General features: G+C 69.5%; 51 protein-coding genes. 33 read left to right on the top strand and 18 right to left on the bottom strand.

Annotation, left to right across the window (positions count from 1 at the left end; all coding sequences use genetic code 11):
* Positions 1-969, bottom strand: a 969-nt coding sequence (locus tag ABZX22_RS42580; RefSeq protein WP_354922175.1) for an AMP-binding protein, incomplete at its 3' end; no start/stop codon positions are given.
* A 269-nt stretch (positions 970-1,238) separates the two neighbouring features.
* Here ABZX22_RS42580 and pabB point away from each other — a divergent pair.
* The 12 genes from pabB (at position 1,239) to ABZX22_RS42520 (ending at position 10,942) form a co-directional block, all read left to right on the top strand.
* A complete protein-coding gene (gene pabB / locus ABZX22_RS42575) occupies positions 1,239-3,332 on the top strand; it encodes an aminodeoxychorismate synthase component I (RefSeq protein ID WP_354922172.1) in 2,094 nt (697 codons plus the stop codon).
* The gene (locus ABZX22_RS42570; RefSeq protein WP_354922169.1) at positions 3,329-3,805 is read left to right on the top strand and encodes a GNAT family N-acetyltransferase; all 477 of its coding nucleotides are present in this window, start codon (positions 3,329-3,331) and stop codon (positions 3,803-3,805) included. The genes pabB and ABZX22_RS42570 overlap by 4 nt, the downstream gene beginning before the upstream one ends.
* Positions 3,792-4,769: a hypothetical protein gene (locus ABZX22_RS42565; protein WP_354922167.1), complete on the top strand. Its 978-nt coding sequence runs from the start codon at positions 3,792-3,794 to the stop codon at positions 4,767-4,769. The genes ABZX22_RS42570 and ABZX22_RS42565 overlap by 14 nt, the downstream gene beginning before the upstream one ends.
* Positions 4,762-5,052: a chorismate mutase gene (locus tag ABZX22_RS42560; protein WP_354922164.1), complete on the top strand. Its 291-nt coding sequence runs from the start codon at positions 4,762-4,764 to the stop codon at positions 5,050-5,052. Before ABZX22_RS42565 ends, ABZX22_RS42560 begins: the two co-directional genes overlap by 8 nt.
* Entirely contained in the window at positions 5,049-5,630 is a 582-nt protein-coding gene (locus ABZX22_RS42555) for a hypothetical protein (RefSeq protein ID WP_354922161.1), read from the top strand. Before ABZX22_RS42560 ends, ABZX22_RS42555 begins: the two co-directional genes overlap by 4 nt.
* Positions 5,627-6,553 carry a branched-chain amino acid transaminase gene (locus ABZX22_RS42550; RefSeq protein ID WP_354922158.1) on the top strand — a complete coding sequence of 309 codons (927 nt, stop codon included), beginning with the start codon at positions 5,627-5,629 and terminating at the stop codon, positions 6,551-6,553. The genes ABZX22_RS42555 and ABZX22_RS42550 overlap by 4 nt, the downstream gene beginning before the upstream one ends.
* A complete protein-coding gene (locus tag ABZX22_RS42545; protein WP_354922155.1) occupies positions 6,550-7,620 on the top strand; it encodes a glycosyltransferase family 4 protein in 1,071 nt (356 codons plus the stop codon). The genes ABZX22_RS42550 and ABZX22_RS42545 overlap by 4 nt, the downstream gene beginning before the upstream one ends.
* 1 nt (position 7,621) lies before the next feature.
* Positions 7,622-8,380 carry a glycosyltransferase family 25 protein gene (locus tag ABZX22_RS42540; protein WP_354922152.1) on the top strand — a complete coding sequence of 253 codons (759 nt, stop codon included), beginning with the start codon at positions 7,622-7,624 and terminating at the stop codon, positions 8,378-8,380.
* Positions 8,381-8,456: 76 nt separating this feature from the next.
* Positions 8,457-9,716 carry an ATP-grasp domain-containing protein gene (locus ABZX22_RS42535; protein ID WP_354922149.1) on the top strand — a complete coding sequence of 420 codons (1,260 nt, stop codon included), beginning with the start codon at positions 8,457-8,459 and terminating at the stop codon, positions 9,714-9,716.
* Positions 9,717-9,771: 55 nt separating this feature from the next.
* Positions 9,772-9,999: a phosphopantetheine-binding protein gene (locus ABZX22_RS42530; RefSeq protein WP_354922146.1), complete on the top strand. Its 228-nt coding sequence runs from the start codon at positions 9,772-9,774 to the stop codon at positions 9,997-9,999.
* Positions 10,000-10,049: 50 nt separating this feature from the next.
* Positions 10,050-10,262 (top strand): MbtH family NRPS accessory protein, encoded by a 213-nt coding sequence (locus tag ABZX22_RS42525; protein WP_354922143.1) that lies wholly within the window; start codon positions 10,050-10,052, stop codon positions 10,260-10,262.
* On the top strand, positions 10,259-10,942 hold the full coding sequence (locus ABZX22_RS42520) for a hypothetical protein (RefSeq protein WP_354922140.1): 684 nt from the start codon (positions 10,259-10,261) through the stop codon (positions 10,940-10,942). Before ABZX22_RS42525 ends, ABZX22_RS42520 begins: the two co-directional genes overlap by 4 nt.
* 423 nt (positions 10,943-11,365) lie before the next feature.
* Here the strand turns inward: ABZX22_RS42520 and ABZX22_RS42515 are convergent, their stop codons facing one another.
* The 6 genes from ABZX22_RS42515 to ABZX22_RS42490 are packed head-to-tail and all read right to left on the bottom strand — an operon-like array spanning position 11,366 to position 17,836.
* On the bottom strand, positions 11,366-12,727 hold the full coding sequence (locus ABZX22_RS42515) for a carboxylesterase family protein (protein WP_354922137.1): 1,362 nt from the start codon (positions 12,725-12,727) through the stop codon (positions 11,366-11,368).
* Complete coding sequence (locus tag ABZX22_RS42510; RefSeq protein WP_354922134.1) at positions 12,724-14,034, bottom strand: M28 family peptidase; 1,311 nt, start codon at positions 14,032-14,034, stop codon at positions 12,724-12,726. The genes ABZX22_RS42515 and ABZX22_RS42510 overlap by 4 nt, the downstream gene beginning before the upstream one ends.
* A complete protein-coding gene (locus tag ABZX22_RS42505; RefSeq protein WP_354922131.1) occupies positions 14,031-14,840 on the bottom strand; it encodes a carbohydrate ABC transporter permease in 810 nt (269 codons plus the stop codon). Before ABZX22_RS42505 ends, ABZX22_RS42510 begins: the two co-directional genes overlap by 4 nt.
* The gene (locus ABZX22_RS42500; protein ID WP_354922129.1) at positions 14,837-15,718 is read right to left on the bottom strand and encodes a sugar ABC transporter permease; all 882 of its coding nucleotides are present in this window, start codon (positions 15,716-15,718) and stop codon (positions 14,837-14,839) included. The genes ABZX22_RS42505 and ABZX22_RS42500 overlap by 4 nt, the downstream gene beginning before the upstream one ends.
* Entirely contained in the window at positions 15,715-16,968 is a 1,254-nt protein-coding gene (locus ABZX22_RS42495; protein WP_354922126.1) for an ABC transporter substrate-binding protein, read from the bottom strand. The genes ABZX22_RS42500 and ABZX22_RS42495 overlap by 4 nt, the downstream gene beginning before the upstream one ends.
* A 10-nt stretch (positions 16,969-16,978) precedes the next feature.
* Positions 16,979-17,836 (bottom strand): alpha/beta hydrolase, encoded by an 858-nt coding sequence (locus ABZX22_RS42490; protein ID WP_354922124.1) that lies wholly within the window; start codon positions 17,834-17,836, stop codon positions 16,979-16,981.
* Between the two features lie 180 nt (positions 17,837-18,016).
* Between ABZX22_RS42490 and ABZX22_RS42485 the strand changes: the two genes are divergently transcribed.
* Positions 18,017-18,589, top strand: a complete 573-nt coding sequence (locus ABZX22_RS42485; protein WP_354922121.1) for a TetR/AcrR family transcriptional regulator — start codon at positions 18,017-18,019, stop codon at positions 18,587-18,589.
* Here ABZX22_RS42485 and ABZX22_RS42480 read toward each other — a convergent pair.
* The 3 genes from ABZX22_RS42480 to ABZX22_RS42470 form a co-directional block, all read right to left on the bottom strand.
* On the bottom strand, positions 18,559-20,445 hold the full coding sequence (locus ABZX22_RS42480) for a hypothetical protein (RefSeq protein WP_354922118.1): 1,887 nt from the start codon (positions 20,443-20,445) through the stop codon (positions 18,559-18,561). The genes ABZX22_RS42485 and ABZX22_RS42480 overlap by 31 nt on opposite strands.
* Positions 20,446-20,465: 20 nt before the next feature.
* Positions 20,466-22,046: a hypothetical protein gene (locus tag ABZX22_RS42475; RefSeq protein WP_354922115.1), complete on the bottom strand. Its 1,581-nt coding sequence runs from the start codon at positions 22,044-22,046 to the stop codon at positions 20,466-20,468.
* Between the two features lie 69 nt (positions 22,047-22,115).
* Complete coding sequence (locus ABZX22_RS42470; RefSeq protein ID WP_354922112.1) at positions 22,116-23,126, bottom strand: LacI family DNA-binding transcriptional regulator; 1,011 nt, start codon at positions 23,124-23,126, stop codon at positions 22,116-22,118.
* Between the two features lie 167 nt (positions 23,127-23,293).
* On the opposite strand from ABZX22_RS42470, the gene ABZX22_RS42465 reads away from it, so the two are divergent.
* From ABZX22_RS42465 to ABZX22_RS42445, 5 genes are read left to right on the top strand one after another with little or no spacing between them, the layout of a single operon-like run.
* Positions 23,294-24,583, top strand: coding sequence for an ABC transporter substrate-binding protein (locus ABZX22_RS42465; RefSeq protein WP_354922109.1), 1,290 nt, complete (start codon positions 23,294-23,296; stop codon positions 24,581-24,583).
* On the top strand, positions 24,583-25,431 hold the full coding sequence (locus tag ABZX22_RS42460) for a sugar ABC transporter permease (RefSeq protein WP_354922106.1): 849 nt from the start codon (positions 24,583-24,585) through the stop codon (positions 25,429-25,431). The genes ABZX22_RS42465 and ABZX22_RS42460 overlap by 1 nt, the downstream gene beginning before the upstream one ends.
* On the top strand, positions 25,428-26,246 hold the full coding sequence (locus ABZX22_RS42455) for a carbohydrate ABC transporter permease (protein WP_354922103.1): 819 nt from the start codon (positions 25,428-25,430) through the stop codon (positions 26,244-26,246). The genes ABZX22_RS42460 and ABZX22_RS42455 overlap by 4 nt, the downstream gene beginning before the upstream one ends.
* Positions 26,243-27,232, top strand: a complete 990-nt coding sequence (locus tag ABZX22_RS42450; protein ID WP_354922100.1) for a serine hydrolase domain-containing protein — start codon at positions 26,243-26,245, stop codon at positions 27,230-27,232. Before ABZX22_RS42455 ends, ABZX22_RS42450 begins: the two co-directional genes overlap by 4 nt.
* 14 nt (positions 27,233-27,246) lie before the next feature.
* Positions 27,247-29,850 carry a family 78 glycoside hydrolase catalytic domain gene (locus ABZX22_RS42445; RefSeq protein ID WP_354922098.1) on the top strand — a complete coding sequence of 868 codons (2,604 nt, stop codon included), beginning with the start codon at positions 27,247-27,249 and terminating at the stop codon, positions 29,848-29,850.
* Positions 29,851-30,331: 481 nt separating this feature from the next.
* Here ABZX22_RS42445 and ABZX22_RS42440 read toward each other — a convergent pair whose 3' ends face one another.
* The gene (locus ABZX22_RS42440; RefSeq protein ID WP_354922095.1) at positions 30,332-30,967 is read right to left on the bottom strand and encodes a hypothetical protein; all 636 of its coding nucleotides are present in this window, start codon (positions 30,965-30,967) and stop codon (positions 30,332-30,334) included.
* Positions 30,968-31,305: 338 nt separating this feature from the next.
* Here ABZX22_RS42440 and ABZX22_RS42435 point away from each other — a divergent pair, with 338 nt between their 5' ends.
* From ABZX22_RS42435 to ABZX22_RS42415, 5 genes are all read left to right on the top strand, one after another.
* On the top strand, positions 31,306-31,602 hold the full coding sequence (locus ABZX22_RS42435; RefSeq protein WP_354922092.1) for an IS3 family transposase: 297 nt from the start codon (positions 31,306-31,308) through the stop codon (positions 31,600-31,602).
* A gap of 194 nt (positions 31,603-31,796) precedes the next feature.
* Positions 31,797-32,831, top strand: a complete 1,035-nt coding sequence (locus ABZX22_RS42430; RefSeq protein WP_354922089.1) for an NAD(P)-dependent alcohol dehydrogenase — start codon at positions 31,797-31,799, stop codon at positions 32,829-32,831.
* A gap of 1 nt (position 32,832) precedes the next feature.
* Positions 32,833-33,873, top strand: coding sequence for an amidohydrolase family protein (locus tag ABZX22_RS42425; RefSeq protein WP_354922086.1), 1,041 nt, complete (start codon positions 32,833-32,835; stop codon positions 33,871-33,873).
* Positions 33,870-34,607 (top strand): iron-sulfur cluster assembly protein, encoded by a 738-nt coding sequence (locus ABZX22_RS42420; protein WP_354922083.1) that lies wholly within the window; start codon positions 33,870-33,872, stop codon positions 34,605-34,607. Before ABZX22_RS42425 ends, ABZX22_RS42420 begins: the two co-directional genes overlap by 4 nt.
* 184 nt (positions 34,608-34,791) lie before the next feature.
* Positions 34,792-35,562, top strand: coding sequence for a hypothetical protein (locus ABZX22_RS42415; RefSeq protein WP_354922080.1), 771 nt, complete (start codon positions 34,792-34,794; stop codon positions 35,560-35,562).
* Between the two features lie 786 nt (positions 35,563-36,348).
* On the opposite strand, the gene ABZX22_RS42410 is transcribed toward ABZX22_RS42415, so the two are convergent.
* A complete protein-coding gene (locus ABZX22_RS42410) occupies positions 36,349-36,822 on the bottom strand; it encodes a hypothetical protein (protein ID WP_354922077.1) in 474 nt (157 codons plus the stop codon).
* A gap of 689 nt (positions 36,823-37,511) precedes the next feature.
* On the opposite strand from ABZX22_RS42410, the gene ABZX22_RS42405 reads away from it, so the two are divergent.
* Positions 37,512-38,735 carry an esterase-like activity of phytase family protein gene (locus ABZX22_RS42405; RefSeq protein ID WP_354922074.1) on the top strand — a complete coding sequence of 408 codons (1,224 nt, stop codon included), beginning with the start codon at positions 37,512-37,514 and terminating at the stop codon, positions 38,733-38,735.
* A 450-nt stretch (positions 38,736-39,185) separates the two neighbouring features.
* Here the strand turns inward: ABZX22_RS42405 and ABZX22_RS42400 are convergent, their stop codons facing one another.
* The 3 genes from ABZX22_RS42400 to ABZX22_RS42390 all read right to left on the bottom strand — a co-directional run bounded on the left by ABZX22_RS42400 (position 39,186) and on the right by ABZX22_RS42390 (position 40,854).
* Positions 39,186-39,692: a F0F1 ATP synthase subunit B gene (locus ABZX22_RS42400; RefSeq protein ID WP_354922071.1), complete on the bottom strand. Its 507-nt coding sequence runs from the start codon at positions 39,690-39,692 to the stop codon at positions 39,186-39,188.
* A gap of 361 nt (positions 39,693-40,053) precedes the next feature.
* Positions 40,054-40,329, bottom strand: a complete 276-nt coding sequence (locus tag ABZX22_RS42395) for an ATP-binding protein (protein ID WP_354922069.1) — start codon at positions 40,327-40,329, stop codon at positions 40,054-40,056.
* Between the two features lie 354 nt (positions 40,330-40,683).
* Positions 40,684-40,854: a hypothetical protein gene (locus tag ABZX22_RS42390; RefSeq protein ID WP_354922066.1), complete on the bottom strand. Its 171-nt coding sequence runs from the start codon at positions 40,852-40,854 to the stop codon at positions 40,684-40,686.
* On the opposite strand from ABZX22_RS42390, the gene ABZX22_RS42385 reads away from it, so the two are divergent.
* A complete protein-coding gene (locus ABZX22_RS42385; RefSeq protein WP_354922063.1) occupies positions 40,847-41,302 on the top strand; it encodes a tyrosine-type recombinase/integrase in 456 nt (151 codons plus the stop codon). The genes ABZX22_RS42390 and ABZX22_RS42385 overlap by 8 nt on opposite strands.
* 50 nt (positions 41,303-41,352) lie before the next feature.
* Here ABZX22_RS42385 and ABZX22_RS42380 read toward each other — a convergent pair whose 3' ends face one another.
* The 3 genes from ABZX22_RS42380 to ABZX22_RS42370 all read right to left on the bottom strand — a co-directional run bounded on the left by ABZX22_RS42380 (position 41,353) and on the right by ABZX22_RS42370 (position 43,454).
* Positions 41,353-42,159, bottom strand: coding sequence for a HAMP domain-containing sensor histidine kinase (locus ABZX22_RS42380; RefSeq protein ID WP_354922060.1), 807 nt, complete (start codon positions 42,157-42,159; stop codon positions 41,353-41,355).
* Positions 42,160-42,204: 45 nt separating this feature from the next.
* Positions 42,205-43,254, bottom strand: coding sequence for a zinc-binding dehydrogenase (locus ABZX22_RS42375; protein ID WP_354922057.1), 1,050 nt, complete (start codon positions 43,252-43,254; stop codon positions 42,205-42,207).
* 68 nt (positions 43,255-43,322) lie between these two features.
* Positions 43,323-43,454, bottom strand: a complete 132-nt coding sequence (locus tag ABZX22_RS42370) for a hypothetical protein (protein WP_354922054.1) — start codon at positions 43,452-43,454, stop codon at positions 43,323-43,325.
* A gap of 144 nt (positions 43,455-43,598) precedes the next feature.
* On the opposite strand from ABZX22_RS42370, the gene ABZX22_RS42365 reads away from it, so the two are divergent.
* The 8 genes from ABZX22_RS42365 to ABZX22_RS42330 all read left to right on the top strand — a co-directional run bounded on the left by ABZX22_RS42365 (position 43,599) and on the right by ABZX22_RS42330 (position 50,746).
* Positions 43,599-44,249, top strand: coding sequence for a TetR/AcrR family transcriptional regulator (locus ABZX22_RS42365; RefSeq protein ID WP_354922051.1), 651 nt, complete (start codon positions 43,599-43,601; stop codon positions 44,247-44,249).
* 272 nt (positions 44,250-44,521) lie between these two features.
* Positions 44,522-44,953 carry a hypothetical protein gene (locus ABZX22_RS42360; RefSeq protein ID WP_354922048.1) on the top strand — a complete coding sequence of 144 codons (432 nt, stop codon included), beginning with the start codon at positions 44,522-44,524 and terminating at the stop codon, positions 44,951-44,953.
* 148 nt (positions 44,954-45,101) lie between these two features.
* Positions 45,102-45,638: a phosphatase PAP2 family protein gene (locus tag ABZX22_RS42355; protein ID WP_354922045.1), complete on the top strand. Its 537-nt coding sequence runs from the start codon at positions 45,102-45,104 to the stop codon at positions 45,636-45,638.
* Complete coding sequence (locus ABZX22_RS42350; protein WP_354922042.1) at positions 45,635-46,555, top strand: diacylglycerol kinase family protein; 921 nt, start codon at positions 45,635-45,637, stop codon at positions 46,553-46,555. Before ABZX22_RS42355 ends, ABZX22_RS42350 begins: the two co-directional genes overlap by 4 nt.
* A 191-nt stretch (positions 46,556-46,746) precedes the next feature.
* Positions 46,747-46,965 (top strand): ferredoxin, encoded by a 219-nt coding sequence (locus tag ABZX22_RS42345; protein WP_354922039.1) that lies wholly within the window; start codon positions 46,747-46,749, stop codon positions 46,963-46,965.
* On the top strand, positions 46,962-48,365 hold the full coding sequence (locus ABZX22_RS42340) for an FAD-dependent oxidoreductase (protein ID WP_354922036.1): 1,404 nt from the start codon (positions 46,962-46,964) through the stop codon (positions 48,363-48,365). The genes ABZX22_RS42345 and ABZX22_RS42340 overlap by 4 nt, the downstream gene beginning before the upstream one ends.
* A gap of 50 nt (positions 48,366-48,415) precedes the next feature.
* Positions 48,416-49,684 carry a cytochrome P450 gene (locus tag ABZX22_RS42335; RefSeq protein ID WP_354922033.1) on the top strand — a complete coding sequence of 423 codons (1,269 nt, stop codon included), beginning with the start codon at positions 48,416-48,418 and terminating at the stop codon, positions 49,682-49,684.
* 24 nt (positions 49,685-49,708) lie between these two features.
* Positions 49,709-50,746, top strand: coding sequence for an NAD(P)-dependent alcohol dehydrogenase (locus tag ABZX22_RS42330; RefSeq protein ID WP_354922030.1), 1,038 nt, complete (start codon positions 49,709-49,711; stop codon positions 50,744-50,746).
* The last annotated feature ends 103 nt before the right edge of the window (positions 50,747-50,849 follow it).

Below are 50,849 nucleotides of genomic sequence, written 5' to 3'. Positions count from 1 at the left end.
GAAGATCTGCCCCGGATGACCCGTCGGGACCGGATCGAGATGAGCGTCCAGCAGGTGAACCTCGACACCGGGGATCGGCGACCCGATCGGCACCGTCAGACCGCCGTCGAGGCTCTCGAGCGTCTGGATGGTCGCCGCGATCGTGGCCTCTGTGGGGCCGTAGCCGTTTACCAGCCGGATATGACGCAGGCGCGCGTCGGAGAGCCATGCCTGGACCGGCCCGGACCCGGCTTTCTCGCCACCGATGAGGACCAGGCGGAGGGATCGGGGAACGGGCGCGCCGGCCACCAATACCCGAACGAGCTGGTGCCAGAACTCCGTGGGCAGGTTCACGACGGTGATCCCCAGCCGGTCGCAGGCGGCCAGCAACTGGGCGGGATCGAGCATCTCGTCGGTGCGCGGCACGAGCGCGGCGCCCGACGTCAGCGTCAGCGCGACGTCCTCGATGCTGGCATCGAAGCTGGTCGACGAGAACTGCAACCACCGATCGTCAGGGCCGACGCCGTACTCCGCTGCCATCGTGGCGGCGTACGCGCCGATGGCAGCGTGGTTGATCATGACGCCTTTGGGTCGCCCGCTGCTTCCGCTGGTGTAGATCAGGTAGGCCAGCTCGGCAGGGTGCGTGACGACAGCCGGTGCGGTCGCTTCCGGCAGCGCCGGCGGAAGCTCGTCCAGGATGAGCGCGCACCGGGCGTCCGCCACGATCTGGGCCGTCCGCTCGGGCGGATAGGCGGGATCGAGCGGTACGTACGCCGCGCCCGCCCGCAGGACACCGAACATCGCCGTGATCAGTTCTGGGCCACGCGGTAACCGCACCCCCACCAGATCACCCGGTCCGACACCGCGAGCCGCCAGCCACCCGGCCAGCGCGCCGGTGGCGGAGTCGAGTTGCCGGTAGGTCAGACAGCGCCCGTCCGCGCCGAGGATCGCGGGCGCGTCCGGGCGGGCGGCGGTCTCGGCGAGAAACATACGGACAATCCCCGGCCGGCTCAGCCTGGTCAATCGCCCCTCCCTGAGTTCGCGATGAAAGAAAGCGACCGGGCCATATCTTTTCGGAATCCCAGGAGAGGAGATAGGGCAGGCAACGGCAGAGGTGTGCCAGGAACCTGGCAGGGATATTCGCGTTTGCTGGCGCGATGACGCCGGTTGGCCGCTACGGGCGTTGCCGAGGGGAAACCGGGGCTGATATCAACAGGGCGTGGGACCGGGGAGTTCCATGCTCAAAAGGAAAGTCGCGGATGCGTACACTTCTGATCGACAACTACGATTCGTATACATTCAACCTCTTTCAGATGTTGGCCGAGGCCAATGGCTGCGAGCCGATCGTCATTCGCAACGACTCCGCGACGTGGCGTGAATTGTCAGCCATGCGGTTCGACAACATCGTGTTGTCTCCCGGTCCGGGCCACCCCGGCCGGCCCGGCGATTTCGGCGTGTGCGCGGAGGTCCTGCGGCAGGCCGACGTTCCCGTGCTCGGCGTGTGCCTGGGGCATCAGGGAATGGCGGCCGTGGCGGGCGGCATGGTCGAGCTCGCGCCCGAGCCGATGCACGGCCGGCTGAGTCGCGTCTGGCACGACGGCCGCGAGCTGTTCGCCGGCGTTCCCGCCGGGTTTCGCGTGGTGCGCTACCACTCCTGGATCGTCTCCGAGCCCCTGCCCGCGTCGTTGGAGGCGGTCGCGTGGACGGCGGACGGGCTGGTGATGGCGTTGCGGCACCGGTTCAGGCCGCAGTGGGGCGTGCAGTTCCACCCGGAGTCCATCGCGACAGAACACGGGATGCGGCTGCTGGAGAACTTCAGGGACCTGAGCCGGCCCGCCGCACCCATCGGCGGCCCGCGCCCGCTTCCCGCCGACGCGAGCAGGCCGGAGGCGGCGCCTCCGCCGTACCGGGCGCACGTGGCGACGTTACCGGAATGGCTGGACCCGGAGACGGTGTTCTCCGCATTGCACGAGACGACCCAGGCGGCGTTCTGGCTGGACAGCAGCCGCGCGGAACCGGGGCAGGCTCGCTTTTCCTTTCTCGGCGCCCATGGCGGACCGCTTTCCCGACTGGTGAAGTACCGCGTCGAACGCAAAGAAGTGCACATTCATTCCGCACAGGGAAAGGAAGTCCAGCAGGGCACGCTCTTCGACTATCTGGATCGCTCTCTGGCGAGGGGCGTGGCTCACGACGAGCTGCCTTTCGATTTCGTCGGCGGATTCGTCGGCTATTTTGGATATGAACTGAAGGCCGACTGCGGCGGTTCTACCAGGCATCGTTCGCCCTATCCTGACGCCTGCCTGGTTTTCGCTGACAGATTCGTCGCATTCGACCACGAAGAGCGACGGGTCTATCTCGTCGCGTTGAGTGAGGACGGCACCGCGGAGGCCGCGCAGACCTGGTTCAGCGAGACCGTCCGGCTGCTGGCGGCGTCGACCCGGCCGACGGAGACGGATCCGCCTCTCCACATCCAGGCGGATCATGTCCAGCCAAGCGTGGGACGGGCGGCCTATCTCGCCGCCGTCCGCGCCTGCCTGGAGGAGATCCGCGGCGGCGAGAGCTACGAGATCTGCCTCACCGGCCGCGTGCGTACTGAGCCGCTCGAAATCCCGTCGCTGGACGTCTACCGCGTCCTGCGGCGGATCAATCCCGCGCCGTACGCCGCGTACCTTCGCTTCGACGAGGTCGAGATTCTCTCCTCCTCCCCCGAGCGGTTCCTGCGCGTCGACGGGCAGCGCTGGATCGAATCGAAACCGATCAAGGGAACCTTGCCCCGCGCCGCCGACGCCCAGACCGACCTGGACAACGCGCGGGCGCTGACCCTGGACGAGAAGACCAGGGCGGAGAACCTGATGATCGTCGATCTGGTCCGCAACGACCTGGGCAGAGTCAGCGCGATCGGAACCGTCCACGTGCCCGAGCTCATGGGTGTGGAGAGCTACGAAACCGTTCACCAGCTCGTCTCCACCATCCGCGGCCGGCTGCGCCCCGAGCTCACCTCGGTCGACGCTCTGCGGGCGGCGTTCCCGGCCGGCTCGATGACCGGCGCGCCCAAGCTGCGCACCATGCAGATCATCGACCGGCTGGAGGACAGCGCCCGCGGAGTGTACGCGGGCTCCATCGGATTCCTGTCACTCAACGGCACAGCCGACCTCTCCGTCGTCATCCGCACCGTGGTGGCCGACCCCGCAGGGACCACCATCGGCACCGGCGGCGCCATCGTCGCCCAGTCCGACCCCGACGCCGAATACGACGAGGCCGTACTGAAAGCCACGGCGCCGGCCAGGGCGATGGCCATCGCCAGGCACCACCGGGACAACACCACGACATACGCGGAAGCGAGGCACGCGTGAGCTGGTCGGTACGCCACGTCACCCCAGAGGACATCCCCTATCTCGTGGCCGCGGTGCTGAACCTGGTCGGCGAGCTCCGCGGCGAGCCGGCGGTGATCCCGCAGGCCTCGCAGGCGGCCCATGACCTGGTCGGCGACGAGGAGGCCGGACTGGCGCTGATGGCGGTGGACGACGAAGGGCAGCCGCTGGGAGTTGCCACGGCCAGCTACCAGCTCGCCGTACGCACCGGCGGACCATACGCCATCATCCAGGAGCTCTGGGTCGATCCTGGCGCGCGTGGCCGCGGGGTGGCAGGCGCCCTCATCTCCGCCCTGTGCGACAAGGCCAGAGCGCGCGGCTGCACCGTCGTCGAGGTGGGCCTGCCCCGGTCGAGCTCGGCGCCCTTCGCGACCGCCCATCGGAGCTATCTGTCCTGGGGCTTTCAGGACCTGGGGCTGCGCATGAGGAAGGTGATCACCGATGCTGATGGTTGAGCAGAGGGGCGCGCCTCCCGCCCAGCCCTGGACCCTGAACAGGGAGGGCGGGCGGACAGCCGGCGCCGAGGACGACGGGCGCACCGCGGAGATCGCCGACGGACTGAGGCGCTCGGGCTGGGGCACGGCCGCGGCCGGCGCCTCCGACGACGACCTGGACGAGGTCCTGTCCGCCGTCCACACCCCGCACTACCTCCGCTACCTGGAAACGACCAGCGCCGAGCTGCCCGAGGGCGAATACCTCGTCCCCGACAATCGCGCCGCACCCGGCGTGGTGCAGGACACCCCGCTGCAGACAGGCACCTACCAGGCCGCCTGGGAAGGCGCCCGGACGGCGCTGACGGCCGCCGCGCTCGTCGCCCAGGGCAGGCAGGCTGCCTATGCTCTCTGCCGGCCGCCTGGTCACCACGCGGGTCCCGACTGGTTGGGCGGCTACTGCTTCCTGAACAACGCCGCCGTCGCCGTCGAAGCCCTGGCCAGGCATGGCCGCAGCCCCGGCGTACTGGATCTCGACTTCCACATCGGCAACGGGACCGCGGCCATTCTCGCCCGGCATTCCCGGCGCCCGTACGCGTCCATCCACGCTGCCACGTCGGAGCACTACCCGTGGACCGACGACCTCGCAGGGGTCTCCGCCGACCTCTGCTTCGACATGACGGAGCCGCCGTCCGAGCAGGAGTACGTGACCGCGGTCGCCGAGCTGGTGCGGCGCCTGACCGACGGGGGCACGGACGCGCTGGTCCTCTCCCTCGGCTTCGACACCCTGGCCGGCGATCCGCACGGCGGCTGGACCCTGTCGCCGCGGGTGTACGGCCTGGTGGCAGCGGCCGTCGCCGCCCCCGGCTGGCCGATCTGCATCGTGCAGGAGGGCGGATACCGGCGCGGCTTCCTGAGCGAATGCGCTGCGGAATTCGGACGAGGACTATCCGGCGATCTGACCAGAAAGCGTGGTGCCCATGGATGAGCTGACCCGACTGCGCGAGCGCATCGACGTGCTCGATGAGGAGATCGCCACCCGGCTCGCCCAGCGGTTCGAGGTGGTCAGGAGGGTCGGCGAGCTGAAGCGCGCGGAGTCCATCCCCATGATGCAGGTCGACCGGATCGCGCACGTGCACGAGCACTACCGGGCACGCGGCGCGGAACAGGGCACGCCGCCCGCCTTCACCCAGGCCTTCGTCGACCTCCTGCTCCAGGCCACCTGCGGGCTCGAAGACACGATCATCGACGCTGCACGGGAGATCAGGTGACCACCTTCGTCACCCTCGGTCCAGAAGGGACCGACCACGAGTACACGCTCCGCCGATATCTGACCTTCCAGGGCATCCCGGAGGCGAAGATCCTCCTGGTGGACGACCTGCTCGACGGTCTGGAAACCGTACGGAGCACCGAGGACTGCTTCCTGCTGCAGAACACGGCCCACCCCGACGTCGCGGCCGTGACCGAACGGTACTGGGCCGAGGTCAGGGTCGTGGACTGCTTCGTCGCCCCGACCAAACCGATGGCGGTCCTCCGCCGCGCGGACGTTCCCGTCCCCCGTACCCTCGCGGTCATGCCGGCCACGGTCGGCTACCTGCGTCCAGGCGAATGGCCGGAACTGATCTCCGTACGCGCCAAGCCGCTGATCGGCCAGGGCCTGCTGACCGGCCGGTACGAGGCGGGGCTCACCCACCTGTCATGGGCGAGCGAGCACCCGGACCGGTTGGTCGTGATCGAACGCATCGGACCCGTCGACACCGGCTGGCTGGTCTACGGGCGGGCAAAGGAGTACCGCGACGAGCTGACCGGACTCGTCCGCCCCGACCTCTACGCGAGCACGCGGTCATGAGCCCCGACGACGCGCTGGTATGGCGCGACGGCACCGTCAAGCACTCCTCCGAGGCGACCGTGCCCATCATGAGCCACGCCCTGCATTACGGCACCACCGTCTTCGAAGGGCTGCGCGCCTATGACGGGCGGCTCGGCTGCGCGCTCTTCCGGCTGGACGATCATCTCGACCGGCTGCGGCGCTCCGCTGAGGCGTACGGCATGCGGCTGCCGCTGTCGCGGGATTCCCTGCGTACGGCGGTGCACGAGGTGGTGCGCGCGCACGGCGGCGGAGACCTGTACGTGCGTCCGATGGTCTTCAGAGGGCCTGGATCCATGGCACTGGACAGCACAGGGAGCACCCTCGAGGTGGCCGTCGCCGCCTGGCGGCTCGACCACTACTTCGCCGGCTCGCACGGCGTGCGCGTCACCGTGTCGCCGTGGGCGCGGATCTCCCCCTCGTCACTCGTGCCGCGCGCCAAGGCCGCCGGCCACTATCTGAACTCCCTGCTGGCCAAGACCGAGGCCACCGACCGAGGCTACGACGAAGCGATCATGCTCGACGAGCGCGGGCTCGTCTGCGAGGCCAGCGCCATGAACGTCTTCGTGGTCCATGGCGGCCGCCTGCTGACCCCCATCGCGGACGACCACCTGCTGGACGGGATGACCCGCGACACGATCCGCACGATCGCGACCGACCTCGGCATCGAAACCGCCGAACAGCCGCTGCGCCCCGCCGACCTCCACCAGGCGGACGAGATCCTGCTCACCGGGACAGGCGCCCGCATCGTGCCGGTCGGGCAACTGGACGACTCCGCCTTCCACGCGCCGGGGCCGGTGACCGCGGCCCTGACAGAACGCTTCGAGGACGTGGTTCGCGGCCGCGTACCGGAACACCACGGCTGGCTCGACCCGGTCGGCCACGTCAGAGCGGGTGCGCGGTGAACGGCTCGGCCGAGCGGCCGCTGCGGATCGCGCTCATCTCCCCGGTCTGGCAGCGCACCCCTCCTGTCGCGTACGGCGCGACCGAGCTGATGGTCAGCGTCCTCACCGAGGAACTGGTACGCCGGGGGCACGACGTGACCCTGTACGCGCCCGGCGATGCTGTGACCAAGGCCCGGCTGCGAAGCTTCCTCCCGCAGGCTCCCGGCTGGGAGAAATCCCTGGAGGATCCGACCCTCGAACTCCACCACGTGGTGCACGCCTATCGGGACGCCGGGGAATTCGACGTCATCCACGATCACACCGACCCCTTCGGCCCGGCGATCGGGGCGTTCGCCGCCATCACCCGGCCCGTCGTGCACACCGTGCACTCCACGCCCGCGGAAGAACCCCTCAGGTCGCTGTACCGCATGATCCATGAGCGGGTGGGCCTGGTGGCCCTGAGTGCGGCCCAGCGCGCGACCACCCCGGAGCTGAGGTATGCCCAGGTCATCCACCACGGGCTCCCAATCGAGGAGTTCCGCTTTCGGCCGCGCAAGGGCGACTACGCGCTGTTCGTCGGGCGGATGATGAACGGCAAGGGTGTCGACCTGGCCATCCGCGCCGCCAGGAAGGCCGGGCTGCGGCTGCTCATCGCCACCAAGGAGGTGCAGTTCGGGTACGAGGCCCGCTACCTGCGCGACAAGGTGAAGCCCTTGCTCGGCGACGACGTGGAACTGGTCGGCGAGGTGGGCTTCGAGGCCAAGGTCGAACTGTACGGGAACGCGCGCTGCACGCTCGTCCCGACCAACTGGGACGAGCCCTTCGGCCTGACCGTCGTCGAGTCTCTGGCATGCGGCACACCGGTCGTCGGACTGCGCAGAGGAGCGACGGCCGAGATCGTCGAGCACGGCGTGACGGGCTTTCTGGCCGCGGACGTGGACGGACTCGCCCACTTCGCCGGGCGGACGGCGGCGATCTCGCCGGCCGCCTGCAGAAGAGCCGCGGAAGAGAGGTATTCGGCCGCGCTGATGGCCCAGCGCTATGAGGCGCTCTACCGCCGGATGATCGCCGCCCACGAGGAGAGGTGACATGTTCGAGCTCTCCGAGACGCTAACGTATGTGGTCAATCTGCGCAGGCGGCCCGACCGGCGAGCACGGATGCGGCGCATCCTGCCGCCGGAAATGACGGTGATATTCACTTCTGATTGGGCAGGGCCCTTCGATGGGCACAGCCTTTCTCCCGAGCTGCTCGACCGCCATTCCGTGTCGCCTTTCCCGTGGCAGGTCGAGTCGGCCAACCCCTGGTGGAACCGGCCGCTCAAGCTCGGCGAAATCGGTTGCAGCCTCAGCCATCTCGCCTGCTGGCGCCACGCGCTGACCACCGACAAGACGTATGCGATGGTTCTTGAGGACGACGCCGTCCTGGCCGACGGCTTCGTCGACCGACTGACGGCGGCCACGGCCACGCTGAGCAGTGCCGACGGGATCGGCCTTGTTTATCTCGGCCGTGTTCCGCTGGAGCAGGACAGGCCGTATCTGCCGGGAATGGTCAGCCCGGGTTACAGTCACTGCACATATGGGTACATCCTGAGCCGCCCGGCGATCACTGCACTTCTGGCGGCGGAACTGGAAAAGGCCATCATCCCTATCGATGAGTTCTTGCCCGCCATGTATATGGACCATCCTCGCATGGACGTCCGGGCGAGATTCCCTCGGCGGATTTCCGCGCTCGCCTGCGACCCCTCGTTGGTGGAACAGCTTCCCAAGGAGGAGGCGGGAAGCGATACGGAAGATTCGGGGTTCTTGCCGTCTCCAGCGGCCCTGAACTGGAAAAACGGGGGTTCTTGACAAGATCCAAAGCGCCTGTCTAGCATCCTCCCAGGGTCAATGAAATAGCACATTGCACATGAATATGGAGGCTCATTTGCGCGAGCTCCTGTATCTCGAACTAGGTTTCAGCGATTACGCGTCCTACGGGGCGGCACTCGCCCTTTCCCAGGGCCGGCCCATTCGACTGGCGGCCCAGTATCCCGACAAGAGCCTGGACTTCGAATTCCAGACGAACCCCAAACCGCTGGCCATGGAGTTGGACCTGATCCACCGATTCAGCGGTGTCGACGCGGTCAGCACCATGAGCCTGCCTGATTTGCTGGCGCGCTATTCAGGGCGCGATCTTCTGGGTGTGATCTCCTACAGCGACGCGCACATCATGAACGCCGCCCTGCTCGCCCAGCACCTGGGCCTTCCATGCGCCGACCCCACAGGCATCGAGAACTGCATTTTCAAGGACCGCGCCCGGGAAATGACCAACCCGCTCGGCCATCCGGTCGCCTACGCCGTACGGGTCGCGGAGAACGCCGGGCAGACCTCCCCCGTCGGCTACCCGTGCGTCGTGAAGCCGGTGGTGGGACGGGCCAGCTACGGCGTGTCCGTGTGCTACGACGACGCGGGCTACGTCGCCGCCGTGGACGAGGCGATCATCTACTACCGGGCGACCAGCGGCGGTGCCGAGAGCGTCCCCTCGATCCTGGTGGAGGAGTACGTAGACGGGCCCGAATACAGCGGCGAACTGATCTGGGACGACCTCGAGGGATGCTGGCGATTGCTGGGCGTGACCAACACCGCCCTGATGACCCCGCCCCCTGTCCGCAGGGAGATCGGGCACATCTTCCCGTGGAGCTTCGGGCCCGAACTCGACCGCACCGTCGAGGAGACCCTCATCGCCTGGCTGAACGCCGTCGGGCACCGCAGGGGCGCCGCCCACATCGAGTTCAAGGTGGTGGCGAACCGGCCGGCGCTCATCGAGATCAACCCGCGCCTGCCAGGGGGCGGGCTCAGAAGGCTGATCCAGCTGGCCACGGGGTTCGACGTCGTCGACGCCTATCAGCGGATCTACCTCGGCGAGCCGCAACCATGGCCGGGGCCGCTCCCCCACCACGGCTACTCCGTGCTGCGAGATCTGCTCACCGAGCGAAGCGGGCGCGTCAAGCGGATCACAGAGCCCGCCGTCACCGCCCCGGCCGTCGTCGAAACCGCGACCCGCGACCCCGAACGGCTCCCTCCGCTGCCGCGCGACTCCCACCTCGCCTACGCGATCTCTCTGGCGCCCACCCCGGAAGCCGCCCTGCACGCGGCCTCCACGCACGTCGAAGCCATTCACGTGGAGTACGCCGACGGGCAATGACGCGCCCACGGCACAAAGACAGAAGGGCCGGCACGTGACAGACGCAGAAGCGGAGATGACCCGCGTGGTCATGGAAATCTGGGAAGACACCCTGCGCAGGACCGACCTCCGCGCGGAGGATGACTTCTTCGAGCTGGGCGGCGACTCGATGGACGCGGCCAGAACGCTGGCGGCCCTGCGGAAGCGGACGGGCGCCCTCATCAGCCTGAGCGAGATGTTCCAGACGCCGACCTGCGAAGGCATCGGCAGGCTCATATCAGAACGGGTCAACGGAGATTCGTGAAATCGCATCACCCGGCAGGCCCCTCGTACGCCTGCGTGCCAGGAGGAAGAGTGACAGAGAACGAGGCGACCACCCGTTACAAGGTCGTTTTCAACGACGAGCAGCAATACTCCATCTGGCCGGCCGAACGGGTGAACCCGTCAGGCTGGCACGACGAGGGCACCAGCGGCTCGAAAAGCGAATGCCTCGACAGAATCGAAGTGGTCTGGACGGACATGCGCCCGCTGAGCCTGCGCATCGCGATGGGTCAGCAGCATTCATGACCGTTCTCATGCACGACCTGGACGACCTCATCGCGACCAGGCAGCACAGCGTCACCGTGATCGACTCCGTACCCGCCGCGGCCCGCGGGATGGCCTCGCTGCTCCGCGCCCAAGGCTACGAAGTTCAGGAACATTCCACGATTCCCCAGTCGGCCGGCGAAGACGCCGACCCCCTTCTCCTCGCCCTGCGAGACAGCGCCGACTGGGATTTCCTCCTGCACTGTTCCAGGGCGGCCAAGAACCGCTGCATCGTCGCGGTTCTGGTCGATCCCGACCCGGCCACCTACAGCCGAGCCCTTCGCTGCGGCGCCCGGTCGGCGGTCGATCATCGGGCGCCGGTCGAGGAAATCGCCCGGGTGCTCGAAGCAGCGCTGAAGGACTACACGCTGTTTCCGGCCCCCATCGCATCAGAACTCGCCGAGAACCGCCGGTGCGGCCCGCCGCCCGGCATCGAGCTCAGCTCCATGGAGCTGGAATGGATAGCGGCGCTCGCCGGCGGATCGACCATCGCGGAACTCGCCTTGAGGGCCTGCTATTCGCAGCGGGAGATGTACCGTTCGCTGCGCGAGCTGTACGACCGGATGGGCGCGCGCAACCGGACGGAAGCGGTGGTGATGGCCGCACGCTGGGGGCTCTTCGAATTCACGCCTCGGGGGGTGGCCCGCAAGCGCGCCGGCTAGTCGCAGCCCAGAGGAACGCCATCGGACGGGCAGTCCCGCCACCGCCCGTCCGATGATCAATCGCGCGCATGGCCGCCTTTCTTGGACCGTTCGAACGCCTCATCCACGACCTGCCACCATCGTGAAGATCACCAACAGCATCCGGGGAAAGCATCAGAGCCACAATCGCGTAGCCCGATCACGTGGTCGGGAGCCGCCGAGGTAGGTGTGCACCTCTGGCGAGGCGAGCAGCTCGATGAACGTTGCACGGTCCCGCGCCTCCGGCTCACGGAGCACCAGCCGCTCGGTCCTGATCAGCTCAGGCGGCCAAGCCACATGTCCTAGATCTGACATGCGCGCAGGCTAACAAGACCCAGACGATCGCCGCCGCACCCCAGCTGATCCACCGTTGGAAGACCGCTGACGCCTACGCCGCGGCGATACTCAATGCCGCATCGACGCAGCGGGTTCGTCGAAGACCATGGTGTGCCCGAGTGGCCAGCCGGGGTCGCCGGTGCGGGCGAAGCGCACCCAGGCGGCGTGCATCGCGTCGGCCACGGCCTGCGGCGCGCCTGGCCCTGCGGTGCGTTCGACGCCGGGCGCGTCGAGCACGTCGAAGACGAAGGGCAGGTCGAGGTTGTGCACCGCGCCCACCCGTCCGCCGCCGACCGGGCTCTCGACGGGCGACTCCCACCGGAACTCGTAGGCGTAGGCGGGCCTGGCCTCCCGGATCCAGCGCGTCTCGCGGGTGAACAGGTGCTGGGTGAAGGCCCGTCCGACGCGCTCGGCGGGTGTGAGGCCGGGTTCGTCGACCTGGACGCCGAGGTGGTCGAGCGCGGCCTGCGCGGCGGCCTCGTCGAGGTCGGCGGCGAGGCGGCGGACGAACACGTCGGCCTCCTGGGAGGTGCAGCCGACCAGCAGTGGAAGGTGCCCGCTCGCGCCCGCGCGCAGGGCGGCCAGCGGGACGGCCGGGATCAGGTCGCCGTCGACGACCGGCTTGACCGGCACCGACTCGTTCAGCCCGCCGGAGTCGCCGGTCAGCGGCGGCGGCTGTTCGGCGACGAGCGTCTCGGGGGACAGCCCGGCGAAGGAGGACCTGGTCGGGTCGATCCGCAGCCGGGCGGCGAGCGTCCTGGCGTAGTCGCGCGCCTCCTGCTCGGTGGCGACCAGGTTGGCCGAGCCGCTCATCACGATCGCGCGCCGGAACAGCCCTTCGGCGCGGGGCATCGTCAGCAGGGTGGCGACGGCGGCGGCGCCCGCCGACTGCCCGGCGATCGTCACGTTGCCGGGGTCGCCGCCGAAGGCCGCGATGTTGTCGTGTACCCATTCCAGCGCGGCCAGCCAGTCGAGGACACCCCGGTTGAGCGGGGCGTCCTCCAGGGCCAGGAAGCCCTCGAAGCCGAGCCGGTAGTTGATGGCCACGCAGACCACGCCGTCGCGGGCGAAGCGGGGGCCCTGGTGCCAGGCCGCCCCGTTGCCGCCGATGGAGAACCCGCCGCCGTGGATCCAGACCAGGACGGGCAGCCCGGCCCGGCCGGTCTCAGGGGTGCGCACGTCGAGGTTGAGGCAGTCCTCGCCGACCTCGAAGACGTCGGGCGCGTACAGGCCGATGTCCTCGCCGGCGGCCTGCGGGGCGGCAGGACCCCGTGTGACGGCGGGCCGTACGCCGTCCCACGCGGGTGGCGGGACGGGCGCGCCGAAGCGGTGCTCGCCGAAGGGCGGGGCGGCGTACGGCACGCCGAGGAAGGCGAGCACGCCCTCCTCGGCCCTGCCCTCGACCAGCCCGCAAGTGGTTCGCACGATCATGCGCGGCGCCATCCGGCCGTCCCTTCGACGATTCTGATCGCCGCCCGGGTGAGCGGCTCGAGGCTGGCCTCGTGCACCTTGTCGAGGGTGTCGGCCGAGTCGAACAGGTACATGGGAGCCGACAGGAAGTGCACGAGCGGCACCCCTTCGGGGTGGAAGAAGGCCCCGTCGGTGGGCGGCATCGGGGAGAACACGTCCGGCGGCAGCACGAACGAGCGTCTCAGGTCCTCCGCGACGAGGGCCGCCGCCACCAGGCTCTCCAGCTCCGGCTTCCTGGTGGTGAACCACCAGCCGGGTTCGGGGTCGCCGGTGGGCACCAGTTCGCCGTCCACGACCACGCACCGCCGGGCGGCGTGCTCCAGGTGGAGCTGGAGTACCACGTCGCCCAGCAGGCCGCGGTTCTCCTCGATGAAGGCCCGGGTGCCCGCGGCGTGCGCCATGTGACCTGCGGTCAGCAGGAAGATCAGGTTGTGCGGCCGGTCCCGTTCGGGCACGCCCGCCCAGTACTGGGCGGCGGCCAGCACCAGCGCGATCCCCGAGGCGTCCTCGACGGCCGAGGCCCAGGGCGCGTCGTGGTGCGAGCCGATGATCACCCACTGGCCGGAGCGGCCGGTGAGCGTGCCGATCACGTTGTGCGAGACGGCCGGGCCCGTCTCCGACTCGACGGTGAGCGTGCCCGTGCAGGGGCCCTCGTCGACCAGGTCGAGCACCCGCCGCGAGTCGCCGCCCGACAGCCAGACGGCCGGCAGGTCGCGGTGCACGGCGTCGTAGGGCACGTAGTAGTCGCGTGTCTCCCACGGCACCCCGGTCAGCGCCCCCGCGAAGGCGGCGGCGCCGCCGTCCATGACGCCCTGGATGACGTCGAGGTAGTCGAGCTGGAACGGCAGCGTCTGGACCAGCTCGTCGAAGACGCCCTCGGGGTCGTGCACGGCCGTCGCCCGGTCCCTGAGGTAGGACTGCGGCAGCTCGGTGAAGGTGTACTCGGGCACGACGATCGCGCCCGGCACGACCTCGCGGCTGACCGGCGCGCTCACGGTCGCCTTCGGCATGGTGTACGGCAGGGCGAACGCCGCCACCCGCACGACTCTCGACGGGTCGGCGTCCAGGCGCACCACCAGGTCCGCCGTCACCGGCCGCCAGACGGGCAGCTCGACCGGCGCCAGCCGTACGTCGCCGAGCCCGAACCCGGTGAAGAGCTCGGCGGCCCACGCGGCGGTCCAGTCGTCGGCCGGGTAGCCGGGACGCCTGATGCCCCGCGAGGTGACCGTCTCGATCCACTCCATCATCCGCGCGGTGTCAGGGATCATCGTTTCAGCCCTCCGAAGGTGAGCCCCGCCACGTAGTAACGCTGCAGCGCCACCATCAGGATGAACGGGGGCACGGCGGTGACCAGTGCCGCGGTGGTGGTCAGGTGATAGTTGAAGCCGGCCTCGCTCTGGAAGTTGGCCAGCCCCACCGGCAACGGCCACAGCTCCTGCTCGTTGGCCACGATCAGCGGCCACAGCAGGTTGTCCCACTGCGCCAGGAAATGCACGAGGAACAGGGTGATGAGCGCGGGCTTGAGCAGCGGCACGGCGACGCGCGCGAAGATGCGGAACTCCCCCACGCCGTCGACCCGCGCGGCCAGCAGCAGTTCCTTCGGGATGCCGAGGGCGAACTGCCGCACCAGGAAGACGCCGAACGCGCTGATCATGCCGGGCACCATCATGCCCTGGAAGGTGTTGACCCAGCCGAGCTCCTTCACGATGAGGAAGACGGGGATGACCAGGACCATCGGGGTGAGCGCCAGCGTGCCGACCACCAGCGCGAACAGGACGCGGCGGCCGGGGAAGGACAGCTGGGCCATCGCGTATCCCGCGGCGGCCGAGAAGATCACGTCCAGGACGCCGGTGCCGACGCACAGGATGAGGCTGTTGCGCAGGTAGGTGGGCAGGTTGCCCTCGCCGAACAGCAGCCTGATGTTCTCGGGCAGGTGGAAGCCGTTGAAGACCAGCCCGCGCAGGTCGGTGTCGTCGGGCGCCGAGGCGACGACGAGCATGGCGTAGACCGGCAGCAGCATGAACCCGACCGCGACGATCAGCCAGACGGTGCGCAGGATGGTTCCCGCTCTCATTCGTCGCCCCCCTTCAGGAACCCGAACTGCAGCGCCGAGACGATCACCATGGCGACGAGCAGCACCATGCCCATGGCGGCGGCGTAGCCCATGTGCTCGTAGGGGAAGGCGTTGGACCAGATGTAGTACGGCAGCACCTGGGTGGCGTCGGCGGGCCCGCCGCCGGTGAGCAGGAAGGCGGGCACGAACGCCTGCATCGATCCGGCCACCGAGATGACCAGGACGAACAGCAGGGTCCTGCGCAGCAGCGGAAGCGTGATCCGGGTGAACGTGGTCACCGCCCCTGAGCCGTCGATGGCGGCGGCCTCGTACACCTCGCCGGGCAGCGCCTGCAGCCCGGCGGTCAGGATGATCACGAACAGCCCCATGCTCTTCCAGACGACCATCACGACCAGGGCCCAGATGGCCAGGCCGGAGCTGGTCAGCCAGGACTGCGGATCGATCCCGACCAGGCCGAGGAGGGTGTTGGCCAGGCCGCGGTCGGAGTAGATGATCACCCAGACCATGGACGTGGCGGCGAGCGGCATCACGGCCGGGATCATGACGAGCGCTCTGAGCCGGCGGTTGAGCCGTCCCGGCTTGCTCAGCGGCACGGCCACCAGCAGTGCCAGCACGATCGTCGGGACCACCGTGCAGACCGTGTAGACGACGGTGATCCACGCCGAGTTGAGGAAGCCGGGGTCGGCGAACATGCGCTCGTAGTTGGCGAGGCCGATCCAGTTGGGCGTCCCTGCCATCTCGTAGTCGGTGAAGCTGAGATAGATGGCGGCCAGGAACGGGACGAGCCAGAACACGACGAAGAAGACGGCCACCGGGAGGGTCAGCGCCACGCCCGCCGTGGCCTGGGGCCGGGCGCTGACCCTGCCGAGCACGCTCACAGGACCAGTCGCACGGTGGAGTCGAAGGTCGCCGCGGCCTGGGCGGGGGTCGACTTGCCGTGGGCGACGGAGTCGACGGCGCCGGCCGCGGCCTTCGCCAGTTCGAGGGTGCCGGGGATGATCGGGCCGAAGTCGACATGCGGGAGGCCGTCGGCGACGATCTTCATGATCTCGGACCTGCCGCGCGGCCCGGCGTCGCGCCAGCCCTTGGCCGGGATGATGATGCCGTTGTCGAGGTTGGCGGCCACCGACGGGGCGCCCTGCAGGTAGTTGATGAGGTGCCAGGCGGTGAACTGGTTGGGCGAGTCCTTGGCCACGCCCCAGCCCCAGGTGTAGGCGGGAACAACGGGCGGGCCGCCGGCCCAGGTGGGCATGGGCGCGACGCCGTACTGCTTGCCGAAGGTGAGCTTGTCCTTGCCCAGCTTCTCCAGCGCGGGGCCGAGGAAGGCGCCGCTGACGACCATGGCGGCCTCGCCGGAGTAGAACAGGCCGAGCGCGCCCAGCGGGTTGGAGAGCTTGGGGTTGCCGATCCCCGACATGTACGTCAGGGCGTTGAGGCCCTGCTCGGTGGACAGCGACGCCTTCGTGCCGCCCGCCGTGACGAGTTCGCCGCCCTTGCCCCTGACGAGGGCGGTCAGCGTCATGAGGGCCCACTGCGGATCGCCGTAGAGCCACTGCAGGCCGACTCGCCTGCGGTCCTCGGAGGTGAGCTTGGCGCTGTACTCGGCGACCTCCTCCCAGGTCGCCGGGGGCTTGCCGGGGTCGAGTCCGGCCTCCTCGAACCGGTCCTTGCGGTAGTAGAGCATGCAGGGGTTGAAGTCGATGGGCACGCCGTAGGGCACGTCCTGGTAGGTGAGCGGGGTGGTCGTGCCCGGCTCGTAGTTCTGTAGCGAGAGCGCCTTGGTGTCGACCGGCGCGAGCCGCTTCTTCCTGGCGTGCGCGGGGAAGCTCCAGTGGCCGATCTTGAAGACGTCAGGCGGGGCGCCGCCGCTGAAGGCGGTCAGCAGTTTGGCGTCGAGCTGGCCCACGGGCAGGTGGAGCAGCTTCACGTCGACCTTGAACTCGGCGATGTAGCGGTGCACGAGCTCCTGGAACTGCGGGCCGGTGTCCTGCGAGCCGTGCAGCCAGACGGTGACCTCGCCGTGCGGCCTGCCGTCCGCGGCCTGCCGCCGAGGCTGGTCCTTGCCGCATCCGGCGAGCAGGGTGAGCGCGCCGGCGGCGAGTAGCCCACGCCGCGTCGGATCCGCCATGGTGGTTCTCCTAGGTGAGGTTCTTGAGGGCCTGGTTCTGCCAGGCGGTGTTGGTAAGGAGCTCGGCGGTGCCGCCGGCGAACGCCCCGCGGGCCTGGGTGTCGGCCTGGAGGCGGTACCTCAGCCAGGCGGTCACGTAGCCGAGGAAGGCGCCGCCGGTGTTCTGGATGTCGTTGTGCCCTGCGCCCTTGAGCAGCGCTCTGCCCGCTCCGGCGGTGGCCTGGTCGTAGTAGCCCTGCACGGTCGCGGCCGAGGAGATCAGCCAGTCGTTCGCGCCGCTGAGGAAGAGCACCGGGCAGGTCAGGTCGGCGACGGAGAACTCGTCTCCCGGGCCGGCCATCCACTGCGCGGGCACGGCGATCGGCACGACGGTCTTGATCAGCCCGGCGGAGTCGTTGGCCGCGTTGATGGATCCGCCCGCGCCCTGGGAGTGGCCGGCGGCGGCGACCTGGGCGGTGTTCAGCTTGCCGTGGAAGACGCCGGCGGGGTCGGTGTTGAGGCTGATGAGGTGCTGGGCGGCGGCGAGGATCTCGGCGCCGGTGCCCGTGGTCGTGTCGGTGGAGGCGACCACCGCGAAGCCCCACGAGGCGAGGTGGTTGAGCAGCCCCGGATAGTCGTCGGGGGTGGCCCACGAGCCGTTGCCCCAGGTGACGATCGGGTGCGTGACGCCGCCCGAGCCCAGGGTGGAAGGGTAGTAGAGCCGGTGGCCGCCCGAGGTGCCGGTGGCGACCGGCCACGGACCCGCCGCCTGGTAGATCGTCTCGATGGTGGAGGCGGCGTTGGCCTCGGTGGTCCACGACAGGAATTCGGCCGGCATGAGGCCGAGTGCCCCTGCCCGTAACGCCTGCCGGCGGGTGAAGTTCTCCATGGTCACCTCGTAGGCTATTTGGAGACGTGAACGTCTCCTAAGAGAGGGAAGTACGATCGGGGAGCGATGTCAAGACACGAACAGAAGGAAGTTCCGGCGGGCCGGCCACTTCCCAGGGGGCGGCACGGACTGTCCCCCGACACGGTGCGCGACTCCCAGCGAAACCGCCTCGTGGAGGCCATGCTGAGGCTCGTCGCGAGGCGTGGATACGCCGCCACGAGCGTGCCGGACGTGATCGCCGCCGCGCGGGTCTCGCGCAACGCCTTCTACGCCCAGTTCGCCGACAAGGAGGCTTGCTTCCTCGCCGGATGCGAGCGCGACCTGCCCGAGATGATCGACTCGATCTACACGGCCGCGTCGGGGGCGGGCGACCGCTGGCGCGAGGCGCTCCGGCTGGGGATGACCGCCTACCTGCGGTGGTGGCAGGAACGCCCGGAGTACGCGCAGGCGTACTTCGTGGAGTTGCCGAGGGCGGGTGAGCGGGCCGTCGAGCAGCGTGACGCCGCCTACCGGCCCTTCCTCGACATGCTCGCGGCGCTGGCCGCGCGGGCCAGGCTGGAGGATCCCTCGCTGCCGCCGCTGCGTGCCGCGGTGCCCCGCCTGATCGTCTACGGGACCACCGAGTTCATCGCCTCGGAGGTGCGTGAGGGCCGTGTCGCCACTCTGACGTCGTCGGCCGGCGACCTCTACCACTACACGGTCGCCCTGCTCGCCGGCCCCGATCACGGCATCGCGACCACTCCTTCCGCCTGAACCAGCCAGCCTTCGGGGAAGCACTCCTCCGCCGCCATGTGGGCGACGGCGGCCAGCAGGCCGCCGTTGCCCGGCAGGTAGAGGGGCAGCAGGCCGGGCCACTGGTGGTTGTGGCCGCTGGCCAGGTAGGTGTTCTTCGGGGCGTCCATCAGCAGCGCGTCCACGGCGGTGTCAGGCTCGCCGAGCCTGGCCGCGCACATGGCGAGCATCGGGAAGTCCCAGCCCCAGGCGCTCTCCAGATCCCAGTCGGCGAGCACGTCGTGCAGGGTGGCCCGCATGGTCTCGGGGTCGATCAGCGGGGTGGGCGGCACGAACCCGAGCGCGCCGGTCATCGAGGGGTGGTCGGTCCTGATCGTGTACGGCTCCACGCCGATGGCCGCGTAGACGCCGTCGCGCACCAGCGGCCGGGCCAGGCCGTGCAGGACCCGCGCCCACTCCGGGTCGGGGGCGAGGCCGAGCAGGCCCCGCCACTGCTGGGCCGTCTCCAGCCCCCACCACCAGTAGGCCAGCTCGAACGTGGGATCGCGCACCAACCTCCTGGACTCGTAGTAGGACTCCTGCGCCGGGACCAGCGGCGGCCCCAGATGCCCGCCACCCGCGAAGGAGGCCATGAACTCGGCCGTCTCGAACACCAGGTCCCGGTAGTCCTCCAGCGCCCCCGGTCGGACCCGGCGGAGCAACTCGGCGAAGTAGATCAGGTGCGGCTGCTGCCAGATGATGAAGGCGCCGATCTCGCTCGGGCTCTCCCTGCCCTCCGGCCCCACCTGCTTGGGCCAGCGGGCGCCGCGGAAACCCTGCCGTCCGGCCGTGGCCCTGGCTTGCGGCAGGATCGAGCGGTACCACGGCAGGCTCCGCTCCAGCAGCTCGGGCCTGCCCCACAGGGCGAAGTGGGCGGCGTGCCACCAGTGCATCTCCAGGTGGAACTTGCCGCTCCAGGAGTTGACGGCCAGCCCGGTCTCCTGCGGCGGGGTGGAGCCCGCGCAGTTGACCGCGGTGAGGTACTGCGAGAGCACGATGCGGCGTTCGAGCTCGGGCGCTCGCGGGTCGGTGCTGCCGTCGAAGCTCACCGCTCCCCCGCTCGTCCAGAACCTCTCCCAGTGGGCGGCGGCAGCCGTACGGACCCGGGAGAAGGACGGGAGCGCGGCGCCGACGGGGTGGCGCGCGAACTCGACGACGAGCTCCAGCTCGTCGCCCTGGATCAGGTACACGTGACCGCCGGGCGACGTGAGCCGCGCCGACCCCGCCCACTCGGCGGCCACGTGGTACCGGTCCGCGTCCAGGACGCGGGTGAAGTCGCAGCGCGAGCCGTACGGCGTGCGCGTGAGCGCGTGCGTGGTGGTGTGCCTCTCGGGTTGGTCCCAGTCGGCGGTGGTGTGCCAGCCATCGCTGGCGTAGGGGAAGGCGATCCTGATCCCCGCGCCGCCCACGACGCGGACGGCCAGCAGGTCCCGCTCGGGGTGACAGACCGTCTCCACCTCGTACGGCAGGCCGCCCAGCTCGAAGGAGCTGGACAGCGTGCCGGTCCACAGGTCGAGGGTCTGCGCCGACCGGCCGAGCGGGGCGGCCTCGTCGACGTCGAGGCCGATCCGGCCGAGATGCAGGCGGTGCGGGTTCACGTGCAGCCAGCCGCCCGCCTCCGTGGCTGGATACAGGTCCGGATAGCCGACGCCGTCGTAGTCGGTGAGCGCGTCCTCCAGCACGTGGCCCTCGGGGTTGGGCATCGTGTGCCAGCCCCACTGCGCCTGCGTGCCCAGCGGCGCGAAGGTCTGCAGCCCGGTGGCGTCGGCGGTGAAGGCGAACTCGCCGTTGCCGACGGTGAGCGGACACCCGGCGTCGGCGACGGTGTGCCGGCGCACGAGTGTCCTCCTGTCTATGCTCACGCGCACCCCGGCGTGCCGGAGGCGCGCTGCTGGCGCATGGCGGTCACGTCGCCCGCGACGGCCGACTGGGCCATCGGGCCGAGGTCGAGCACGACGTCGGTGAAGGCGAGGGCCGCCTTGCGCATCGCCGGCAGGTCGATCGCCTCGGTGCCGAACTGCGGCGAGAACAGCGTCTTGGGCGCGGCGATGGGCGCGATGACGGGCAGCAGGTGCTGGTTGTACGGCGTGCCCTCGCCACCGAAGCCGCAGTGGTGCGGCACCGTGGCGAGGTCGGCCGCCGACAGGCCCTTGAGGATCGCGGTGCGCCTCACGTCCCAGTACTCGATGTGGCCCTTGACCAGTTCGCGCAGCGGCGTGCTCTCGCTGACGGGGACCATCAGCAGTTCGGTGAGGGCGGAGTTGGCGACGAGTTGCTTGCCCGGCAGGCCGTTCGGCCTGGCGACCGCGTCGTAGCGCCTGGCGCCGAGGTGCTCGAGCACGACGACGGAGGAGACCCCGCCCTGGTCGTACTCGGCGTCGAGCTGGGCGGCGAGCTGACCCGCGCCGCCCTCGCGGACGTCGGGGCCGGTCAGGTGCTGGTAGAGGTGGCCGGTCACGAACGCGAACTGCACGGTGCGCGGACGGCACTCCACCGGTAGCGACGACAGGTAGCGGGCCATCTCGATCATGGCGAGCGGGCCGTTGTCCCACACCGGGCTCATGCCGTCGGTGTGGCTCTCCACGACGATCTTCTGGGCGCTCCCGCCGGGAAGCGTCGCGAGCAGGGTGCGGGTCGTCGTCGGCGTCCAGGCGGCGTTCACGGTCAGCGCGGCCTGGACCGGCTGCCCGGCGGCCAGCGCGTCCTTGATCTGCTTGCCCTGGTCGGCGCCGACGTACGCGCCTGGCACGCCGTACGGCAGGCCCTCGTAGGGCGCGTACTGGCCCTGGATCTGGGCATGCGGGAGCTGGCTGACCTCGATCACGCCCACCGCGCCCGCGGCGGCGGCCGCCTTGAGGTCGGCGTCGGCCGCGGCCGGGGCCTCCATCGACTCCGAGCCGAGCAGGTTGATCGTGAGGGCCGGGTCGTACATGGAGTAGCCGAGGGCGGGCGGATAGAACAGCAGGTTGGGCATGTTGGTCCACGGCAGGTCCCGGACGACGATCTTCCCGGCGGCGTTGGCCGCGGTGATGTTCGTCCCCGCGGCCAGGTGGACGAGTGGCGCCGAGACGCCGCCCGCGCCGGTGGAGGAGGAGAACGGCACGGGGGCCGCGACCTGCACGGCCGTACCGCCGACGGTCAGGCCGGTGCCGAGGCTGTCCCAGCGGTCGATGGCGTAGGGCAGGGAGGAGAGCTGGAGGCCGGGGATGGCCGCCATCTCGTCCTCCAGCCAGTCGACGTAGTCGGCGTGCGCTGTGGAGCCGGTCGGCCTGGGGCCGAACGCCTCCTGCTGCTCGGCCAGGCTGCTCAGGCGGGCCTCGGCGGCGAACGCGGCGGGGTCGACGCTGACCGGGCACGCCAGAGCGGCCGTCTGGGCGGAAGCCGATTGCGCGGGCGCGACCAGCGGGAGGAGAAGGGCGAGGAGAGCGAGTCGTCTCACGTGGGGGATCCTTCCATCGAATCGTTTTAATCCTTGGTCCGCGACAGTCCCCCGACAGGCGGCCGGTATTCAGCGGCGAGGCGGTCCTGTGGTGCCGCGGACGATCAGCGTGGGCGACACCGACGACGTCACCGATCGTGAGCGTCCCTCGATGCGTTCGACGAGCAGGCGCGCGGCGGTCGCCCCGATCACGTGCCCGTCCTGGTCGACGCTGGTGAGCGAGATGCGCTTGAGCGAGGCGATGCCGATGTTGTCGTATCCGGCGACGGAGAGGTCCTCCGGCACCGACAGGCCCGCCTCGTCGGCGGCGCGCAGCACGCCGAGCGCCGCGATGTCGGCCCCGGCGAAGATCGCGGTGGGCCGGTCGTCGCGCGCGAGCAGTTCCCGCGCGCCCTCGAAGCCGCCCTCCTCGGTGAAGGAGGTGGCCAGCACGTCGTCGGCGAGTCCGTGGGCGCGCATCGCCTGGCGGTAGCCTTCGGCGCGCACCGTGTGCGGCAGTCCCTGGGCGCGGGCCCGCTCCAGGTGGGTGATGTGCGCGATCCGGGTGTGGCCGAGCCCGACCAGGTGGTCGACCACGAGCCCCGCCCCCATCACGTCGTCGTCGACGACCGCGTCGTAGGCCGCGGCGCCGCCGTGCCTGCCCACCACGACGATCGGGATGGCCGTCGCGATGGCGGCGAGTTCGGCGTCCGACATGACCGGCGAGATCAGGATGAGCCCGTCCATGCTCCGGTCGATCATGGCGTCGGTCATCCTGGCCTGCGTCTTGGGCTCGATCCCGCCAGGTCCGAGCAGCACCTGGTACTCGGTGTCGCCCAGCCGGCCGGTGACGCCCTCGATGATGTCGGGGAAGAACGGGTTGCGGGTGTCCGAGAGCATGACGCCGAGGGTGTAGGTGCGTCCGCGCAGGGCGCGGGCCGCGGCGTGCGGGCGGTAGCCCAGCTCGTCGATGGCCTGCGTCACCTTGGCCTGCATCTCCGCGCTCACGCCGTAGGCCCCGCGCACCACCTTGGACACGGCGGCCGTGGAAACCCCGGCTCGCCTGGCCACATCGGCGATCGTCACCCGTCCGCTCGTCACACGCCGTCCTTCATAGAACCTTCGTAGAACGCACTACACACTTTTCTGAAAGATGAGGCTAGCCCGCCATCGGTACTCAGGTCTACCTCTTGACGGGCGATTCTCTCGTGCCCTAACAATGGAGAACGTTCTACACAGCAATCCCCAAAGTGAACAGGAGCACGGGCGTGAGAGCACCATCCCGTCTGCTCGGCGCGGCGATCGGCGCCGCCCTCGCCCTGTCCCTCTCCGGCTGCGGTTCGTCCGCCCCGGAGGGGACCGGTCAGGTGAAGCTGACCCTCTGGCACAACAGCGCGGACCCGGCGCCGCTGCTGGAGATGTACAGGAAGTTCGAGAAGCAGTCCGGCCACAAGATCGAGCTCGTGTCGATCCCGTCCGACGGCTTCGAGGAGACCACCCAGACCAAGTGGGCCACCGGCGACCGCCCGGACATCCTGGAGTACCACGCGACGGTGAGCGGCCTGCTCGCCCTCAACCCGGCCGAGAACCTGCGCGACCTGACAGGCGAGGCGTACATCGCCAGGTCCGGCGACCTCTACGAGGCCGCCGGGTCCGTCAACGGCAGGGTCTACGCCGCCATCACCGGCTTCCCCCAGGTCTTCGGCCTCTACTACAACAAGAAGGTCTTCACCGCGGCCGGGCTGACCCCGCCCTCGAACTTCACCGAGCTCGCCGCCGCCTGCCCCAAGCTCAAGGCCGCCGGGGTCACGCCGGTCTTCGAGTCGGGCGGGTCGATCTGGCCGGTGCAGATCCTGCCCATCCTCTACCTGGCAGGCGCCAACCAGTCCAACGCGTACGGCAAGGCCATCGCGAGCCACAGCAGCACGCTGGCCGACGCGGGCTCGCCCTTCGTCGCCGGCCTGACCGCCTACGCCAAGCTGAAGGCCGACGGCTGCTTCAACAAGGACATCGTCACCGCCAAGTTCGAGGACTCCATGAAGGCCCTCGTGACCGGCAAGGCCGCCATGGTCGCCCAGCACTCCGACATGCTCCCGGCCCTCCTCGCAGCCGCGGGCGGCGACCAGAAGACCGTCGACGAGTCCGTCGGCTTCGTCGGCCTGTCGAGCGCCAAGCCGCTCGCGACCTACGCGCCCGGCCCGATCGGCACGTTCTACCTGCCCAAGACCGGTGACGCGGCGCGCGAGAAGGCATCGCTCGACTTCGTGCGCTTCATGACCGGCCCTGCCTACGCCGAGTACATCACCGCGTCCAAGACCTTCCCCGTGTTCAAGGACGTGCCCGACCCGCAGGGCGTCTCGTCCGTGCTGCAGGACGTCAAGAAGGCGTACGACACCGGCGCGGTCATCTCCTTCAACTCCGACATCCCCGGCATGGGCGGGCTGGCCCAGCTCATGTCCGAGCTGATCGCCGGGCAGAAGGATCCGCAGAAGGCGGCGACCCAGCTACAGGGCCAGGTCGAGCAGGCGGCCAAGGCGGCAGGGCTGCCCGGATGGTGATGCGGAACAGGGTGGCCTGGCTGCCCTGGGCGCTGCCCGCGATCGTGCTGGTCACGGTCTTCTTCGTCGCCCCGTTCCTGCTCAACGTCCGGTTCGCGTTCTCCTCCTGGACAAGCTTCCGGGCCGAGATCACCTGGAACGGGCTGGAGAACGTCCGCACGCTGATCGACCAGGACCTGCTGGCCAACGCGGTCACCGTGACCGTGCTGTACGCGATCCTGTGCATGGCGATCCAGAACACGGTCAGCCTCTCGCTGGCCCTGGCCCTCCAGCGGACCAGCCGGATCAACACCGTCTTCCGCTCGGCCTTCTTCCTGCCGACGCTCATCTCGCCGCTGGCCGCCGGATACATCTGGCGCGGGCTGCTCGCCCCCGACGGGGCGGTCAACTCCTTCCTCGGCATCGAGTGGGCGTGGCTGGGCGAACCGTCCACCGCGCTGGTGGTGGTCGCGTTCATCGACGCGTGGAAGTGGAGCGGGCTGATCACCCTCGTCTACATCGCGGGCCTCAACTCCATCCCGAAGTCGCTGCTGGAGTCGGCGACCGTCGACGGCGCCGGGTCGTGGACCCGCTTCCGGCGGGTGGTGTTCCCCATGCTCGCCCCGGCGCTGACCTTCAACGTGGCGGTCACGCTGGTGGGCGCGCTCAGCGCGTACGACGTGATCGCCGCCACCACCGGCGGCGGGCCCGGCGACCACACGCGGGCCCTGAACGTGGTGATGCGCCAGCAGTGGGGGCAGGGCTTCTTCGGCTCCGCCAGCGCGCTGGGGTTCACCGTGACGCTGCTGGTGATCGCCACCGCCGTGCCCCTCGTGTGGTGGCTGCGGCGCAGGGAGGTGACGGGATGAGAGCGGTCCTCAAGTACACGGCGCTGACGCTCTTCGCGATCCCGTGGGTCCTCGTGCCCGTCTGGCTCGTGGTCGTAAACTCGTTCAAACCCGCGGGCGAGGCCGCCGAGCTGGGCCTCGGCCTGCCCAGGACGTGGGCGATCGCCGAGAACTACGGCATCGTGCTCGACCGGGGCGGCTACCTGACGGGGCTGGTCAACAGCCTCAAGGTGACCGTGCCGATCGTGGTGGCCGTGGTGTTCCTCGGCGCGGCGGCGGCGTGGGCGTTCGGGCGCAGCCGGTCGCGGTGGCTGCAGGCGGCCTACTTCGTGATGGGGCTGTCGATCCTGCTGCCGCCGTCGATCATCCCGACCGTCTACCTGCTGCGTGCCCTGTCGCTGGACGACGGCTCGTTCGGCTACGTGCTGACGATGACCGGCTGCCGCCTGGGCATCGTGATCTTCCTGGCGACCGGATTCGTCCGGGCGTTCCCCCGCGACCTGGAGGACGCCGCCGCCATCGACGGCGCCTCCCGCCCGCAGGTCTTCGTCCGCATCCTGCTGCCCCTGCTGCGGCCGGTGCTGTTCGTCGGCAGCGTGATCCTGATCATCAACGTCTGGAACGACTTCTTCTTCGCCCTCTTCCTGCTGCAGGGCAGCGCGAACGCCACGCTGCCGCTGAGCCTGTTCCAGTTCGCCTCCGGCACCCTGCAGAGCCTGAACTGGAACCTCGTCTTCGCCCACGTCCTGCTCACCACGCTGCCCCTCGTGGCGGTGTACGTCGTCGCGCAGAAGCGCGTCCTGGCCGGTCTTACGGAAGGTGCACTCAAGGGATGACCACTCACGACATCGCGCTCGACTGGGTCAGGCGCGAGATCAAGGAGGGGCGGCTGCCGTGCGCGGTGTTCGGCGCCGCCACCTCCGACGGGATCCAGGTGCTGGAGGCATTCGGCGCGCACGACGGCCGCGAGACCAGGACCGAGGACCACTTCGCGCTGTTCTCGGTGACCAAGCCGCTGATAGGGCTGGCCGCCCTGCGCCAGGTCGAGCGCGGGCTGCTGTCACTGCGCCGCCCGCTGCGGGACGTACTACCGAATTTCGCCCGGCCCGACGTGACGCTCTGGCACCTGCTCACCCACACCAGCGGCATCGCCGAGCAGACGCTCACGCCTGACGACCTGCTGGAGCACCTCGTCACCGCGCCGTCGATGTTCGAGGCAGGCACGCTCAGCCAGTACTCCAACCTGGCCTTCGCCGGGATCGCGGAGATGGTCCGCGACGTCACAGGCCGCGACGTGGCCGACGTGATCGACTCCGACCTGAACACGCTGGTGCCGGGCGGCGGGCGGATCACGTTCGACCCGGCGTGCGACGCGGCCGAGGTCCACGGCATCGAACTGCTCGGGCCCGGCTTCGACTTCGACACGTTCGTACGGCTCCGCCATCCGGCAGGGGCGCTGTTCTCCCGCGCCGAGGACCTCCTGGCGCTGGGCGGGGCGCTGCTGCGCGGCGACCGCGGGCTGATCCACCCGACCACCCTGGCCGCCATGACGACCCCGCAGACGACCGGCCTGGTCAAGCTGCAGCCCGACCCGGTCAACGCCGGGCAGGACTGGGGCCTCACCTGGAACCTGCGCCACTCGGCTCCCGGGCTGCTCGAGCGGCGGCTGTACGGGCACGGCGGCGCCTCGGGGTGCCAGTGGTGGATGTACCCGGAGCAGGACGCGTGCTTCGTGCTGCTGATCAACGTGATGGCGCCGAGCCTGTCCGGCGTCGACGTCGACGGTCTGCACAACGCCTTCACCACCGGGCTCGATGCGTGAACCGGGATTCGGGGGTGCTCGGAGTGCAGGTCTCCGGCGCGCAGGCGCCGTTCGTCCGTTCGGCCCCGCCCGGTCCACGGGCGGGCCTGACGTGCGGTCTGGCGGATCCGGTGGGCGTGGACGAGCCGTCGCCCCGGCTGTCGTGGGACGCCCGGCTGATCCAGGAGGCCACCGTGGTGGTGTCCTCGGACGGGCGCGAGGTGTGGCGGGCGTCCGTGCCTGCCGGATCGTACGGCGTGGACGTGCCGGATGAGTGGCTGGCGCCGCTGACGCCGTACACGTGGAGTGTGGAAGGGCACGCGACCGGCGCGTTCACCACGGGCCTGCGGGCGCCCGGTGGGTGGGACGCCCCCTGGCTGGCGGGTGACCCCCGGGCGGCGGTGAGCCTTCGCGGGTCGTTCACCTGGCCTCACGCTCCCGGGCGCGCCTGGCTGGCCGCCACCGCGCTGGGCGTCTACCGGGCGCTGCTCAACGGGGTGCGGCTGGGCGAGGAGGAGCTGGCCCCCGGCTGGACCGACTACGGTCGCCGGACGCGCTATCGGCTGCTGGAGCTCACGGAGCTGCTCGTACCCGGCGAGAACGAGCTGGAGCTGTGGCTCGCCCCCGGCTGGTACGCCGGTCACGTCGCCGGCGGCGGCCCGCGCCGCTACGGCGACCGGCCCGCTGCCAGCGCCCAGGTGCTCGTGCGGGACGACGACGGGGTCCGCCGCGTGTTCGCAACGGACGCGGCCTGGACCTGGCGGGATCTCGGCCGCCCGCGCGCCGACCTGGTGATGGGCGAGTCCGTCCAGGCCCCTTCCCGGCAGGTCGGACCCGCCGAGACGACGGCCGCTCCGGAGATCCTGGTGGAGGCCGACCCCGCTCCCCCGGTGCGGGTGATCGGCACGGTGCCCGCCGTGTCCGTGACCGAACCGGCGCCGGGCGTCCAGGTGGCCGACTTCGGGCGGAACGTCGTCGGGCGCGTACGGCTGCGCGTCGACGCGCCGGACACCGTGCGGATCGTGGTGCGGCACGGGGAGGAGCTGACCGCGACCGGGCGGCTCTACACCGACAACCTGCGCACCGCGGACCAGCGTGACGAGTTCGTCCTCGGCCCCGGCGCGCACGTCGTGGAGCCCGCGTTCACCCTGCACGGGTTCCGCTACGCGGAGGTCACCGGCTGGCCGGGCGCGCTGACGCCGGACGACCTGGAGGCGGTGCTGCTGTCCTCCGCGCTCGCCGTCACCGGCTCGCTGACCGTGAGCGATCCCGCCGTACGGCAACTCGTCGCCAACATCGGCGCGTCGGCGGACGGCAACCTGGTGAGCGTGCCGACCGACTGCCCGCAGCGCGACGAGCGGACCGGCTGGACGGCCGACATCTCGGTGTTCGGCTCGACGCTCAGCTTCCTGCGGCACACGCAGGCGTTCCTGTCCGGCTGGGTGACGACGCTGATCGACGGGCAGCGGGCCGACGGCGCGGTCCCGCATGTCGCGCCGGTCCTGCCCGAGTACGGATACGACTCCCCCGTATGGTCCGACGCGCTGGTCGAGGTGCCATGGCTGCTGTGGCGGCGCTACGGTGACAACCGCACGCTGCGCCGCGCGTACGACCCGATGCGGCGGTGGGCCGACTACTGCCTGGCCCAGGCCGAGGACGGCATCAGACCGGGCAGGGCCCTGGGCGACTGGCTGGCCCCGGGCACGGTCGAGACGCCCAAGAGCCTCATCGCCACCGCCGCCCTCGCCCGCAGCCTCCGCCTGGTCGCACACGTGGCCGACGTGCTCGGCGAGCCGCACGCGCCGGAGTACGGCGAGGCGTTCACCCGCGTGTCGGGCGCCTTCCAGCGGACCTTCCTCAGCGGGCCGAGGCTGCACACCGAGACGCAGACCGGCTACGCCGTCGCCCTCGCCTGGGACCTGGTCCCGCCCGAGGACCGGGCCGCGTCGGCGCAGGCGCTGGCCGAGCTGGTCCGCGCCGACGGGCACCGGCTCATGACGGGCTTCGTCGGCACCCCCCTGCTGCTGCCCGTGCTGTCCGAGACCGGCCACCACGACCTGGCGTGCCGGATCTTCAACCAGGAGGGCTATCCGTCCTGGCGCTACCAGCTCCGCGCCGGGGCGACGACCATGTGGGAACGCTGGGACGCCTGGCACCACCGGCACGGCCTGCAGACGCCGGCCATGAACTCCTTCAACCACTACGCCTACGGCTGCGTGGGCGACTGGCTGTTCCGGCACGTGGCGGGCCTGGGCGACGACCCGCGCGGGACAGGTGGCGGCTTCGGCGAGCTGCTGCTGCGTCCCGGCCCCGTCCCGCTGCTGCGCCAGGCGCACGCCCGCTACGAGAGCGCGTCGGGGACCGTCGAGTCGGGCTGGCGGGCCGGGCCCGACGGGGTGCAGTTCACGTTCGCCGTCCCGGAGGGCGTGACCGCCCGCGCGGTGCTGCCCGTGCGCGGCGCGTGGGACGGGATGAGCGTCAACGGCACCTTCCTCATGGGCCTCAGCGAGCAGCTGCCGACCACCAGGCTGGCCGACGGAGGCTGCGCCCTGAACCTGCCGCCGGGCCGCTGGTCGTTCACCGCCCCCGCTGCGGCCACGGCCCACCTGCTCCAGGAGTGGGACGACCTGGGCCGGTGAGCTGGTTGTGAGGCTTGCGGTCACCACTCGTGTCGATTGTCGTCACTGAGTGGTGACGCCGCCTGACGGGTGAGGCGCCGCTCGGCCGTACAGGCAACTACAGTCAGCTGACGGAAGCCGGGCCCCGCCACGCGTCCGTAGCGTCGGCGGCACGCACGTTCCCACCTACTCTCTCGCCGAGCGAGACCGCCGCTGGGCGCTCGCCCGGCAGATCATGGAAGCCGAGGGCGTCCAAGCTCTCATCGCCTACGGCGAGCACGAATGCGCCGACCTGGCGCCCTTCGCGCCGGATGTGGGGACGACAAGGCGCTCAAGGGCACCAATCAGGTCGCCGGACCAGCAGCCACACGATCACGAACACCCTGCGCTGGTCAGACTGGTGCCGCCGTCACCAACGGACAGCCCGACACTGCCACTACCAGGGCAGACCTCACGTCCGCACGCCTGAGCGGCCCTGTGTCCGGGAAGCGGTGGGGCTGGGTTACGTCCAGAACGCCCACAGAGACTTGCTCGCGTCAAGCAAGATGGCGGCTGTGGCCCCGAGGACGACGCCGTAGAGCATGTACCGCCGCTGGGTGCCTTGGCCGCGCTTCTCCACACGCTCTGCCACATCGTCGATCTTGCTCTGGAGGAGGAGGTCGAACGCCTTGGCCTCTTCCTGGCGCCGCTCCGCTACTTCACGACTCGTCTCGGCCTCACGCCTGTTGGACTCTGCTTCGGCCGCGAGCCTGCGGGCCATGGCGGCGCGCGCCCGCATCGCATTCTCAAGCTCTTCCAGTTCTTGGAAAGTGTCCTCCAGCCGCTCGGCCAGATAGTGGAAGCGCTGATCGAGGTCGTCGTCTTCGGACGTGACCGACCTACGGCGCAGCGTGGGGGATGCCTCTTTGATCAGGTTTTCGAGTTGTTCGAACCGCCAGGATAAGGAGGCCCGATCGCGAAGGACCGTGGTCCCCACAAGGGCCATGACGAGCAACGTGGCGCTCTCAGTGAGTCCAGGGGGCAGTTCATCGACGGTTGCGCCCAGCACGGCTACGATCACAGCAAGGGCAAGGGCGATCATGCCGTCGGCGTTCATGGTCGCCCAAGCGGCGAATCTCCGGATGATGTCAAGGCGCATCTGTCAGCTTTCCATCCCTCAGGGTCCGACGCGGTGGAGGCACGGCGCGGACAGTCTTGCAGGGAATGACAAGGGTCGAAATGGATCTCCTCTGACGACCTCACGGATTACTCGTCAGAATGTCAATTCTCCGAAGTAATTCCAGCACGCGCTCCGCGAGTGCCTTGCCTCAGCCGCACGGGCTGCCCGCTGAGAACTCGGGCGTTCCGCCCGGGGGCTGGACACCTGAGACCCTGAACCCTGCCGGTTCGGGGAGTTCGGGAGAGTGTCCCGTTGGGGATGAAGAACTATCCACCGCAGTTCAAGAAGGACGCGGCGGCGCTGTATGAGTCCAGGTCATGAGCAACGAGCGCAGGGATCGCCACCGACTTGGGGATCAGCCCCGAGACGTTCCGGAACTGGATCCGGTCCGCGCGCGGAGCGGGTTGAGGCGGGCCGGCCGGGACGCAGGCCGAAGAGTGCCGGCACCGGCGGCGAGGCGTCCCGAGCACGAGGGCACCTACGGATCGCCGCGCATCACTGCCGAGTTGCGTGAGCGTGGCCAGATCGTCAACCGCAGGCGCGTCGAGCGCGATCCCCGCCGTCGTCGGATCTGTCGACCACCTGTACTGATGGGACTGCTCCGTGCACGATGACACACCAAGCTGCCCTCGATCGAGAACCTCGGCATCCCGCCTGTAGAGGGCCGGGAGTTGCCCATGTCGCCCCCGAAATTCCGACCTTGTGAAATATCGGGCAAAATTCCGGCTCCGTGAATTCTCGGCCATTGACCGTACCCGATGACCCTCCAACGATCGAGCTACAGCCTTTCGTTGGTCGGGGAGTGGCGATGAGAGCCGTACGGCTTCACGAGTACAACAAGCGCCCGGTGGTCGAGGACGTCCCCGAGCCCAAGATCAGCGGGCCGCTGGACGTGCTGGTCGAGATCGGCGGGACCGGGTTGTGCCGCACGGACCTGCACATCGTAGAAGGTCAGTGGGCGGAGAAGTCCGGCGTGGCCTTGCCGTACACGATCGGGCACGAGAACGCCGGCTGGGTGCGGGATGTCGGCTCGGCCGTGACGGGCGTGCAGCCCGGCGACGCGGTCATCCTGCACCCGCTCGTCACCTGCGGGCTGTGCCGCGCGTGCCGCGCCGGCGACGACGTGCACTGCGCCAACGCGAAGTTCCCCGGTATCGACACCGATGGCGGCATGGCCGAGTTCCTCCTCGCCAACGCCAGGTCCGTGGTCAAGCTGGATCCTTCGATGGAGCCCGCGGACGTCGCCGCGCTGGCCGACGCGGGACTGACCGCCTACCATGCGGTACGCAAAGCGCTGCCGCTGCTCTACCCGGGCACGCAGGTCGTGGTGATCGGCGCCGGCGGGCTGGGCCACATCGGCGTGCAGTGCCTGACCGCGATGGCGTCGGCCGAGATCATCGTCGTCGACCGGTCGCAGGCGGCACTCGAGCTCGCCAAGGGGTTGGGCGCCACGCACACCGTGCCGGCCGACGGCAGCCAGCTCAACGCGGTCACCGACCTCACCGGCGGGCGCGGCGCGCACGTCGTGCTCGACTTCGTCGGCGAGGGAGGCACCGAAGCCGAAGGCGTGGCGATGCTGCGCCGCGCGGGCTCCTACTTCGTGATCGGCTACGGGGGCCGTGTCGAGATCCCCACCATCGACATCATCTCCAACGAGATCAACGTGATCGGCAACCTCGTCGGTTCGTACAACGATCTGGACGAGCTGATGGCCCTGACCGCGCAGGGAAAAGTACATCTGCACACCAGGAAATATCCCCTCGAAGCCGTCAACGAGGCCATGGACGACCTGGACAGCGGCCGTCTGCAAGGCCGGGGAATTCTCGTACCCGCGAGGAGCTGAGATGTACGAAAAGGATGGCCGGCAGTATTTCGTCGTCGACGGGCACATCCATTTCTGGGACGCCAAGCCGTCGAATCAGGCGAACCGCTATGGCGAGGGTTTCATCAACTGCTTCTACGACTACCACCGCAATCTCTCTCCGGCGTCGGAGGTCTGGCCGCTGGAGGAATTCTGGCAGCAGAGCGAGGAACGGATCCTGCACGACGTCTTCGAGGCCGGCTACGTGGACAAGGCCATCTTCCAGCCGACCTACCTCAACGACTTCTTCGTGGACGGCTTCAACACCACCGAGCAGGACGGGGTGCTCGCGGAGAAGTACCCGGACAAGTTCATCGTGAACGGGTCGTGGGATCCGCGCGACGGTGAGGCGGGGCTCGAAAGGCTCGAGGCGCTGGCGGAGCGCTGGAACCTCAAAGGGGTCAAGCTCTACACCGCCGAATGGAAGGGCGCTTCGAAGGGCTGGAAACTGACCGACCCGTGGTCCTACCGATACCTCGAGAAGAGCCAGGAACTCGGGATCCGCAACATTCACGTCCACAAGGGGCCGACGATCTACCCGCTCAACCTGGATGCGTTCGACGTGGCCGACGTGGACGAGGTCGCGAGCATGTTCCCTGAGCTGACGTTCATCGTCGAGCATTGCGGGCTGCCCAGGCTGGAGGATTTCTGCTGGATCGCCACGCAGGAGCCGAACGTCTACGGCGGGCTCGCCGTCGTGATGCCGTTCATTCACACCAGGCCGCGCTACTTCGCCCAGGTGATCGGCGAACTGCTGTACTGGCTCGACGAGAACCGGATCACCTTCGCCAGCGACTACGCGATCTGGACGCCCAAGTGGCTCATCGAACGCTTCGTGGACTTCCAGATCCCCGAAGACATGCGCGGAGAGTACGGCGAGCTCACCCCTGAGGTGAAGAAGAAGATCCTGGGCCTCAACGCCGCCCGGCTCTACGACATCCCGGTACCGCCGGAGCTGGACATCGTGGAAGCCCACGCGGGCAGCGACGAGCCCGTCGGGTCCGGGCCGAAGGTGCCGGCATGAGCGTGCCGTCCCTCGACCGCGACGTTTGGGACGCGCTGGCGACCGTGCGGGATCCCGAGTTGGACGAGCCGATCACCGAGCTCGGGTTCGTCAGCGAGGCCGAGGTCCACGAGGGGCACGTCTCGGTACGGCTCCGCCTGCCGACGTACTTCTGCGCGCCGAACTTCGCCTACCTGATGGTGGCCGACGCCTGCGACGCGGTACGAGCGGTACCCGGCGTGGTCGCGGTGGACGTCCGGCTGGAGGACCATTTCGCGGCCCACGAGATCAACGCGGCTGTCTCGGAAGGGGCGGGGTTCACCGGGTCCTTCCCCGGCGAGGCGTGCGGAGAGCCTGACGAGCTGCGCCTGACGTTCCGGCGCAAGGCCTACCTGGCGAGCCTCGACCGGTTGGGCACCCGGTTGACCGCCGAGGGCCTGCCGCCTACGCGGTTGCGGCTGGGCGAGGTCCCGCCGTCCCCGGAGCTGGCGCGGCTGCTTCACCGCAGGGCCGAACTCGGGCTGGACTGCTCGCCGCAGTCGCCGCTGCTTCTCGACGAGCGCGGCGAGCCGATCCCCGACGAGGAGGCCGCGCTGCGGCTGCGCTTCGCCCGTGCCGTGCGGGTCAGCATCGAGGGCAACGCCGACTTCTGCCGCGGACTCCTCCACACGCGTTACCCCGATCAGTTCCTTGATCAACACGCTGCGGATGTTCGCGATCAGGCTGGGCGACCGGCCGGAACACCCGAACCGTGATCCACTCAACGGGGCCTATCACGGAAATCAGAATTCGGCCGTCGCTGACAACATGTCCGTTTCTCTTCAACGGCGCTGATCGGTGTCGTCGTGATCTGTAGCCGTTTGAGCCGCACGAACAGAGCGCCTGGAACTACTTCCCGATTCTGAGCGTCTACTGGAGCATAACGAGGAAGGCAACAGCATGGACGCGACTCCCCCGCGCAACCAGCGCAAGTCTCTCGCTTCTCTATCACTCGACCGCATCGAAGACCGCATCATCACTGTCGTCTGCGTGATCGTTGTCGGCGCAAGCGTTCTGGGCGCCGTCTTCGACTGGCCGCCTGCCGCGTTCCTGCCATTGATCTTCGTAGCGCTCTACGCGATTCTGCGGTGTCTCCTCCCTCTACGTGGCATGGACCGGACCCTGGAGAAGCTCGCCAACCACCAGTGCACAGAATTCCGCCGCTACAAGAACAACGCCGAGTTCTACAGCGCTCTCCGCACAGCGATCCTCCGGGGCGCGGAGAACCAGCTCGACGTCTGGTACGTACGGCAAGCGCCGCCAAGCACCCTGGCCCAGAAGGAGGCCAAGCAGTACTTCGACGCCGTGCTTGACTGGGCCGGAGGTAACTCCTCTCGTTCCGTCCGCCGCCTGATCTGTGTGAACTCTGACGCGATGCGGAAGTGGGCAATGACCCATTTCGACCAGACTTGCGAAGTTCAGAATTACGAGGCCCACGTGGTGGAGTGGGACATCAAGGCGGACCTGCTGAACATGGCAATCGTCGACGAGCGCGTCGTCTTCCTGGCCTTCTCCGGCGGAACGGAGCAGGTAATCAGGGGAATGAGCATGGAAGACCCCGAGGCGGCCAAGTACTTCACCGACTACTTCAATCAGCACTGGCACAAGTCGGAAACCCTTCGCACATGGGTTGCGCGAACGACGAGTCAGGCGGCCACACCCACTCCCTGAGCGGGCTCTCAGCCGGGGTCTCGGCCGTGACGGTCTTCAAGCACTTCCCGCGCAAGGAGGACCTCCGCCTGGACCGCGAGGTCGACGGCGTCGATCCTGCGCTCAGCGGTACGCGACCGCGCCCCGGACGCCGGAGTGCTCCAGTCCCTGCGCGATACGGCGTTCCGTCTCATCGAGAAGCGGCACGCCCTGTTCGGCCGCAAGGACGGGTCCGTCCCCTTCTTCCGGACCGTAGCGGCCTCACCCGCGCTGGTCGCCCGCGCCAGCGAGATTCGCCTCCGACCTCCAACGGACTCGCGCCGGCGAGCTCGAACACAACCCGGCCTTCGACGGCGACGCCCCGCTGCTCGCCGCCTTCTTCATCGCCGTGCTGGTGGAGACCGCCCGTTCATCGCCGTGCTGGTGGAGACCGCCCGGCGCCTGATCGCCGGAGAAGCGGCCGGCACCATCGCAGACGACCGCCGTGCCCGCCTGGAGCGTCTGTTCGACGCCCTCAGCAGCGGAGTCGTGCCCGGCGGGGTGGATGAAGCGGGCGGGGCGCGCGGGTGGGGGGGGGGGGGGGGCGGGCGGGGGGGGGCGCGGCGGCCCCCCCCCCCCCCCGCCACTGTCAGGAAGTCGTGTGGATGTTCGGTGAGCAGATCGCCTACGAGATCCGGCTGACCGGTACGAACCAGACACCGATCGGCAGTCCGACCTGGTGCCACTCCCTTCGGCCAGTACCGCGGACCCCGGCCGCCTGCCGTCCCCGCACTAGCGGTCCGTGCAACACGCCCGACCTGTCAGCGGTCACGTGATGCGGTTCGCCTTTTCCGCCGCCCTGCGGAACTGCGTGCCGTCCCATCTGTAGGTTTGGCTGACGATCAGGTCTGGGCAGCATCTGGGGGCCTGGTCGCTGAGCGCCTCGCCGTGCAGGTGAACACGCCCGCCCCGGATCGCGACCTTCAGGGACTTGAAGTAGCGGTTCTTGCCGAGTTTTCCGAGCAAGCGCGGAGCCGAGGGCTTGGAGGCTCCGTCGTAGACAAAGGCGATCAAGGGATTGCTCGACGTCGTGCTCGGGCACGACGACACGACGACGGTCTCACGCCTGCCGTCACGGGTAAGGTCGCCGACGGCCGCTACGCGGGCGCGCACGACGTACCAGGTGGCGTGCGGCCCCGGTCTGGGGCAGTTCAGCGCCGGCTCCACTACGGACGCCCAGTCGACCCGGTCCAGCCGGCCGGCGGCATCCGCCGCGATGGTGGCGCCGGCCTGTGCCGCCACGCTGTCCACGGTGGCTGCGTTGGCGGTACCTCCGCCGAGGACGACCGTCAGGCAGGCGGCCAGAGCGGCGGCGTTGGTCCAGACTTCGTATCGGCGGGCTCTTGGGTGGCTCGTGCGCTCGGTAAGTGAGGTCATAGTCAGTCGGACGCGGGAAACCTCGGAGATGTTGTGGGTTGTTTGTTCATGCCGTGAGACCAATGGCCGTTCCCATCGTGATGCTCGACCTCATCGCCCCTGCTTGGGGTGGGGTTCCGCGGGCCGAGCCGGGCTCGATGTCGCATCGCGGACAGGGGTGACGATCTCATCGGCGTCACGGCGATGTCGCAACATGCTGCGACAGGCGGCCGCCATGCCACACGTGAAAGAAGAGAGGCGCTGCCGGTTTCGGCGGCCAGGTGGTCGGCGGAGTCGGCACGTTCGAGCACGGGGTCGACCTCGCCGATGATCTGGGCCAGGTTGACCATCCCGACGCGCGGCAGCGCGTGGAACGGAGCTTGGTCGTCACCGCCCGATCGGCCCGCAGGACGGAGGCGGACGGCACGGGTCCGGACGGCGCGACCAGCGGATGTCACCGGCATTTCGCCACCCCTACGGCCTGCCGCCATCAAGTCCGTAACCGCAGTTAATAGTCGACCGATTTGATCCGACTCGCCCATGCCCCATCACTGGTCCGCTCCTCAGGAGAAAATGTGCGACGTCGCCCTCTCATCCTTTTGGCCACCGCGGCGCTCATGCTGGTCGGTACCCCCGCCTTCGCCGCCGGCAAGGTTGCCTCGCCTCCGGGTGACCCCGCTCGCGCGACCCTGCTCGCCCGCGCCACACTGCCCGCCTACGCCCCGGCCCCCGGCCCACCCACCGGCGCCTTCAGCGACCCCAACAACGGCATGACGCCTCCCTACCCCAGCCAGTTGGTGCTCGGCATCTCGTCCATGCTTCCCGACGGCAAGGGCTCGTTCTGGGCCATGCCCGACAACGGTTTCGGGACCAAGGGCAACTCGGTGGACTTCCTGCTGCGGCTTTACCACTTCACGCCACGGTGGGAGACGGCCGGCGGCGGAGCCGGGACCATCGACGTGGGCCGGTTCCTCTCGCTCGCCGACCCGGACCACAAGATCCCCTTCAAGATCGTCAACGAGAACACCGCGGACCGGCTGCTCACCGGCGGCGACTTCGACCCGGAGTCGGTGACCCGGACCCCCGACGGGTCAATGTGGGTCGGCGACGAGTTCGGGCCGTTCCTTCTGCACTTCGACAGCACCGGCAAGCTGCTGCAGGCCCCGATCGCCCACCCCTCACTCAAATCCCCGAACAACCCGACGCTGGCGAACGGCGAGCCCACGACGGTGCAGGGCAGCCGCGGCTTCGAAGCCCTCGCCTCCTCCCCCGACGGACGCTTCCTCTACCCCGCGGTGGAAGGCCGGCTGACCAACGACGCCGACCCGTTCCGGCGCTACATTTACGAGTTCGACACCCAGCAGAACCAATACACCGGTCGTTCCTGGCAGTACCGGACGGACGGCGAGGACTACCGCATCGCCGACATGCAAACCCTCGACGCCAACCGGGCCATCCTGATCGAGCGTGAGGACGACGAGGGGCCCAAGGCCACCTTCAAGCGCGTCTACTTGATCGACCGGCGCAAGACCGACGCAGACGGCTACCTCGTCAAAACCGAGGTAGCCGACCTGCTGAACCTGCGCAACCCTGCCCACATCGGCTCGGACGACCCCGCCGGGGGTTACGGTCTCGGCGACCCCTTCAAGTTCCCCCTGCAGTCCGTGGAGGCGCTGCTCCCTCTGCCGGGCAACAGGATCGCCGTCATGCAGGACAACAACTTCCCGGACAGCGCCGGCCGCGTCCCAGGCAAGACGGACGCCACCGAGATGATCGTGATCGGATTCCCGAAGCGGTAGTCCTGAGAGGCGCCGGAAGGGTCTGTCCCGAGCCCCGTCCGGCGCCGCCTCACGCCTTGGGCACCACGAACTCGGTGGTGACCAGGCCGCCGCCGTTGATCTGCTGGGTCAGGTTGCCGGCCGGGTCGTACTCGGCCGGCTCCACCACGTCCGCCGGCGTGGCCGGGCCCGTTCAGCTTGGCGCCGTCGGCGATCCTCTGCAGGAGCCGGTTGTCCATCCAGTAGGCGTAGGCGGTCTTGCGGCCCATCGCATCCACGGTGGACGCCTGCCGCCCGGGTCGTAGCCGCGGGATCGAGCACCACGTCGGCGGCGGGCTGGGGGGCGGCCGGACTGCCGTCCACCCCTTCAGTGTGCGGCCGATGGGTTCGCCGCGCTTGCTGTAGCCCTGCTCGATGAAGGTGCCGCGCGGATCGGTCTGCCGCGCGTTTGCCAACGGTCGGACCGTTACCTCACGAGGCCGTTCGGTTCTCCAGCTCGTCCAGGAATCGCGCCACGGTGCCGGTATGCCGCACGTCCTCCTCCAATGGCTCCCCAATGATGCGGCCCGCCAGGTCGGTCGACAGACGGCCGATCTCCGTACGGAGTTGGGCGAACGCCGCCTGCCTGTCGGCCTCGATCTGGGCGTGCGCCGTCCCGATGAGGTGGCGAGCCTCGGCCTGCGCCTGCGCGCGGAGCTCAGCCCTGATCTGCGCGCCCTGCTCGCGGGCCTCCTCCCGCAGCAGCGCCGCGTCGCGCCGGGCCTCTTCCAGCTGCTTGCGGTATTGCCGCTCCAGATTCCGGGCCTCGGCTTGGGCCTCCGCTGCGCGCATGATTCCGCCGTCGATTGCGTCAGCCCGCTCGGCCAGCGTCTTCTGTAAGCGCGGTACAAACAGTTTACCGATGACGAACAGAGTAACGAGGAACATGACGAGTCCGATAACGGGCTCGTAGTAGTTGTCCGGGGAGAGGGGGTTCACGAGAGGACCTTTCGTCAGCGTGGTTGTCAGAGGACCCATACGCAGCGAACCGCCGACGTACATCGACATCACGAACTAAACAAATATCCCGCATCCGTGCTGGAGCCGACAGGTATCCACACTGCTCGCTTCGAACAGCACACCCGGCGAAGAGACAACGAGTGAAGGGGTTGGCCCACAGCCGCTCAGTATTTGGCAGTAACGCGTCGGAGGTTGGCGGGTACCGGTTTGGTAATCCGGACCCCGGTACAGGACGGATGGAAGGGACTCGCGGCCAAGTCGAGTGTCACGGGAGTACTAGACGTCCCAGACATTCTCGACCAAGATCAAGAGGTGCGGCTGGGCCGCGAACAAGACGAGCCTACAAGCACTCATACACGTAGTAAACATGATAGATCGACCAGCGCGTACGTGGTACTGCGCCGCTGATCGTGGTACCGCCACCCGGCGTGCCATTGATGCCGAAGGTTCCGCCAACCGATTTCATCGCGGCCCGCATCACAGCGATCCCCAAGCCAGGACGAAGCTTCTCGAACCCATATCCGTCGTCGCTGATCGTCAGCCTCAAGCCGGATGGACTGACCGTGATGACGACAGAGACGGTGCGAGCTTGGCTGTGTTGTTCGATATTGGACAAGCCTCGGCGATGCAGGCGGAGATCGCCGCCATGACACGGATCGGTACGATCTCATCCGGGAGCGCCCATATCTCTACGTTGACTCCAGTATCCCTGGACCATTGCGCCAAGTACCGAGAAAGAGACTCCCGGGAGAGTATTTCATCAGCCGGCCTCACCTTGGCCCGCTCGGCCATCAACCATCTCCATACAGAACTCGACAGGCGCATCGGGTCGCACCTGCGGACCGACGCTCAACTCGCATCTTTGGCGGGCGCGATCGGGCATGGGCTCGATGAGGGTGCCGTGCTCGGGACCGGAGACCCGGACCGTGGTGTCGGCGCCCAGCTTCTCCGCGAGGTCCTGGTCTCCACGTCAGGCCCTCTCGTAGGTCAGGTGCAGCACACCGGTGGCGAATTGAGCGGACTTGAGCAGCTTGAGCGGGACCTGCGCGATCCCCTCCTCGAAGAGACGCTTGCCCGAGCGGTCATCGCATCCGGGCCGGGCCGGCGCGGTGAGCCGCCTGGCGGTCGGCGACGTGCGCACCGTGGCCGTGGCCGTGGCCGTGGCCGTGGCCGACGGCAGCCGGCACATCGTGGTGCGCTTCATCAACAAGGGCGGCAAGACGGTGGAGCTGCCGATCACCAGCGAGCTCGGCCGCACGCTGGTGCACCGGCTCGGCGCGGGCCGCCCGGCCACCGAGCTGCTGTTCACCCGCGACGACGGCACGCCCGTCGACCGCTGGTGGATCAGTGCCGCGCTCACCGCGGCCGCGATCGCCGGCGGCATGCCCGCGAGCGAAGCCCGGGCGCTGCACCCGCACATGCTGCGTGCCACCACCATCACCGAACTCCTGGACGCCGGAGCCCGGCCAGAGGAGGTCCAGGCCGCCGCGCAGCACGCCTCCATCGCGACCACCTTCCGCTACAAGGACCGCAACAAGAGCCTGATCGGGCATGTGTTCTACCGGCGCGACAAGGCCTCCGATGCGTGAGCACCCGCGCGACCTGGGGCACCGACCCCCAGCGACAAACCTTCACTTATTTACTGCGGTCGTGATGTGGGCCGTTGTGCTGAGGGAAGCCGTAGCACGAAGCAGGCACCACCGGTCGCGGACTTTCTGACGTGGAGAGTGCCCCTGTGGGCCTGGGCGATGTCGCGGGCGATCGCCAGACCGAGGCCCGTGCCTTTGTGGTCGAGGCGCTGTGCGGCGCCCAGGCGGGTGAAGCGTTGGAAGATCCGTTCCCGTTCGGCCTCGGCGATTCCGCCTCCGTCGTCGGTCACCGTCATCTCGGCGTCGTCGCCAACGCGGCTCACCCGGACCTCGACCGTCCGCTCGGCGTGCCGTTGGGCGTTGTCGAGCAGGTTGGTGAGCAGCCGGGCGATGCGGATCGGGATTGCCCGGACAATCACGCCTGGCTGGAGCCAGAGCTGGACCCTGAGGCGATCGCCCCGGCGGGAGACCTCGTCCCGGACCAGTTCCGCGAGGTCGATCTGCTGCGGCTCCACGGCCGGACCTGTCTCCATCTCGGCGAGAATGCGCAGGTCGGTGAGGATCGCATCCAACCGGTCGACGCCTTTCAGCGCCCCGGTGAGCAGCTCGGGGAGATCGGTCTGGTCGGGATGGAGACGGGCCTCCTCCAGCTCGGCCCGCAATCCCGTTAGGGCCGTGCGCATCTCGTGCGAGGCGTCGGAGGCGAAGTGCCGGCTCTTCTGAAGCTGCTGCTCCAGTTCTCCTCTCAGCATGCCGGGGGCCGTATCGCGGCTGGTGGCCGCGTTCTGGAGGACGTACGGGTCGGTGAGGTCCAGGCGCGAGTCGTGGCGTGTGGTCGTCGGATTGAGGTGGGACATGTCGCTGTCGTTTCTCTTGGGCGCTGGGCCGGTCGTCTCTCGTCTTCAGGGAACGAGGATGAGGCGGATCGGGTTGCCGATCTTGTGTTCCAGCCGGCGGATCGCCTCGGCGGCGTCGGCGAGAGGGATGTGGTCGGTGATGGAGGGAGCCAGGTCGAGCCGGCCGCCCGCGGCCAGCCGCACCAGCTCGGGGACGGACTCGGGGAAGCCGCCGTAGTGGCCGCGTACCTGCTTGCCCAGGTAGTTGAAGGTCAGGCCTTCGCTGATGGTGAGTGGCTTGGGGGTAATGCCCACAAGAATCAGGGCGCCGTGCCGGCCGAGCATTGCGGCGGCCTGCTCGCGGACCGCCGGCACGCCGGCGCAGTCGAAGGCGAAGTCCAGACCCCGCCCGGCGGTGGCGACACGTATCTGCTCGGCGAAGTCGACGGCGGCCGGGTCGAGGGCGACGTCGGCTCCGAAGGCCCGGGCGCGTTCCCGGGCATTCGGCAGCGGGTCGACGGCGATGATCGGGGCGGCCCCGACCAGGCGGGCGATGCGGAGGCTGTGCGCCCCCACTCCGCCCACGCCCCACACGCCCACGGCCTGCGCCGGGCGCACCCCGGCGGTGTCGACGACGGCGGCATAGGAGGTGGAGACCGCGTCAGGGATGATCGCGGCCTGATCGAACGGCAGCTCGTCGGGGATGGGGACGAGGGTGTCCTCGCGGGCGATGGCGTACTGGGCCCAGCCGCCGTCGTAATCGATGCCCCGGGTGCGGACCTCGGCGCAGGGGCGGCGACGCGCGCAGTCCGCGCACTGCTCGCAGCTCTGCCCGGCCTCCAGGGTGACGCGGGTGCCCACTGTCAGGCCCCGCTTGAGGCCGGTGCCCAGGGCGTGGATCACGCCGGAGACCTCGTGACCGATGGTGACGGCGTTGGAGGCGTCGGGATACAGGGGGACGAGGGTTCCATCGATCAGGTGGAGGTCCGACAGGCACACGCCTGCGGCCTTGACCTCGATGAGGACCTCGCCTGGGCCGGGCACGGGGACGGGGACCTCCTCCACGAGGAACTTCCCGCTGTCCAGGTGGAAGCGTCCGGCGAGCATGGTGTCCATGGCGGTCTCACTTTCTCGTGTGTTCGGTGGTGTGCGGCCGCATCCGGCTCGGGCCGCCGTCAACGGGATCAGGCGAAGACGTCCTGCTGGTAGCGGCCGTCCGCTTCGAGCTGGTCGAGCCACTGCTGGGCGGTTTCGGCGTCGCCGCCGGTGCGGCTGCGGTGGATTGCGGCGAGTGCTTCTCGTACGGCGGGCGCCACCTGCCGACGTAGTGACGATTTCGTCAGTTATGGACCATACCGTCACTTGTGCAATGACTCTCCCAAGTCGTAGTGAGGAATTCGTCACTGCTGACGGATCCCACTACAGTGGAGGTCGCACCACAGCCCACGGGAGACAGACAGATGGCCGACGCCGCACCGACCCGCCTGGACCGGCGCAAGGCGCGCACCCGCGCCGCGCTCATCCACGCCGCCCAGACCTTCATCGCCGACGGCAGGACCAGCGCGGCGATCCTGGACCTCACCCAGGCCGCCGACGTCGGCATGGGCTCCTTCTACAACCACTTCTCCAGCAAGGACGAACTCTTCCGGGCCGCCGTGGAAGACGCCCTCGACCGGCACGGCGCAGTCCTGGACGAACTGACCCGCGACATGACCGACCCCGCCGAGGTCTTCGCCTGCAGTTTCCGGCTCACCGGACGCCTGCACCGCCGCCGACCCCAGCTCAGCAAGGTCCTGCTCAACACCGGTCCGGCCATCGCCACCTCCGCACACGGCATCGCCCCGCGCGCCCGGCGCGACATCCACGCCGGCGTCCGGACCGGCCGCTTCACCGTCGCCGACCCCGAACTCGCCTTCGTGATCGCCGCGGGCGCCGCCCTGTGCCTCGGCCAGCTCCTGCACACCGAGCCCGACCGCGACGACACCCAGGCCGCCGACCAGATCACCGAAGACCTCCTGCGCACCTTCGGCGTCCCCGCCGACGAGGCGCATGAGATCTCGCGGCGTCCCCTGCCGGACCTCGACCGGCTTCTCCCTCACGCCGTCGCGTAGCGCAGTCAGCGCTCACCCCGGATGTGTACCGTCCCGCAACCGGACCGCCGTATGGGACTGACCCACGCCTCTCCAAATCCCTCCAAAGCGCCCTTTTCGCAGTTCAGAGCGCCACATACGGTTGGAGAGTGCAGGGGCTACCCTTCCCGGCGGCCGCCTTCCGAGCGTCACGATGGTCACCATCGGTGGTCACCTCGGCATCTTCACCGCACCGCGGAGGTGGGTGCTCAGAGCGGTCAGCGACATGATGCAGCACAGTGGAGGAGGGAACCATGGACTTCTCGCAACGACTCGAGAGCCTGCAACAGCGCCTCGCGGCGGCAAGGTCGGCCGTGGAGGCCGCCGCCGGCGAGTCCCGTGAGCAGCTCGTCGAGCGCATCGACCAGGCGCAGACCGATCTGGCCCAGGCCGGCAAAGAGGCCCGGGAAAAGGCCGACCAGGCCGCCGCCGACGCCCGGAGCAAGTGGGCGCAGCTGAAGGCCGATGCCGGCGCCAAGATGGACGACATCAAGGCCCGGATCGAGGAGCGCAACCGGCAGGTGGACGCCGAGCTCGCCGCTGGCGAGGCGGACTGGGCCGAGGCCGACGCGGCCGACGCGGTCGACTTCGCCGAGTGGGCGATCGACAATGCGGAGCTGACCATTCTGAACGCGATCGACGCCCGCGCCTACGCGGACCGGCTCGCCACGACGGCGGGATCCTAGCCGGAGCTCGACGGACTGCGGCATCCTGCACCTGGTCGACAGGCACCGCCCGGACGCCGCGCGCACCGAGAAGGGCAGCGGTCGTGGCGTCAACCGCCTCCGGTGGCTGGCCGAGGTGCAGGCGCAGGTACGCGCACTGGATCAGGCGGTGTTCGACGCCGTGGCCGACACCCGGACGCCGAGCCTCGACCGGTTCTTCGTCGGCGTGTCTCGATCGGTTGACCACTCACGGTTGTGGCTGCTGATGGCCGCCGTGGTCGCCCTGGTAGACGGCCGTCGCGGCCGGCAGGCGGCAGGTCTCGGTGTGCTGGCCGTGGGGATGGCCTCGGCGGTCACGAACGCGGGTCTCAAGCCGCTGGCCGGCAGACGGCGGCCCACCCGGTCGGGCCACCGCGCGGTCCTGGGGGCGCGCCAGGTCCGGCGGCCGGTGTCGGCGTCGTTCCCCTCGGGGCACACGGCCTCGGCGTTCGCGTTCGCGTCGGCGATGGGCGAGACAGTGCCATGGACCTGGCTCCCGCTGCATGTCGCAGCGGGAGCGGTGGACTACGCGCGGGTGCACACAGGGGTGCACTATCCGTCCGACGTCGCGGCCGGGGCCTTGACCGGCGCGCTGTGCGGCTGGACCGTGCGGCGGGTGGCCGCGCGCGTGCCGACCGGTTCCTGCCCGGGGAGGCGGGCGTCGTGACGACGGATGCCGGGGTCGTCGTGGTCATGAATCCCGGTTCGGGCGGCGGCAAGGTGGGCCGCTTCCGGCTCGTCGAGCGCGCCGGACGGTACGGTGCGACGGTCCGCACGACCGGTCCCGGACAGGGGGCGGCAGGGATCGCCCGGCAGGCCGTCGCGGACGGGGCCGCGGTGCTCGGGGTGGCCGGCGGAGACGGGACGGTGTCGGCCGTCGCGGCCGTGGCCGCGGACGCCGGCCTTCCCCTGGTGGTGATCCCCGCGGGCACCCGCAACCACTTCGCCCGCGATCTCGGCCTCGACCTCGGCGATCCGGCCCGGGCCCTGGAAGCGCTGCACGACGGTGAACCGGTCCGGGTCGACCTGGGCGTGGTCGACTCGCACGTCTTCGTCAACAACGTCTCGTTCGGCATCTACGCCGAGGCCCTGCTGGAACCCGAGTACCGGGAGGCGAAGGCACGCACCCTGGCCGAGATCGCCCCCCAATACCTCAAGGGCCAGCAGTGGGTCGAGGCGAGCGTGCAGGCTCCCGGAGAGAGGATCGAGCACCCGCAGGTGGTGCTGGTGTCGAACAACGCCTACCACCTCGGCACGCCGCGCCACCTCGGGCGCCGGTTCACGCTCGCCTCGGGGCTGCTCGGCGCGATCGTGTTCAAACGCCCGGCGGGGCCGCCACCGCCGGACCTGTTCGTACGCCTGCGCCGCGACCTGCGCCGGCACGCCATCGGGGCCTCGGCCGAGACCGGCATCGTCGCCTGGGCGGCGGCGCAGGTCCGGCTGGACGGGCCCGCGGGGCGCCTCCCGGCCGGGATCGACGGGGAAGCAGTGGAGCTCCGCCTGCCCGCGACGTGCGGCATCCGGCCGGGCGCCCTGCGGCTCCTGCTGCCGCGCCGACGACCCGGAGTACCGCAGAGCCGTTGATCTCATAGTCCCCAGCATCTTTTCCCTGGCAGTGGTTGTAGGGATGAAAATCGGGGGCGGAAAATCGGCTTTGTGGCGGGTCGGCCCGGCGCACCTCGGTGCCGATGCCATCGGGTGCGGGCTGGAGCCCCGTGACGTGGCCGGATGGCAGCTTCGATGGCCGGATGAGCGAGGACGGAGGGGGGCTGTCCATGCGTATCGTCGTGGACCTGAACCGTTGCCAGGGATACGCGCAGTGCGTGTATCTGGCCCATGAGGTCTTCAGACTGACCGGTACGGAGGCTCTCACCTACGAGCCGAACCCCGACGACGCGCGGCGCCTGCAGGTCGAGCGAGCCGCCGCGGCGTGCCCGGTGCGAGCGATCATGATCGACCGGCTGGACGGCGCGGAGCGGGGTGCGGCGTCATGACCCTGGCGGCGACGCTCGCTGAGCTGGTGAGTGACTTCAAGGCCAACGGACGGATCGTGATCGTCGGCGCCTCCCTGGCGGGGCTGCGGGGGGCCGAAGCCCTGCGTGAGGAGGGCTTCAGCGGGTCCTTGACCATCATCGGGGACGAGCTGTACGAGCCCTACGACCGTCCCCCGTTGTCCAAACAGGTGCTCAAGGGCTGGGTGCCGGCCGACCACACCCTGCTGCCCCGCTTCCGGGAAGTGGACGCGCAGTGGCGGCTCGGCGTCGCCGCCACCGGCCTGGACCGCGTCGCCAGACAGGTACGCCTGGCCGACGGCGAGCAGGTCCCGTACCACCGGCTGCTGATCGCCACCGGGACCCGCGCGCGGCAGTGGCCCAACCCGGCCGAGGCCGCCCTGGAGGGTGTCTTCGCGCTGCGCTCGCGAGACGACGCCGCGCGGCTGCAACAGGCGCTGGCCGCGCGACCGTCGCGGGTGCTGGTCATCGGCGGCGGGTTCATCGGCTCGGAGGTGGCCTCCGTCTGCCGGGAACTCGACATCCCGGTGACCCTGACCGAGCGGGGCCCGGCTCCCCTGGTCGGGGCGCTGGGCGGGGTGATCGGCGAGATCGCCGCGCAGATGCAGCGCGACCACGGCGTGGACCTGCGCTGCGGGGTGAGCGTGGCGTCGCTGGAGGGCGACGCGGCCGGACACGTCCGGCGCGCCCGGCTCTCGGACGGGACGACCGTCGAGGTCGACGTGGTGCTGGCCGCGCTGGGGTCGATCCGCAACGTGGAATGGCTGCAGGGCTCCGGGCTGGCGGCCGGTCCCTGGGGAGTAGGCTGCGACGCCGGTGGCCGAGCCTTCGACATCAACGGCGTGGTGACCGACTCCGTCTACGTCGCGGGAGACGTGGCGCGCATGCCGCACGTGCTGTACGAGTACCAGTTCCTCGCGATGGAGCACTGGGACAACGCCGTCTTCGGCGCCGAGGTGGCGGCCCACAACATGGTGAACCTCGAACCCCACTACCGGCCGCATCTGCTGCTGCCCGGCTTCTGGTCCGGCCAGTTCGGCGTCAACATCAAGTCCGTCGGCGTGCCGCCGTTCGGTGACGAGATCGTCTTCACGCAGGGATCGGTCAAGGACCGCAGTTTCGCGGCCGCCTACGGCCGTCGCGGCCGCATCGTCGCCGCCGTCACCTTCGACCACGGCAAATGGCTGGAGTACTACGCGCGGCTGATCGAGCAGTCGGCTCCGTTCCCGCCCCCGCCGCCGGGCTGGGACCGGCCGGACGTCATGAAGCCGGTGCCTGCCGAGTTCCCGGCACCGGGTGTCCCGACGGCGATCCCCGACGTCGTCCTGACCGGCCACGACCCGAACGAGCGCAGGGCCGAGTTCCGGCCCCGAGGCCAGTGACGCGCCTTTCGGTATCAGGCGGGCGGCACAGCGGGAAGGAGAGGAACAGCATGTCCGAGGAGACACCCTGGCAGCAGGCGTTGCGCTACGCCAACCGCGCCAACCCGTACCCCTTCTACGCCGAGCTGCGCAAGACCCCGGTGTCCCGGCAGCCGGACGGCACCTACGTCGTCAGCACCTACCGGGAGATCGTCACGCTGCTCCACGACCCCCGCGTCAGCTCCGATGTCCGCAGGCTCCCATCCCGTGCCCCCGCCCCGGCCGCGGCGGAGCCGGGGGCCGAGCCGATCACCGAGGCCGTCATCGAACTGGAGCCGAACATCATCACCTGCGACCCGCCCGAACACGACCACGACCGCCGCATGATGACGCGGCACTTCTTCGGCCCGACCGACGCCCCGCACCAGATCTCCGACCTCGAGCCCGACATCCACCGCATCGTCGCCGGCCTTCTGGACGGCATGCGGGGCAAGACCCGGATCGACGTCGTGGACGAGTTCGCCTACCCGCTGCCGGTGACCCTCATCTGCAAGATCCTGGGCGTGCCGCTGGAGGACGAACCCCGCTTCCACACCTGGATCGAGACCGCCCTGGACGCCCTCGACTTCGGCCCGGAGGCGGCCTCCGAGGAGATGCGCAGCCGGCTGGCGGGCGCGCGCCGGAGCGTGAAGGAGCTCGCGCAGTTCATGGCCGGGCTGCTCGGCCAGTACGCCGAGCGGCCCGGCCCCGGCATGCTCTCGGCGATGGTGCACGACGGCGGCCCGGACGGGCGCATGTCCGAGGGCGTGCTCGCCAGCAACGCCGTGCTCCTTCTCTTCGCCGGGCACGAGACCACGGTCAATCTGATCGCCCACAGCGTGCTCACCCTGCTGCGGCACCCCGAGGCGCTGGAGGAGCTGCGCCGCCGCCCCGAGCTGATCGTGCCCGCGGTGGAGGAACTGCTGCGCTTCGAGTCGTCGGTCCAGTTCTGGCACACCCGCTCCGCTGTCGAGGACATCGACATCGCGGGCACCACCATCCCCGCGGGCGCGCCGATCTTCCTGGTGTACGGGTCGGGGAACCGCGACCCGCAGCGGTTCGCCGACCCCGACCAGCTCGACCTCCAACGCCCCGACAACCAGCACCTCGGCTTCAGCCAGGGCATCCACTTCTGCTTCGGCGCCCCGCTCGCCCGGCTGGAGGTGCAGGTGGCGGTCGGCGAGTTCGTCCGTCGCGTGGAGAACCCACGGCTAGTCGCCGATCCGCCGCCCTACCGCCACAACCAGATCTTCCGCGGCCCGCGCCACGTCCTGGTCGACGTCGACGGGATCCGGGACTGACCCAGCTTGCACCAAAGGATCGCTATGCGGGCCTTTCAACTCGTCGAATGGCAAGAACCGCCCGAGCTGCGGGAGGTGCCGGTGCCCGAGCCCGGCCCGGGACAGGTCCTGGTGAAGGTCGGGGGCGCCGGGGCGTGCCACTCCGACCTGCATATCATGCAGGCACCCGCGCCACCGGTCGCCACCAGGCTGCCCTTCACGCTCGGCCATGAGAATGCGGGGTGGGTGGAGACTCCGGGGCCGGGCGTCGCCGGGTTCGCGCCCGGAGATCCTGTGATCGTCTACGGTCCCTGGGGCTGCGGCCTGTGCGCCAACTGCCGGGAGGGCAGGGAGAACTACTGCGAGAAGACCGCCGGCATGGGCGGGGGCCTGGGTGGTCACGACGGCGGGATGGCGGAGTACCTGCTGGTCCCGGCATCACGATTCCTGATCCCGCTGGAAGCCCTCGATCCCCGCGAGGCCGCGCCGCTCAGCGACGCCGGGCTGACCAGCTATCACGCCGTCAAGCGGTCGATGCACCTGCTGGGGCCGGGCTCGACCGCGGTCGTGATCGGGGCGGGCGCCCTGGGCCAGATGGCCATCCAGATTCTGCGAGCGCTCAGCGCGGCGAGCACCGTCATCGCCGTGGACACCGCCGCCGACAAGCTGGAGATCGCCAGGCGCATGGGCGCGGACGAAGGCCTGCTCTCCGGCGACGGGGCGATCGCGAGGATCAAGGACATCACGCGAGGGCAGGGCGCTCAGCTCGTGCTGGACATGGTCGGCGTGGACCCGACTCTGCAGATGGCTGCCCAGATGGCGCGGGTGCTCGGCCACCTGACCATCGTCGGCCTCGGCGGCGGAGCCCTGCCCGTCAACTTCTCCAGCCCACCGCACGAGTGCTCGGTCGCCTCGCCCTACTGGGGCTCCATCCCCGAACTGATGGAAGTGATCACTCTTGCCCGGCAGCAGAAGATCAAGATGCTGGTCGAGCATTTCCCTCTGGAACGCGCCAGCGAGGCCTACCAACTCCTGCACGACGGCAAGATCCAAGGACGCGCGGTCATCACCCCCCATGCGTGAGCACCGGCGCCTAGTACTACAGTCATGTTTTGTGATCTATAGCTGGATCTTGTTGTGCCGGAGCCAGCGTTTCCAGTAGTGGCTGCTGCGAGCGCCGGCTTGG

This window comes from Nonomuraea sp. NPDC003804 (assembly GCF_040610675.1).
In the GTDB taxonomy this organism is placed as follows: domain Bacteria; phylum Actinomycetota; class Actinomycetes; order Streptosporangiales; family Streptosporangiaceae; genus Nonomuraea.
This window is presented reverse-complemented; position numbering and strand designations above follow the sequence as displayed.

Coding starts and splice junctions, on each gene's coding strand:
- ABZX22_RS42530 (WP_354922146.1), top strand. CDS start 9,772: ATGACCCGCGTGGTCATGGAAATCTGGGAAGACACCCTGCGCAGGACC.
- ABZX22_RS42380 (WP_354922060.1), bottom strand. CDS start 42,159: ATGTCCCACCTCAATCCGACGACCACACGCCACGACTCGCGCCTGGAC.
- ABZX22_RS42330 (WP_354922030.1), top strand. CDS start 49,709: ATGCGGGCCTTTCAACTCGTCGAATGGCAAGAACCGCCCGAGCTGCGG.
- ABZX22_RS42490 (WP_354922124.1), bottom strand. CDS start 17,836: ATGGAGAACTTCACCCGCCGGCAGGCGTTACGGGCAGGGGCACTCGGC.
- ABZX22_RS42515 (WP_354922137.1), bottom strand. CDS start 12,727: ATGATCGTGCGAACCACTTGCGGGCTGGTCGAGGGCAGGGCCGAGGAG.
- ABZX22_RS42435 (WP_354922092.1), top strand. CDS start 31,306: ATGAGCAACGAGCGCAGGGATCGCCACCGACTTGGGGATCAGCCCCGA.
- ABZX22_RS42335 (WP_354922033.1), top strand. CDS start 48,416: ATGTCCGAGGAGACACCCTGGCAGCAGGCGTTGCGCTACGCCAACCGC.
- ABZX22_RS42505 (WP_354922131.1), bottom strand. CDS start 14,840: ATGAGAGCGGGAACCATCCTGCGCACCGTCTGGCTGATCGTCGCGGTC.
- ABZX22_RS42365 (WP_354922051.1), top strand. CDS start 43,599: ATGGCCGACGCCGCACCGACCCGCCTGGACCGGCGCAAGGCGCGCACC.
- ABZX22_RS42415 (WP_354922080.1), top strand. CDS start 34,792: ATGGACGCGACTCCCCCGCGCAACCAGCGCAAGTCTCTCGCTTCTCTA.
- ABZX22_RS42450 (WP_354922100.1), top strand. CDS start 26,243: ATGACCACTCACGACATCGCGCTCGACTGGGTCAGGCGCGAGATCAAG.
- ABZX22_RS42340 (WP_354922036.1), top strand. CDS start 46,962: ATGACCCTGGCGGCGACGCTCGCTGAGCTGGTGAGTGACTTCAAGGCC.
- ABZX22_RS42430 (WP_354922089.1), top strand. CDS start 31,797: ATGAGAGCCGTACGGCTTCACGAGTACAACAAGCGCCCGGTGGTCGAG.
- ABZX22_RS42440 (WP_354922095.1), bottom strand. CDS start 30,967: ATGCGCCTTGACATCATCCGGAGATTCGCCGCTTGGGCGACCATGAAC.
- ABZX22_RS42520 (WP_354922140.1), top strand. CDS start 10,259: ATGACCGTTCTCATGCACGACCTGGACGACCTCATCGCGACCAGGCAG.
- ABZX22_RS42540 (WP_354922152.1), top strand. CDS start 7,622: ATGTTCGAGCTCTCCGAGACGCTAACGTATGTGGTCAATCTGCGCAGG.
- pabB (WP_354922172.1), top strand. CDS start 1,239: ATGCGTACACTTCTGATCGACAACTACGATTCGTATACATTCAACCTC.
- ABZX22_RS42565 (WP_354922167.1), top strand. CDS start 3,792: ATGCTGATGGTTGAGCAGAGGGGCGCGCCTCCCGCCCAGCCCTGGACC.
- ABZX22_RS42510 (WP_354922134.1), bottom strand. CDS start 14,034: ATGATCCCTGACACCGCGCGGATGATGGAGTGGATCGAGACGGTCACC.
- ABZX22_RS42375 (WP_354922057.1), bottom strand. CDS start 43,254: ATGGACACCATGCTCGCCGGACGCTTCCACCTGGACAGCGGGAAGTTC.
- ABZX22_RS42420 (WP_354922083.1), top strand. CDS start 33,870: ATGAGCGTGCCGTCCCTCGACCGCGACGTTTGGGACGCGCTGGCGACC.
- ABZX22_RS42485 (WP_354922121.1), top strand. CDS start 18,017: ATGCTGAGGCTCGTCGCGAGGCGTGGATACGCCGCCACGAGCGTGCCG.
- ABZX22_RS42360 (WP_354922048.1), top strand. CDS start 44,522: ATGGACTTCTCGCAACGACTCGAGAGCCTGCAACAGCGCCTCGCGGCG.
- ABZX22_RS42455 (WP_354922103.1), top strand. CDS start 25,428: ATGAGAGCGGTCCTCAAGTACACGGCGCTGACGCTCTTCGCGATCCCG.
- ABZX22_RS42460 (WP_354922106.1), top strand. CDS start 24,583: ATGCGGAACAGGGTGGCCTGGCTGCCCTGGGCGCTGCCCGCGATCGTG.
- ABZX22_RS42560 (WP_354922164.1), top strand. CDS start 4,762: ATGGATGAGCTGACCCGACTGCGCGAGCGCATCGACGTGCTCGATGAG.
- ABZX22_RS42345 (WP_354922039.1), top strand. CDS start 46,747: ATGCGTATCGTCGTGGACCTGAACCGTTGCCAGGGATACGCGCAGTGC.
- ABZX22_RS42425 (WP_354922086.1), top strand. CDS start 32,833: ATGTACGAAAAGGATGGCCGGCAGTATTTCGTCGTCGACGGGCACATC.
- ABZX22_RS42550 (WP_354922158.1), top strand. CDS start 5,627: ATGAGCCCCGACGACGCGCTGGTATGGCGCGACGGCACCGTCAAGCAC.
- ABZX22_RS42495 (WP_354922126.1), bottom strand. CDS start 16,968: ATGGCGGATCCGACGCGGCGTGGGCTACTCGCCGCCGGCGCGCTCACC.